The organism is Edaphobacter sp. HDX4 (genome assembly GCF_036877565.1).
GTDB lineage: Bacteria > Acidobacteriota > Terriglobia > Terriglobales > Acidobacteriaceae > Edaphobacter.
The window spans coordinates 57,672-115,342 of the sequence record NZ_JAEDXW010000008.1; the positions used below are offsets into that span (position 1 = coordinate 57,672).

Sequence of the window (57,671 nt, forward strand, 5' to 3'; positions counted from 1 at the left end):
CCTGCTTCCAGGGCGGAGAAATATCCTGTGTACTCTCCATGCTTTTCTGCAGCCAAGCTCTGTGCAGCCGTCGCTCCATCCCACTGCATGTCGTAGTTGCTGGCTGTTCGCAATAAAAGAACTCGGTTCCAGTCTGCTCGTCCTTGTAATGTCAGCGAATGCAATGCCATCAAAGCTCCGGAATCATTCATCGCCGTCGTCGCCAGATGACCTACTCCATCCGTCTCGTAGTTCATCCATCAGTGAGCCCATTTGTCCATCAGTACCCCATGCCAAAATATCTCGGTCGTCAGGTTCGCTCCAACCATTACTTTGGGAGCCTCCTTTGCAGCTGAATATTTCGCTCGCAATCTCTTCATGGCATCATCTTCGGGCAGCTTCATCTCCCGTGTCAGCCCGTACGCCCACTCCGTCAGCGCGAGATTCAGCCGCACGACGTTTCCTCTGCGATTCGCTTTTGCCTCGTCACCAGTCCATCCACGTATATCGTCCTCCCAGCCGGCTCCCCCCTTCACATCGTCTTGTTTAACGCCATCCAGAGAAACAAACCTGTCTGTCCAGTCTGGCGGTATCTCTCTTGGATCAACTTCTTTCGCCAGATCGCCATTCACTACATAGTTTGTCCATACCGCGCTTCCCACCGCGCCGTCCTGTGGAGCGATCCCTGCTATTCCTTGAATAAGCCAGTGACTCTCACGCAGATCAAACAGTGAACTTTGCCCCAATGCCATTAGGTTCACGGCAGGCATCACGTTCCCCGGCCCAACAGCAACGGCAATCTCCGTGCCTTCTGCGTTCGTATGCACTGGTCGACTCATCCCCCGCACCTGGATCGCTCGGTCAAGATGGTCCCGCTCAACCCAGTACTGCAACTCGCCAGGCCTGTCTCCCACGTCCTTGCCAACCTCAAAGTACACCACCACGACAGCTACAGGTCGCAAGATTCTCTCTGGGCGACCCGCAGCGTGGATCGGAACCCATGATGCCAATGCGCCGACCCATATTGCGACTAATAACTTCAAACGAAAAATCATCTGACGCCCCTTACTGAAATTGTCTTCTTATGTTGCTAAAAGGATTTTTCAAGACGATGCCTGCTCGCATGTCATTTTGGCCTGTCTAAAGGCCCAGGATCCACCTGCTCTCTTTCCGGAGGGAGTGGAGTTAGACTCTCCGCTCCAGCGTCCTTACTCCCCGCGCTGCTCCGAAGGTGTAGCTGCTACCGAAGTTGTAGGATGTGCCTGACTCTCTGAGGCGCGGGCCGCCTCTCGAGCGCGTATGTGCCATATCCTGCCGATATCCAGATTGGGCATAAGTCTTGATTCAGAAGAAACGAAAGCAGTCAATGGTACTTTCTTGGTTCGCTTTGCACTGGTTACCTCATGTTATCTTTAGTAACCGATTCGGTGACCCATGCGAGTCCGGGAACTTAACCTGCATGGGAGAAAACCATGTCGCGATCAAACACTCCAGACAATTCCAGTCCCAAGTCGCCTGAAGAGCAAGATGTAAACCGGGATGTAAATACTCTTTTTTCAAGCTTCCGGCTTGACCAATCGAACTATCGGACCTTCAACAGGCACCGGGTCGCGAAAACTGCCGAACCCACCCAGGTAACCGATCCAGAGGTCGATTCGCGGAACTTACTCCGGATCGGCGTTTTTTCTCCCGCTGGGGGCACAGGAAAGACCACTCTTACCGCGAATCTTGGCAGCATCTTCTGGCAGCAGGACAAACGGGTGCTTCTTGTGGATGCTTCCCCCTGGCCCACCTTGGCATTTCACTATGGTGCTGTGTCATCACGGCCGGGTAGTCGATCCTTCTATGCCCCTGATGGAAAAGAGCTCCCCATCAGAATCTTTGTCCCCGAACGATCCGACAACCTGTTTTCGGATCTCAATCAGGCAGTTAAGGAAAGCTCCGTTGAGTACATCTTCTTCGATCTGAGTGGAGCCACTGGAACCGAACTCTGCACATATCTCCAACAATGTCAGATTCTCATCGTGCCTCTGCTGCCCGACTCTTCTGCTCTGAGGCATGTAGAAACCGTCAATGCACTTCTGGCCGACCTTGAGGCTACCTCTTTGAAAGTCCTGTATCTCGTTAATCAGATGGAGGAAACTCCGCTAACTGCGGACGTACAGCAGAACCTGTCTCAACTTCTCGGAGATCAGCTCTTTCCAAAAACGATCGATCGTCAGGCCGAAGTCCAGGAGGCGTTAGCTGAAGGCATCTCAGTAACTCTCTACGCTCCGGCATCCCAGGCGTCCATCGTCTGCAAGGATTTAGCAAACGGCCTCAAAATCCGGAAGACCGCGAAAGCTTCGCGTGCCCAGTTACGGTGGTCGGAACGATGAAAAGAGCAGGCGAGCTTTGGAGTCATCTTGGTGCCAGCGATAATATCATTGGGCGCGCTGGCCGCACCCTTCTCTATCTCATCTTCGGCGTCTTGGCTTATCAGTGTGTAACTCTTCGTTTCGACTGGAAACAACAGGCGATTGTCGGCTTTCTAACATTGACCATCGGCCTCACTCTTTACACGTTCTCCCAAGCCTACGTATCAACACTGATGCTGATCGTCGCTTCTGTGCTGACGACATGCCGCTATGCCATCTGGCGCGTCACGCAGGTATACAAAGCGGTCATCGATCCCAGCAGCAACTTGCGGTGGATCGAGCTCTTTTTCATGTTTCTGCTGCTTGCGGCAGAGATGTATGCCTTCGCTATTCTGCTGCTGGGTTTTATTCAAATGATCTATCCTCTGCGGCGCCCGCCCGCAGCCCTGCCAGAGAACGTGGAGGAATGGCCCGATGTTGACCTGCTGATTCCCACATACAACGAGCCCCTTTCGGTTGTGAGATCCACGGCGCTGGCATCGATTAATATCGACTATCCCAGCGACAAATTGCATGTCTTCCTCCTCGACGACGGACGCCGGCAGGAGTTTCGTGAATTCTGCGATCAGGTCGGAATTGGTTACGTCATTCGACCCGACAACAATCACGCGAAAGCCGGCAACATCAACAGCGCCCTAAAGAACATGAAGTCCCCCCTGGTCGCCATTTTCGATTGCGATCACGTCCCGACGCGCAGCTTTCTTCAGGTAACCGCAGGTTGGTTCCTTAGAGATAAAAAGCTGGGTATGTTGCAAACGCCGCACCACTTTTACTCGCCAGATCCGTTCGAGCGAAATCTTGGAAGCTACAGAACAGTCCCCAACGAGGGGGAACTCTTCTACGGTCTCCTGCAGGATGGAAATGACCTTTGGAACGCCACATTCTTCTGCGGCTCTTGCGCTGTCCTGCGCCGCACAGCTCTCAATGAGATCGGCGGAATCGCTGTAGAAACCGTCACAGAAGACGCACATACATCCCTTCGCATGCAGATGCGGGGTTGGAACACTGCATACATTAATCGCCCACAGGCCGCAGGCCTAGCCACCGAGAGTCTCTCTGCCCATGTGGGTCAGCGCATTCGCTGGGCCAGGGGAATGATTCAGATCCTGCGGGTCGACAACCCACTCTTTGCTCGAGGATTGAAGCTTTCACAACGGCTCTGCTACTTCAACGCGATGGTGCACTTCCTCTATGCGCTACCGCGGCTTATCTTTCTCACTGCTCCGCTGATATATATGCTGTTCGGCCTGCGTAATATCCCGGGGCTTTGGATCACCATTGGTGTCTACGCGCTCCCTCACTTGGTTCTCTCTACAATAACCAACTCCCGACTACAGGGTAGATATAGATATTCCTTCTGGAACGAGATCTACGAGACGGTCCTTGCGCCATACATTTTGGGTCCCACACTACTAGCACTGATCAACCCAAAGCTGGGGAAATTTAACGTCACCGCCAAGGGCGGCGTGGTGGCGAAGAGTTACTTCGACAAGAGCATCGCCCGGCCTTATCTTTATCTTCTTCTGCTCAACTATGCTGGCCTTGCTATCGCGCCGTGGCGATTCTTCGTCTGGAATGCTGACCACAAAGGCGCAGTTCTGATGAATGTCTTCTGGATTGTCTTCAACTGCGTCATTCTGGGTACGGCAAACGCGGTTGCCGTTGAGGCGCAGCAGCGCCGCGGAACCGTTCGTCTCAACCGACGTATGATCGTCTCCATTCGCACACTTTCCGGAGCCACAGTCTCCGGATTGTCCTCCGACCTCTCTATGGGAGGTGGAGCGATCCAGTTGGAACAATCCGCCGAGCTCGACCACGGAGCCCTGATCGACGTCATCTTCACTGGCGGTGTTCCTCTCGTCATTCCTGCAAAGGTCGTCCGCAGCAACGGCACTACTCTGCATTTTCAATACCGCCAGCTCACTCTCGAACAGGAAGAGTCTCTCACGCTCGTTCTTTACGCACGTGCTGATTCCTGGCTCACCCAGGAGCATGCTCCTGATCGTCCACTCAAAAGCCTCTCCTCGATCATCAGGCTTTCTCTGCGCGGCATCCGTTATTCCTTCACCAGCTTGTTACCGTCGGGGCAATCCAAAACGATCAGCCGCGAAGCGGAGATCTCCGCAACTCTGCTCCTGTGCATTCTTCTTCTCATTCCCGGGATGCTTCGGGGCGAAGCTACGGCACCACGGCCTTCACCTCATAACTTCCGAAGCGTCATCTCTTTAACCGACACTGGCCTCAAGAATGGAATGGTGCTTCACGGCGCAGATACATCAAGCAGCACTTCCTTCGTCCTCGGTTCATCGCAGATCGCGCAAAACGGCATCCTGCACCTCAGCTATCAGTTCTCGCCTCAAATGGTCGCTGGTAGAAGCTTCCTGACAGTCTCATTCAACAACACGGCGCTCCAGGACCTCGTAATGCCTGCCGAAGCAACAAAGGAAGATGCGCCTGTTTTTCATGCGGATATTCCCATCCCGGCTGAGCTTCTGAGTACGCAAAACACACTCGAAATCCATCTCCGTGGCCACTATCTCGCAAAATGCGAAGACCCTATGGATCAACGACTGTGGGCAAAGGTCGCTCCTCTCTCTACTCTGGAAGTAGCCGGTTCCCTGCTTCCCATGGCTAATGATCTAGGGGCGCTGCCAGCGCCCTTTTTTGAGAAAGATCAGACGATCTCACTCACTCCAATCAGGTTTGCGTTCGCTTCGACACCCTCGCCAACTGTATTACAAGCTGCGGGCGTACTCTCTTCATGGTTCGGCGTTCAGGCGAACTCGCATCATCTTAGTTTCCCTGTCTCAATTGGTTCTATTCCACAGGGAAACACTGTGCTGATTGCGCTCAACAACTCCCCAATGCTTGCGATTCTCAACCAGCACTTCCAGGGTCCTCACCTCACGATGCTGCAAAATCCCTCTGACCAGCTGAGCCGGATACTCATCGTAAGCGCCGATACGGAGGAACAGCTCCTAGGGTTGACTCGCACCGTAGCCGTCGGTCGGAAATTCACTGGAGATGCAGCCGCAGTCGACCTCGCCTCCCTGCCTGCTCCACGTCGCATCGGAGACGCGCCGCGCTGGGTCCAGACCAGCACCCCCTCTTCGCTGTGGAGTTACACCCAGACAGAAGAACTCAGCACGAATGGCTCTCAGCCCATCGCCTCCTATGTTCGCATTCCTCCCGATCTTTACTTCGGGGACCAAGACTCGATCAATCTTCGCCTTCAGTACGCCACTAGTCACCGTTCTGCCTCCCAGCCCGCCTACCTGCGTGTAGTTGCGAACGGATCTCAGGTAACGTACCTTCCAATCTCCCAGGACGGCGGACTCAACCAACCTCAGAACATCCAAATTCCAATTCCGGTTAGCAGTCTCCGTCCCTTCGCCAACACATTATTGTTCGAGTTCATCTTCCCCAGAGATTCACACCAGAGTCCGTGTGCAACGATCACGCCGACCAATATAACCGGCACCGTTTATCCATCTTCGAATCTGGACCTGCATCAGTTTCCGCATTGGACCGGGATGCCGAATCTTGAATTATTCGCAAACGCAGGTTTTCCCTTCACACGCTTTGCCGACCTATCTCACACCACTGTGATCTTGCCCCAACAGCCGTCCGCCCGGGAAATTACTGAAATGCTCGACCTGCTTGCTTACTTCGGCGCGCAGACTGGCTATCCCGGCTTTCGCCTGCAAGTGGGTGATAACAGCAGCTTCGATCAGGACAGCGATCTTCTGATTATTGGAACGGAATCGGATATTCCCTCCAACCATTCTCTTCTCGCAGCGCTCCCGGTCTCAATCCAGGAAGGCGTTCTCACGCATCGCGTTGATACGACATTCTCGCTGCTGAAGAGTCTCTGGACACGAATCTCTCGCTTCGATCCCGACTCTTTCTCGGACATCCGCGGTGTTGAAGAGGAGACGAGACTCGACCGCAGCCTCAACGATTCTTTCGATTCCGTGTTGCAGATGGCTAAGTCACCGGCGAGGAACAACAGATCGATCATCATGCTCGTCCTTGGGAGCGGAGAGCAAGATCCCTTCCCCGCCTTCCTGGATGTCTCTTCGTCCAAAAACATCAACGGCAATCTCTCTATCCAGCACGGTAAGGAGTTCGAGTCCTTCTCTCTTGATCCGTCGCCTTACTACGTTGGTCACATCTCTGCTCTGGGACAGCTTCGCGCAAGAATGCATCAGGCTCCTTGGCTTGGCGTACTCTTTCCTTTCGTTGTAGGTCTTCTCTGTGCACCGTGGGTCCACACCCGCCTGAAAAATCGCGCCCAGAAGAGGTTGGAAGGAGACTTCGCGTGAAGACTCTCATCCTCATGGCTCTTCTCGGATTGATGCGGACTGCCCAGGCTCATGCGCAGTCCGCATGGCCACTCTGGGATCACTATCAAAGCTATTTCATACAAAAGAATGGCCGGGTCGTCGATTACGACCGCGATAATCTCACCACCTCCGAGGGACAGGGTTATGCCATGTTCTTCGCGCTGGTTGCAAATGACCGCCCAGGTTTCGATCGGCTATATCACTGGACTACTCAAAATCTAGCGGCGGGCAATCTTCGGACCGACCTGCCCGCTTGGAGTTGGGGTCGTAGGCCAGATGGTACGCTCGGCGTTAAAGACCCTAACTCCGCAAGCGACGCCGATCTCTGGATCGCCTATGATCTTCTCCAGGCTGGCAGACTTTGGAAGCAACAGGAATATGTCACAGCTGGCAACGATCTTCTAAAACAGATCGCGAGCCGGGAGGTATCACACCTCTTCTCATTCCCTGTCTTGCTGCCGGCGCACAGTGGATTTGAACACGATGGGTCGATCACCCTGAACACAAGCTACATGCCTCTCTTTCTCATCCAAGCCGCCGCATATGCTCAGCCACAAGGACCTTGGAAGGCAATGGCCGCCTCACTACCTGCGCTTATTCATCGAACAACCATCCGAGGCTTCGCAAGTGACTGGACGAAGCTCGAGGCAGACGGACAAATACATCCGTCCGCTCCTCTCGATTCCAGCTCAGATCAGGCTACAGGCAGCTATGATGCGATCCGTGTTTATCTTTGGGCCGGCATCACATCCTCTTCAACGCCCGGCCGAGATGCTATTCTTTCCACCCTCTCCCCGATGGCTTCATACATGAAGACCCATTCCCTCCCACCCGAGTTCGTAATCGAAGGCCAGCCATCTGTACGCGGCACCGGCCCCATCTCTTTCTCCGCCGCGCTGATCCCCTTTCTGCAATCCACGCAGCAGCCCAACGCTGCTGCACAACAGCAGGATCGCCTCAAGAGTGCTTGGTCTACCCAATTCAACCTTTATGGAAATCCGCCTCGTTATTACGACCAGAACCTTGCGATGTTCACTCTGGGATTCACAGAACACAAATATCGCATTCAGAACAATGGCGAGGTAGAGGTCTCATGGCGAAGATAAATTCAAGATTGCTGCAGCGAGCAGTATTCGTTTCCATCTGTACGCTGGTCACTCCATCCATCAGCACTGCTGCAGCGCCTGATTCCCCAGCCATTCGGCTCCTCCTTGATCGCGCTAAAGCGCAGGCACAGGGTGGTCACCTCGATCTTGCTACCGCGACATGGAAGCAAATCCTTGTCTCTGATCCCGCGAATATCGAAGCTCTTCGGAACCTCGCCTCGGCGGAGGCACAGCTCGGGAATCAGCAGGAGGCACAGCATTACATCGAGCGGCTCGGAAAGCTGGGAGCCAGCGCATCCGTGATCAAGGAACTCCAGGGGATGCGCTCTCGCCCCTCTGACGCGGACCTTCTCAAGCAGGCCGCCTCTCTGTCGAGGTCAGGTCAATACCAACAGGCGATGGAGATCTACCGCAAGCTGTATGGCGACAATCCTCCTGCAGGCACGACAGCTCTCATCTATTACGATACGGAGGCCGCTATGCCTTCGGAGCGCAGTCGCGCTATCGAGGGATTACGTAAGCTGGTACGACAGTTCCCGAGCGATGAGCGGTACCCTGTCACCCTCGGAAGAGTCCTGACCTATGACGTTGCCACCCGGCACGAAGGTATGGAGCTGTTACAGCACTACCCGTCTGATCGGGCAGCGCTGGATGCCCTCAAGCAGGCTCAGCAATGGAGTCAACGCCTGGAGCCTACCCCTCCCACAACCGCTTCAGGATCTGCAGCTTCATCTTCAACTCCCACTCCACGTCCCGCTCCCGACACCTCCGAACTCTCAGCAGGGTATCGGGCCCTCAACAGCGGAAATCTGCCGCTGGCAGACCGCCATTTTCATGCTTCACTCCAAAGCGAGTCCACGCATGGTCAGGGATATGCTGGTCTTGGTTTCGTAAGCATGCGCCAGCAGAACTTCGACGAAGCCGTGCGTCAGTTCGAACATGCCATTGAGGATGGCGACAAGGACGCCAGCGTCACTCAGGCACTACAAACCTCCAGGTTCTGGCAGACAATGGGACGAGCTCAGGCAGGCTTGGATCAAAATGGTACTGATGCAGCCATCGCTGCTTATCGAAATGCGCTGACATTGAAGCCGGATAATCCAGATGCACTTACCGGAATGGGTGGGAGCCTGCTCCGGGCGGGACAGCCAAAGGAAGCAATTCCCTATCTGCAACGCGCAGTAAAGTCAGACGCGAAGTCGGTACTTGCGTGGCGCTCTCTCTTCCTCGCTCAGTCACAGGCGGGCCAGCGCTCCGAAGCGGTCAAGACCGCCGAGCTCATCCCAGCACAGGTAAGGACAAAGCTTGAGTCTGACGTTGAATTTCTTGGAACTCTGTCGACCGATTATGCTGCGATCGGTGAACAGTCCATCTCAGACCGTGTCTTGCAACGCGCTCTAAGCTTGGTCCAGGCGGACAACAGCAGCGGAACCACCACGGCCAAGCAGCTGCAATATGCTTCCCTGATGATGTCAGCAAAGCGGTACAACAGCGCCGCACGGACCTATCGCAGGATTCTCAGCCTTGATCCGGACAATGATGCTGCATGGCGAGGCATCGTTACGGCCGAGCACCTCGGCGGCAATGAAGGCGAGGCTCTTCGAGCATTTCGCCAGATGCCTCAGCCTGTCTCCGCTGCCGCACAAAACGATGTTGATTTCCTCTCCATGCTTGCAGGCATCTGCCAGTCTCAATCGCTTACTGGTGAAGCCCTCACGTTCGTCAAGCGCGCAATCAGGATTCGCCCATCCCTGCCGCTCCAGCTTCAGCTGGCATCGCTTCAGATGGCTGGAGGAAATCACGAATATGCTGCACAGCTCTATCAGAAGATCGCAGACGAGCATCCCGAATCAAAAGAAGCGTGGATCGGGTGGATCCAGGGGCTCCATGTCACGGGCCGCGATCGCGAAGCTCTTCAGCAGATCGACCGGCTCCCGGAAGATATCAGCTCAGATCTTCAGGATGATCCTGATTATCTTCAAACCGTCGCGTCCGTCTATATCGCGGCTGGGAACACCCACCGCGCGGTTGCAGCGATGCAGCAGGCAAATGACCTCTACGCAGAACGAGGGGTCCAACCTCCTCCATCCCTCCAGATTCAACAAGGCTGGCTGTGGCTGAAAACAAGAGACAACGTCCGTCTTTCACAAGTCATCCAGCAGCTGAGCAGGGATCAAAGCCTGACAGCCGACCAGCAGACGGAGCTCTCGCAGTTATGGTCAAGCTGGGCTCTCCAGCGCGCTTCACAGCTCCGTCAGCAGGGAAGATCGCAGGCTGCTATCGCGATCCTTTCAGCGGCACTCCGAGTCTTTCCCTCCAATCCGTCTGTTAATAACGCTCTGGCCGATACGTATCTAGAAGCCGGCAGCCCTAAGCAGGCGATGCTCCTGTACGCACGCCAGGATATCTCCCAGGCTGAGAAATCCGTCTGTACTTCCGCCATCAGGGCAGCTCTTGCTGCTCACGATCGTAAGCAGGCGCAGGCATGGTTACAAAGCTCTCTGGATCGCTTCGGACGCGATGCGCAGGTTCTCCAGCTTGCTGCAGAGTTCGAACAGCAACGTGGCGACTCCCGCCGCGCGGCAGCATACTATCAGGCCGCGTTGCAGGCGTCAGGTCCGGCCACGCTCGACGAACTCGCCGCGCCGCAATCCACCGTCGGTCGTCCATCTTCACTCCCTGCCACACAGGAACTCCTCAGTCTCCTGAGTTCATCAACCAGTCAGTCCGGTCCAACTCTCCCAGCAAACTCCTCGGAAGAGACCAGCACTCAGGCGTCGCTATGGCCGCATGATCCTTCAGTTGAGGTTCACTCCAGCTCCATCAGCGCTTCCCGGCCTGACGATCCGCCCCTGCCTCCCTTGCCGACCCGCTCTGCATCTCATTCGTCTCGCACGGATATGGATGCCGCTTCCCTTCCTCAGGACGACTTTAACAAGGCGACTCCACTACCACCTCTGGACAGCGAGGCAACCTCTACGACAGGTGCGCTGGCATCTCGCTCTCGCCGCGCCTTTGGAAGCGATGACGATACGGATACGCTCCCTGGAATCGAGAGAGACGATGATCAGTCTCTGAATAGCCGCGAACAGCTGCACGCCTCTGCGGCTCGCACCGCTGCTCCGAAGAGTAACCCATACCTCACAGACCCCCTTTCCGAGCCGCAACAGGCAGCCGCGCCGGCCAGAAGGTGGACGCCGCCCGCTTCTTCGCAGCCTGCCGATATGCTTGACAGTCCCTCTCCCCTCGCAATGCTTGACCCTGTTCCCACACCTGCACCGGCTCCGCTCCCCTCTCTGGCCGGCGCTCCCGCGGTCGTGCAGCGCCCCCTCACTCCGCGTGAGAACATGCAGCAACAGCTCGAGGCTATTCAGGCGTCCTCCAGCCCCTACCTTGCTGGTAGGTCCTCGGTTGGCTTGCATAGCGGGCAGCCTGGTTTCGACCGCCTGACCATCTTCACAGCCGACGTAGAGCAGTCGTCTATGATCGGCGATGCAGCCAGACTCTCCGTGATCGTTCATCCCACGCTCCTGCAGGGTGGAACTACCTCCGATAATGCAACCTACCAGCTCGGAAGCCTTCCCGCAGGCGCGATATCGGGTGCTCAATCCTCCTCAGGTGTGGGCGGAGAACTACAGCTTCGCACCCGGAGCTTCGGTGCTGCTCTGGGTTACACTCCCCACGGTTTCCTCGTGGAAAATGTCACTGGACGTCTTCTGATTCAACCTGACGCCGGCCCGGTCACCTTTACCTTCGATCGTCAGCCCATCGAGGACTCTCAGTTGTCCTATGCGGGCCTTCGCGATCCCGGTTCCGTCTCCTCTTCTTATCCCGGAAACGTATGGGGAGGTGTTATTAGCAACGCTGCCTCCCTCCAGGTTAATCGCGGTGATGCCGCTTCCGGCTGGTACATCTCCGGTGGCGGCCAGTACATCACCGGGCAACACATCCGCTCCAACTACCGCATCGACGGAGACGCCGGAGCGTACTGGGCAGCTTGGCAACGTCCTCAATATGGCAAGCTGACTGTGGGGATGAACCTCTTCGGTATGCACTTTGCTAACAACCAGCGCCTCTTCACCTATGGCAACGGAGGATATTTCAGCCCAGGAGCATATCTCCTCAGCAACATCCCTCTTACATTCGAGGGACACCAGGGAACTCGCTTCCACTATCGCGCTGCAGGATCAATTGGCCTGCAGGCATTTCAGGAAGGCTCCAGTCCCTTCTACCCCTTGGACAGCGCTCTACAGATGGCAAACAACAATCCTTATTCGACGGAACGAACCAGTGTCGGGGCCAACTACAACATCGAAGGTGAAGGCTCTTATTTGATGACAGATCACTGGCACATCGGCGGCTTCTTCACCGTCGATAACTCACACGACTACAACAACAGTCGTGTCGGATTCTATCTGCGCTACCTTACGCACTCGCAGTCGCTGGATTCATCTAGCGGCCCCACGGGATTGGATCGTAGCCGAGGCCTCAGACCGCTCCTCGTTCCCTAAGGAGTGGAGGAACGGCTTCGTAATTACATGAGAGTTTCGCTCATCCAATGTCGTGTCCACAAATGTGAACACGCGTGGCTCACTCATCGGATTCTCGCTCATCTGCTGTCGTGTCCGGGCTCTCGATTCGCGATGACTCCGCGATGGAGGAGCATGATTGCAGGAACCTGTGATATTCAAATCCGCTTTCTTTCAGTAGAGTCTTCAACTCTGCTGCTACGGACGCCACACTCTCAACCTGTTCGCGATAAAGATCTGGAGCAGCCTTCGTCTTGAGGAGAGCTGGTAGTGCAGTCCAATAAAGAAGCTCCTCAAATTGTTCCAGATTTATGTATTCGATAGCAGACGCAGTGTTGACACCAGCAAGCCAACGAACATCGCCGTCTCTCCAGAACTTCTCTGTTCGAAGGAGTGTCACTGGCTCTTCTTCGCCGGCGAATTTCAACAACACGCTTACCTGAGCCGCCGCTCTCCAGGCGGCTTCCCCTTCCATTCCAACGGAAGAGAACGTCTCCGCGAGTGCCCACCTCAGATTGAGTCTTTCGAACACCTCAAACGGCAGAAAACGTGCCTCAAGAGTCTCGAATACCAGCCATGTCATTACAGGTGCCCAACCGCGAGCTGATGACGACTTGGGATCGCAGTTTGGAAGCACAACACGTGCAGCGCTCTGCATCGTTTCGGGCAGAATAGAAACCATATGGGGCAGGTGCCGAGAGGCTTTCAGGAGAGAAAAGAAGTCCCGCCGCTCCACATCTTCTTTTAGTCCGAGCTTCTCGTACTCGGCAATCTCCTCTTTTGCTTTGCTGACTGCAGCGTGAAGACCGCCATCTAACTCTATGAGCCTTGCCACTTCTCTCTCGAACGCTTCGGCATGCACAACGAAGCCATTCAGTCGGGGATCAAGACCTTCATCTTCGTGCTCCCCTGTACTCGATGAAGTCTCCAGAGTCTCTCGTTCTTCGTCGATCAGTGTGGCGTCTGCCAATTCTTCAGCGTCTGTATGGGACTCATCCCCGAGGCTACCGTCAACATGCTCAACTCCACAAGAGATCTCCGCAAAGGTCTCGATGTTGACAGGGGATACAGCTTGGCGCAATTCTTCGAGGAGCGGACGGATTTGAAGTCTCGATAACGCTTCGTCAAGGCTATACACGCCTGAGCCATTGAGCGCGTCGCAGAGACGATCCCACGGATGCGCCGCCGTAGATTGGAACTCCCGCCAGTCCAACAGTGCTACATGCTGATATCCTCTCAGACCCAGCGTCAAGCCATGATCGCGGAAATCACTCGCACGCCGGAGATATTCAAGTCCGAGTACGTTATCCCTGTACGCGACCACGACCGATCCGTCACCTGAAAGGTTGAGTCCGGAAGCGAGGCTTCGTTGCTGCATGGAACCACTAAACTTTTCAAGGAATCCGACTGAGAGATGAATCGTACCGTGGGTAGACTGATAGCTGTTGTTGTAGACAATCACTGCACGTTCGGACCCCCGACGATTCGAGTACGCGAACACATTCTCATTGACTGACCCGTCGCCATTCCAAAAATCGTAGAGCAGGAAGTGTTCGCTTTCTGCGAAAAGATGGCGATTCCTCAGTAACGGCGCGATCAGATGCTGATGCCTGGCGACTAGATCCTCATTCGGATATTCATCAAGCATTGCCTGCTTGAAGTCCATTCCATAACGCTCGGTGAAGCCTTCGATTTGACCATGGCCAAACATCGGGAGCCCCGGCAGAGTCGCCAGCAACACGGAAACTCCAAAGTATTTGTCACCCGATCCGAACTGATCGATGGCGGTACGCTCATCGGGATTGCTCATGAAGTTGACGTAGCGCTTAAGGATGTCCGGATCGAACTCAACTGTCTTCTTCAGATAAGAACGGTACTTGGCGTTTTCCTCATCGCGCAGCATGTTCATGAAGGCGCTGTTGTAAACACGATGCATGCCCAATGTGCGAACGAAATAGCCCTCCAGCAACCAGAAGGCCTCAGCCAGCAGCAGAGTTCCCGGGACTTCCGCTGCGACACGATCCACCACCTCCCGCCAGAACTCATTCGGCATGAGAGCATCGAAGGCTTCCTGCGACATCGCATTTTCGGCTCTGGACGGTATGGAGCCTCCGGCTCCCGGTAATGGAAACCACAGACGCTGCACATGGCGCTTCGCAAGCACCATTGCAGCATCAAACCGGATGATCGGAAAGCGTCGGGCCACGTCAAGAATTACCTGAATCACGCTCTCCCGTACCGTGGCCTTCGAATAATCCAGCTGGGCCGTATCGTTCCAGGCGAATGTTGTGCCGTCGTTGCCATGATAGACATAGCGCGTAGACCCATTATTGTGGTGACGAAGTCGGAAGACAACAGCAGCATCAGTGTGATCGTAGTAGTGATCTTCAATCTTGATCTCTACACGACTGTCTGTGGAGACATCCGGTCCGTCGAAGCGATACACAGGAAAGGGGCTCTCTGAGCGAAAAAGGAACCATTCAGGATGGTCGATAACCCAATCGGAGTCGATACCCATGTGGTTCGGAACCATGTCGCTAGCAAGTCTGAGTCCGACCGCGGCTGCATGATCCCTGAGGTGCACATATGCTTCCTCGCCGCCAAGATCCTGGGCGATCGAATAGTTTTTCAGAGAGTAGGCCGACGCAACAGCGTGGCTGTTGCCGCGCAGCCGCTTGATAATCCTGGAAGCCGCGCTGCGCTCCCAAAGACCGATGAGCCAGAGGCCGGTAATCCCCCGGTCCCGGAGTAGCTTCAGCTCTTCATCGGGAATCTGATCAAGCCGATGGATGTGACGGCCGTACTTCTTCGAAAGTTGTTCCAGCCAGACATAAGTGTTTTTGGCGATCAGCACTACGGTGGGCATCCAGGCCTGATCCGCACTGAACGCTTCATATTCATGTAGCGGAGCCTGATAACCTTCGGCATATCGGCGACGTCTCGAACCATCCGGCAAGATGTCAAATTCACTTTCGAAGCCGATATATTCGTTTCCTTTGAAACCCTCATCTGCGCGTCCTGGATCTCCATGTCGGTGCCACACTGGACCAGCCGGATGAAATCTCATCCAGACGGCGATCTCTTCTTCGCGTAGAACGTCGATCGCCAGCAGTACGCGCCCAAGATCGCCACCGAGTACAGGTGCCCAATGTTCGCGAATGTAATCCAGTTGCCCAGTAAGAGATTCCGGCGATGCCAGCATCGGAGCTCGTAACGCATCGAGGAGAGTACCCAGACTCGCATCGACAGGAGGTCTATCCGCGAAATAGCTCGGCAGGATGGAAGTTGCGGTGACATATGCCGTCTCCGCCTTGAGCGTTTTATCACCGAAGAGGATACTGAAGGATGCGAAGGCAGGATTCTGATTCCCCAGCCATAGCAAAAGCATCTCTTCGAACGCAGCCTCCCGATTTGGAAGATCCTCAGTTTGCCCGCGCAACCATTCCTTGGCGGTCACTTCTTTTCGATAGACCGGCATAGATGGAAATTCTTCCGTGAAGGTCAGGAGAAGCTGGTCTCGTCTCTCCGGACTGATCTTGGAATCTAAAAAGCGGAGACCGTCGGCAAGGACAAGAGGATCAATATTTTTTCGGTAATTCGCTACAAGAGCATGGCTCAGCTCATCAATTAAGCCCATTGCAAAAAGTGCCGCACCGCTGACCGCTTCTCCCGGAAGACGCTTCGTCTCATCGAGGGTATTCAAACGCTCCGCTAATTTGCGGCTGGCAGCCACGTTCGCAAAGATGACATTTCCACTAAAACTGAATAGCAGATCGTCCAGACCAACACGATTCCGGATCGACCTGGAAATATGGAACTCCATTGCCATGCTCCCTCTGTTGCTGTGTCTTGAAATAGATCAGACGACCATCACTGATACTATTACCACCGTTCTAGTTCGATGCGTCCATCGTAGACCAGAGAATCCCTACCTTGGGAGTTCGGTCCAGCTTGCATCCGGATATCCGATCATCAGATCTATGTCCACCTTGTTCCGACTCGATTGACCCTTCAGTCGACAGCGAAACTGAGTCCGAACCCGAAGAAGCGGGTGGCCGATCTGTAACTAAGCGTTCTCCGAAAATGCACAGCGGTTTTGCCCCCGCGTGAGCCTTCAACTCTTCAGTCTGATGCAGAATGCTCGACCATGTGAGCAGCTTTACTGAGCCCGAATGCCCGGAATGATGAGGCAAATCCGATTGCTCTAGAACGATTTATGACCGACAGAACTCAAAATCTGAAAGATCAGTGGAAACGCACCGCCGCCAGTTTAGCCATGTCGCGGCCGTTTACCGCTCACTTGCACCGTTGCTGCCGGAATCGCCATCTGCCTGATCGTGTCTACAATATTAGACAACTTCTATGGCCAACGACGACGTCCAAAATACCGCTCCCGATCCTACGAACACCGCCGAAGCCATCGACGATTCCACAGAATCGTTCGGTGCGCTCCTCTCAGCATTTGAAAAGACTCATCGCGAACAATCTTCAACGAATGCTGCGCAAAAGGAAGGCGTAGTAGTGTCGATATCTTCGGATTCCGTATTTCTGGACGTCGGCCTGAAAGTCGAAGGCGTCCTCCCTCGAGGAATCTTTGAGAATCAAGGCGAAGGAGTTAAGGTCGGAGACAAATTTACCGTCTCGATAAAAGGACGCAACGAAGAGGGATACTACGCTCTCTCACGCCTGAAGATCGCGCAACCTACGGACTGGTCATCCCTGGAAGAGGCCTTTGCACAGAAGGCTGCCGTTGTAGGAATCGTGACTGGAGTGATCAAAGGCGGTCTCACGGTCGACATCGGCGTCCGCGCCTTTATGCCCGCATCTCGCAGTGGAACCCGCGATGCAGCCGAATTGGAGAAGCTCGTTGGTAACGAGATCACCTGCCGCATAGTCAAGCTCGACACCACTGAAGAGGACGTTGTCGTCGACCGTCGTGTCATCCTTGAGGAACAGAGTCGGCATCTTGCCGAAAAGCGTTACTCAGAGGTGAAAGAGGGAGACCTCGTCAACGGTGAAGTCCGAAGCCTTGCCAGTTACGGAGCCTTTGTCGATCTTGGCGGAGTCGACGGTCTGCTACACGTCAGCGACATAGCGTGGAACCGAGTCGAGAATCCTGAAGAAGTCCTCTCCATTGGCCAACAGCTTCGGTTGAAAGTCCTAAAGATCGATCCCAGCAACAAACGCATCTCGCTTGGTCTCAAGCAGTTGCAACCGGAGCCCTGGGACTCTGCAACCGAGCGGTATCAATTGGGCCAGCGCGTTAGCGGCATCGTGAAGCGCCTTACAGACTTTGGTGCGTTCATTGAAGTTGAGCCGGGAATCGAGGGTCTGATTCACGTCTCCGAGATGTCGTGGATCAACAAGGTCCGGAGACCCGGAGACATCTTGAAGCTCGGTGACACGGTTGACGCCGTCATCCTGTCCATCAATCCGGCCGAGCGCCGTCTCTCGATGGGACTTAAGCAGGCTCTTGGGGACCCTTGGACTGTAGTGCCGCAGAAATTTCCCGCAGGTTCTGTCGTTGAAGGCCCAGTAACTCGACTGGCAAAGTTTGGGGCCTTCGTGCAGCTATCCGAGGGTATCGAAGGACTCGTTCACATTAGCGAGATTAGCGCCGAAAGGCGTCTCAATCATCCGCAGGAGGTGCTGAAGGCTGGCCAAATCGTCAAGGCTCAGGTTGTCGCCATTGATCTGGAGAAGCGCCAGATCAAGCTGAGCATGAAACAGCTCATCCCTACGGATCTGGACCAGTATCTCGAGGAGCATTCCGCTGGCGACGTCGTATCCGGTCGTCCGATCGAATTGACAGCCGACACTGCCATCGTCGAGCTTGGTGAGGGAATCCGCGCTACCTGCACAAAAACCACAAAGGCTCAGGCTGAAGATCCGGGTATGGGCGAAGTCAAGCTTGATCTATCTTCATTGAGCTCCATGTTGAATGCTCGATGGAAGGGCGAGACGAAAACGCCAACCGCCGGCTCCGATCCCCTTCGTGTGGGTCAGATGCGGAGCTTTAGGATTACTACAATCAATCGCGAGACCAGACAAATTGGCCTGGAACTGGCACCGTGACAAGACGGCTGCGCTTCCTCACTCTGCGCAGCGCTCTTTCACAGGCTTGTACTGGATGACGGCATTCCGGTCGAGCATATGCCCTGCAAAAAATCATCACCTCCGTAGCGGCTGAGATAAAAGTGCGCTCAGCCTTCAACCAACGCTTCAACCGCAGGTTCTCTCGATGACAGAGATGCAATGTGGAAATACTTCCAGGTAAAGCGCTTCGAATCCTGAGACTTAGCAGCGTACCAGTTGTATGGACAGGTGTACGATCTTAGATACGGTGGCTAGTCTGCCCAATCGCTTTAACCCATTTGAACCGAATAGACGGAGATCTTCATGGCGCACAAGACTCATTCTGCGGGCACTCGACGCGTAAACAGAAATCTGCTTCGCACGGGAGCCGCGGTCCTGGCATTCCTCGTCGGTGGCACTGGACTTTCGGTCTCGCGGGCACAACAAAAGACTAAGCTCCCCGGAAATGACTGGATCCAGTTGTTCAACGGCAACGATCTGGGTGGGTGGGAAAAGGTTGGTGCTGAAAGCTGGAGCGCAGAGGGCGGCTTGCTGCACGGCCAGGGCCTCACCAAGGCCTATGGCTACCTCGAGACCGATAAAGATTATAAAGACTTCCAGCTTTCCCTTCGTTTCAAGTGTGTCGGCGATGGAAACAGCGGCATCTTCTTTCATACTGGCTTCAAACCCAACTCTGTCGATACCACACAGGGCGCCCAGTTTGAGATTGATTGCAACATGATGCATCACACCGGCGGTGTTTACGCAGAGAACGGCCGTGGATGGGTAGTGTGGCCCTCTCCGGAAAACGAGGGCGTTGTGAGAGCTGGCGAATGGAATGATTACCTGGTGGAAGTTGTCGGCAATCACTATCGCTCGCGACTGAACGGTGTCCAAATGGTCGATTTCACCGATCCGCATCCGGGCGCTCCCGATGGGAGGATCGCTCTGCAACTTCACTCAGGCGGACAGGGAAATATGCAATTCAAAGACATCTGGATTCGCGATCTTTCGGCTCGCTGAATCGGTGCCCCGTCGCAGCGAAGGTGAGAAGGGGCTTCTTCGTGGATGAATATCTGTTCCGAGAGGCGGGTTACGCAGTTGCTTGCAAAGACGTCTGGCCGAGGTCTTTTTTCTGCTTTGGTAATGCTGACTTTTATAGGTGGCCTCTCCGCAACCGCGATGGCTCAAAGCGTCGCAGAGGCATCACACATAGACGCCCCTCATGCCCAGTGGAAAGACTACGGAGGCGCGCCGGACGGCGCACAATATTCGTCCCTCCGGCAGATCAACCGAGCTAACGTATCCCAGCTGCAGAAGGTCTGGAGCTTCAGCACCGGTGATAGCAGGGGCTATCTCTTCAACCCTCTTATCGTCGACCGCACGATGTATGTCCTGGCAAAGAACAACTCCGTTGTGGCGCTGGATGCAGTGAGCGGAAAAGAGTTGTGGGCCCACTCATTCCATGCGAAGACGCCTCTGATTACGACTCGCGGTCTCAATTATTGGGAAAGCGAAGATCGCAAGGATCGGCGACTGATTCTTGCCGTCGACAACTTCCTCCAGGAACTGGACGCACGCACGGGAAAACCCATCACGGATTTCGGGGAAAACGGGCTGGTCGATCTGCGCGAGGGATTGGGGCGGGATCCGAAGAGTTTGACACTGGTTCAGTCGTACAACCCCGGCCGCGTCTTCCATGACCTGATCATTCTCGGCTCCGTTATGAATGAGGAGTATCAGTCTGGTCCTGGAGACGTGCGCGCCTACAACATACGCAGCGGAAAGCTTACATGGAGCTTCCACACGATTCCTCATCCCGGTGAAGTTGGCTACGATACATGGCCGAAAGATGCCTGGAAAACCGTTGGAGGAGCAAACGCCTGGAGCGGTATGGCGATCGACGAGAAGCGCGGCGTCCTCTACGTTCCCACCGCAAGCCCGAAATACAACTTCTACGGTGCAGATCGAACTGGTGCCAACCTGTTTGGTGATTGCCTGCTTGCACTCAACGCATCAACGGGCAAGCTCCTCTGGTATTACCAGATGGTCCATCATGACATCTGGGATTACGACAATCCTTCTACGCCTCTGCTGGCTACAGTTCGGCACAATGGAAAGCTGGTGGATGTTGTCGCCCAACCAAGTAAAGTTGGGTTTTTGTGGGTGTTCGATCGCGACACGGGCAAGCCCTTGTGGCCAGTGGAAGAGCGACCCGTACCAAAGTCGGACATGCCAGGCGAGGTTACCTGGCCTACGCAACCCTTCCCCTCGAAACCTCCTGCATTCGCGCGGCAGGCTTTCACTGAGAAGGATCTGAGCCCCTATCTGGAACCCCAAGAACGTGCAGAACTTCAACGAGAGCTGCGTGGCGCGAAGAACCATGGTCTCTTCACGCCTCCCAGCACCCAGGACACGGTCGAGATGCCTGGTAATAACGGGGGCGCCAACTTCGGAGGTGCAGCCGTCGATCCTTCCCACGGTCTGCTGTACATCGTTTCCAAGGATCTTCCGTCGATGCTCAAGCTGACATTAGCTCCCGAAATGCCGACAACCGGGTCTGGCGAGACGCGCGGCCGAAGCGTCTATGCAAACAATTGCAGCGCATGCCATGGATCGGATCTGCTTGGACGCCCTCCGGCAATTCCCTCGTTAAAGAACGTGCAGGAGCGTTTGAGCGACGAAGAGTTTCACGAGACCGTGAAGTTTGGAAAGCCGCCCATGCCTGCCTTCTCACAGCTATCCAATGCAGAGGTCGATGCCCTGCTGGCCTATCTCAAGCACCCAGAAAAAGCTGCGACATCTAACGAACAAGCGAAGGCCGCCCCGATTGACCCCGCAAAGGCCCACTACCGCAGCGGATTCGGTTTCATGTTCGCGAGCAGTGGGCTGCCTGTGATTGCACCGCCTTGGACCTCCCTGACTGCCTACGATCTGAACTCCGGCACAATTCGCTGGAAGATCCCGCTGGGCGAGGTGCCTGAGCTTGCAGCTCAGGGCCACGCCAATACCGGTTCCCACTTTCCCAAGACCAACCCGGTCGTGACCGCGGGTGGGGTGATCTTTACAGGAACCCGAGACCGGATGGTGCGCGCAATTGATAGCAATACCGGTAAGGTGCTTTGGCAGGCCCAAATGGACGCCGCCCTGGAGGGAATGCCGGCTGTGTACCAGATCGATGGGCGAGAGTACGTGGCCTTCTGCGCTGCGGCACGTTCAACAACCTACACCCATGCCGTCCCCGGTCATGCAGCTTCCCAGGAACCCATTCATGGAGCTTACGTGGTCTTTGCCTTGCCGGATGCAGAAAAAGCGCATTGATTGCTTCTTGCAGTTCGCAAACGCACACCCGGGAGAAGACAAATAGCATCGGTAAAAAGATTTCGTTTCACCACTAGTCAGCCATCGTTTCTCCCCTGCGGCATGAGACTCGCACTCGAACACGATTTATTCACCGCATCAGCGCTATCTTCAAACTGGATGAGTTTTCATGAAGTTTGGATTATTAGGATATGGGTTTATGGGCGGCGCGCATCTGGCCGCATTGCAATGTATAGACGGTATTGCGGTGACCGCTGTCGCAACCCGTACCAGGCCTTCTACCGATTCGCCGGCACGAGGCAACATGGACCTGCCGAGCGGGCCGTTGCCGGAGTCGGTGAAATGGGTTCCCGAGTGGCAAAAGGTGATACAGGATGCTGAAATCGACGCAGTCGACATCTGCCTGCCGACAAATCTTCACAAAGAAGCGGTATTGAATGCCCTTGAGAACGGCAAGCACGTCTTCTGCGAGAAGCCCATGGCACTCACCTCCACGGACTGTGCTGATCTGCTGGAGGCGGCAAAAAAGAGCAACCGGGTCTTTATGGTCGGACAGGTTCTCCGGTTTATGTTCCCCTACCGTTACGCTGCCGCATTTGTAAAGGAAGTCGGTCGCGAGCAACTTCGAGGCTGTACCTTGCAACGGAGTACCGGATATCCGGGTTGGGGTGGATGGCTCGGCAAAGAAGAACGCAGCGGTGGCGCAATTCTTGACCTATTGAGTCACGATCTCGATCAGGCGCTCTCGCTCTTCGGCGAGCCTCAAACAGCCAAAGCGATAAGTCTCGGCCCTGTGGATACGATGCAGGCCATACTGCATTATCCAGACGGCCTCGAAGTCAAGGTAGAAGGTGGTTGGCTTGAGCCCGACACTCCTTTCTCAGCCAACTTCCGTATCGAAGCGACGGGAGAATCGCTCGTGTATCAAGATGGCACTCTTTCGCGGGAGCGAGGTGGAACCCAGGTCACGATCCAAATTCCCGCTACAGACAACGGCTATCTCTCTGAGCTCACCTACTTCGTCGATTGCTGCAGGAATAACTCGGCCCCCGACCTCTGTCCCCCTGTAGAGTCAGCGCTGGCCGTTAAAATTTCGAACTTGTTGAAGCTCTCGCGAGAGCAGAATGGAAAGGAAATGCAGTGTCGGACATAAATCCACTCGAGATCGGATTGGTCTTCTGGGCCGAAGAAAGTGCAGAAGCAACCCTGGCTTACCTTAAGGGCTTCGGCCTCCGCGCCGGACAATTGGGCGTGCCCCCCGGTATGGACTGCGAAAAGTCTTTGGACTCATGGAAGAGTGCCCTCCAAGAGCATGAGGTTGTCGTAACAAGCGCCGTCTGCTGTTATGCAGGCGAGGACTACGCTGACATAGAGCGTGTTCATCAGACCGTCGGCTTCACCGTCGAGAAGTATCGACCAGAGCGGATTCGGCGCACCAGCGAGATCGCAAAGTTTGCAGATGCGCTCTCTATCCGCGCCGTCTCGTGCCATATCGGTTTTATCCCGGAAGATCGGGGAGCCACGCTTTATAAGGAGATGCGGGATCTCACTCGCCTCTTATGCGACTCGTGTGCGGCCTATTCGCAGGATTTCGTTCTCGAAACAGGTCAGGAATCCGCAAAGGTCCTGCTGGGATTCATCCGAGATGTTCAAAGGCCTAATCTCAAGGTGAACCTCGATCCGGCGAACATGGTGCTCTACGGCTCGGGCGATCCTCTGGAGGCGCTTGTACTGCTGCACGACCATGTGCTCTCCGTACATTGCAAGGATGGGCTTCCCCCTGCGCCCGGCACCGGCCTGGGCCAGGAAGTCGCTTTGGGAGAGGGAAAAGTCGATTTCTTGGCGTTTCTGACCCAACTGAAAAAGATGAACTATCAGGGCATCTTATCCATCGAACGCGAGGAACCAGACGCTGTCACAAAAGCCGCTGACATTCGCACCGCAATCAGCCGGCTGAAGAGCTGGAAGGCTCAGATCGGCATGTAAACCGTCTGCCAGTCTATAGAGCGAGAACTCTCAGTAGAGCAGGAAGGACCACAGTGAATCGCCAGTGGCGCAGAGAAGATACTGGTGGCCGTCCAGCGTAAACGTCTGCGGGGCATTGGTTACCTGTCCTACACGCGTATGCCACAACGGCGTACCGTCCACCTCATCGTATGCCACCAAATTGCCCGATCCGTCGCTAGTGAAGACGAGACCTCCCGCGGTTGCCAGTATCCCTCCACCGCCAACGGAGTTCGTATGGAACTTATGCCGCCATTTCGCCTGTCCGGTTTTGTAATCAATGGCCGTTAGATAGCTGCCTGCAGAGCCGACTGTCGTCTCTTCCTTGCCGCCCAGTCCCATCGATCCGCGCGGATCAGTGTCGGTCAGGTAAGTGAGGGAGAAGGTATCGGTCTCATACGTGTAAAGCAGTCCCATCTTCGGAGAAAATGCAACCGGCTCCCAGTTGATGGTGCCGCTGGAATTGGGTGAATCAAGCGAGCCGGCGATCGTCGCATCCTTCTCCGGATCGTGGTCCGGCGCACCCTTAGGGGTGTACCCCTTCGCCCAGTTGGTGGTTGCGCCATATTTGCTCGTAAGAAGGTGTTCGCCGGTGACACGGTCCAGTACGAAGAAATATCCGTTCCGTGCCGCGGTCAGAACCAGCTTCCGCATTCTGCCTCTGAACATCCCATCGACAAAAACTGGTGTTTGCGCAGAATCGTAGTCATGCATATCGTGGGGCGAGGTGGAGTAGTACCAGGCCATCTTCCCGGTGTCCACATTCACTGCGACCAACGCGCACGTAAAGAGGTTGTCTCCGTCGCCCCGCTTGCCCGTGGTGTACGCCGGAGTAGGATTGCCGGTGCCAAAGACGTAGAGTCTCGTCTCAGGATCATAAGCGCCCGTAATCCACGTTTGGCCTCCGCCGTGACTTGCCGCATCCAGACTGGCCCAGCTGTCCGCGCCAGGATCGCCCTTCTTCATCGGAACGGTGTACAGCTTCCATTGCAGATCCCCGGTCTCCGGATCAAAGGACTGGAGATAACCGGGAGCATCAATGTCATTGCCCATCCCGACCAGCACATGGTCTCCAATCACGATCGGAGCAGGCGTCGCGAAGTATCCCAGGTCGACGTCGGCGATCGTCTTATGCCATCGTTCTTTTCCGGTCTTCGCATCGAGAGAGACCAGGTAATCGTCCGGGGTCTCCATGAACAGGTATCCGTGCCACATACCGAAACCGCGATTACCGATGTGCGTTCCGCCCCGCGTCTTCCAGTAGTAGTGCCACAACTGACGTCCATCACGGGCATCCACTGCCCATGCGTTATCGGGCATCGTGACGTACAGCACTCCGTCGACCGCCAACACAGAACCCTTGATAGAGCCAGAGCGGATGTCGATATCGCCGGAGCCTTCTCCGCCAACATTCTGGATTACGGTCGGGCCACGAGACCTTCCAGACGGCGGAGTAGATTCTGCGCCCGGAACTAATTGCGACATCCAGCCAAGGGTAAGATGCTTCACGGTCATCTTGTTGACTGCCGTGAGAGCGCTATAGCGCTTGCCCGTGTAGTCGCCGTTGTAGGTAGGCCACGAATTCGAGAGTGGCTTGAGCAGGCTTTCTGGCGGCACGGTGCCTTGCTGTCCGACGGAAAATGCAGAAAGCAGGAACAGCGGCACGAGGAACAGAGAACTCTTCATAGTCACTTCAGGGTCACCAGGTAAGCAGTCACATCATGAATGTCCCGATCGCTATACAGACGCAACATATCCTGATGCGCCTGAAGGGGATCATGCACAACAACCTTTGGTTTTGCACCGATCCGCTCGAAGCTGCGGGAGGTGCCATCGCTAAGTGCCAGGGTCACCAGAAAGTCATCTATGTGCGTGACCTGGCCTTCAACCACGTCACCCGAAGAGGTAAATACCTCCGCGGTTACAGTTGCGGCAGCATCGCGGGATCTGGAACTCGCCCCACCGGAGACCCATCGCGCCTGTAATGCCTTGGCATCCGGCACTCTATTCGCAATGCCTTTCAGATCGCCTTCGGCAGAGTGACACTTCTGACAATGTGCGGCGAAGTAACTCCAGCCGCGCTCCGGATCCCCAACAACGATGTCCAGCACCTTTTCTTCTCCAGGAGGTGCTCCCTGTCGGCCGATGGTGCCGATTACACTGCGAATATAGGCAGCCACCGCCTTGGAATCATCGATCGTGATCCCGATCTTCGGCATTCCCTGTGCCATTCGCCCACCCTGGATAATCGGCACGATATTTTCACCGTGCTGATCGGCGAGCGTTACCTGAGAGCGCAATAAATTGGGCCCACCCATATCGCCTCCGCGCAGGTCTTGTCCATGACAGGCCTGACAATTCACGGCATAGAGAGTCTTGCCTTTCGCCACCATGGCCGGGTCTTCCGTTGGACGAACCTGACCGGAGTTGAAGACTGACGTAGCCCGCTGTGCGGCGGCGACCTGGACCACTTTGAAGGAATGCGTCCAGACAAAGATCGCGGTACACGCGACCGTAACTGCACTAAACGTGACGAGACGAACCTTCACCAGCACCTTCCCTCAAATTCTGCGGCGTACCCGGAGCAATGTCTCGTGACCCTCTGCGAAAGCGAGACAGGCAACAGAGATGCAAGGAAGCCACTGTGAACAGTTATGTGATTTTTACTACATCGGAAAGTTGTATGTACAGGCGTCAGCCCGGAAAGGGGATTCCGATAGGGTTTCTGAGCCTTTGCATCGTCGTGGGGTTACACACAATTCAGCTTGGCTTTCCCAGGGAGATACTTCGCACCCTCCGCACGCATTCCGATGGGCAGCTAGCCAGCAACTCTCACCTTTCGCATTCTCTGGCTAAGTGCTGGCTGGCTCTTTCCAATTCCTAATGCTTCTTGCTGGCAGACGGAAGTGCAAATGCGATATATCCCTTCGATACTGTGGAAGGAGACACGCCACCGGCCGGCATGTAGGCTCCTTCCGGATACGGAGTGGCGCCACCGCTGACCGCAAGCAAAATGTACTCCCGTCCGTTCGCCTCGTACACGGCGGGAACACCCTGGGACCCGTTCGGCAGGTCTTTGCTGCAGAGTAGCTTACCGGTGGAACTGTCCAACACATAGAGCTTGGAGTCATTGCCGGCGAACAGGAGCAGTCCTCCCGCAGTGGTGACGAAACCACTCTTCGGGTAGATGTTCCCCCGCATCTTGTCGCTTGGCCCCGCCTGCGGAACATCGCCATAAGGTGTCTTCCACTTGATCTTGCCCGTATTCAGGTCGTAGGCGGTGATCGTGCTCCACGGTGGAGTGATGATGTAAGGTTCGTTTCCATAGCCGGTCTTATATCGAGATGGAGGTCCCTCGACATCGGCGGGGTAAGATGGCTCGTTCGTCAGCGATCTCATCATGGCCTGCGCGGCAGCCGTCGGCGCAGAGCCCAGGGGAGCCAGATCGGGCTGCGTAAGAAAGGCCATCAGATCGTTCATGGAGTGTTGCGGTAAAGTAGAAAACGCGGGCATGGTGGCCCTGCCATTCTTGATTGTGTTGCGAGTCGCCTCCGCACCCAGGCGGCTAACAGCGGTATCGAGTGCGGGTCCGCGATCTCCCTTCAGTTCGGGCCCGTGGCAAAACTGGCAGTTCTGTTCATACACGGCGCGTCCCATCTGTTCTTGTGTCGGAAATCCGGTTCTGACATGTGCTGCATTGTGCGGACGGGATGGAATCAGTCCACCGGCATTCGCCGTAGTCGACTCACCGCCCGGAACAAGCTTGACAATCGACGGCATATCCTTCGACAAGACGTAAACTGTACCGTTCGTCGGATCCGCTCCGGTGCTGAAGAACAATGCACCGCCATTCACGCTGGGAAGGTTGATCGTATCGACCCCGACAGACGGCGGTGTATAAAAACCGGTTTTGGCCTTCGACAGACGATCTTTCCACCAGGCGACTTCATCTGGCTTCATGAAGCCTTCATACATGTCCTTCACGGTCATCCCCTGGCGCGAGAACGGAGGCACAACGGTTGGAAAAGGCTGCGTCTTCGAAGTAATCTCACCAGGCACGTCGCTGGCTGGAACGGGTCGCTCCTCGATAGGCCACAGCGGCTCTCCCGTCATCCGGTTGAACACATAAAGAAAGCCATTCTTTGAGGCCAGAGCCACAGCATCCACCGTCTTGCCGTCGTGCTTTACCGTGACGAGCTGAGGAGCGGCATCCGGGTCGTAATCCCATACGTCATGGTGAACGGTCTGATAGTGCCAGAGATACTTCCCGGTGCGGGCATCCAACGCCAGGAGAGAATCGGCATAGAGATTGTTACCAGGACGGTCGCCGCCGTAAAGTTCATATTTCGCGGATGCTACCGGAAAATAGGCGATCCCATGCTTGGGATCCACGGTGATCTCACCCCACACATCCACGCCACCCATGTACTGATAGGCATCTTTGGGCCACGTGTCGTATCCGAACTCGCCAGGACGCGGGATCGTATGGAACACCCACAGAAGTTTGCCCGTGACTACGTCGAAGGCACGAATGTCTCCCGGAGGGGCCAGGTATCCCTCTCCAGTTGCACTACCCAGGATGATGATGTTCTCAAAGACACGACCTGGAGTTCGGGATGACAAGGGTCTAGTGGCTCGGTCCAGACCGGTCTTCAGGTCGAGCTTCCCATGATCCGCGAAGGAGTCCACCAGCTTACCTGTGCGAGCATCAATAGCCTGTAGAAACCCTCCTGAGGAGACAAGTAGACGACGATCCTTTCGATCTTTGCTCTCCCAGTAGTTCCCGCCGCGCATACCCGTGATCCCGCTGAACCGGGAGGGCACACTGCCCGGAGTCGTAAAAGAATGCGCCCACAATTCCTTGCCGGTCGTTGCATCCACCGCCACAAGCGAACCCTGCTTCGCTGCGAAATAGGCAATGTTATCGATCACCAGTGGACTGAACGTATAGGTCACGTCATCCCCGGTCGCATAACTCCAGGCAACGTCCAGCTCATGTACGTTTCCGGTATCGATCTGTTTCAGGGGCGAATAGTGCGAGCTCTCCGGTCCTCCGAGATAATCCTTCCAGTTAGTGGCAGCCCTTTGTGCAGATGCTGTTCCAACCCCCGCGCACGAGACCACGACAGCCGCAAGAACTACCCAGACTTTGCTCACCAGGGCTCCACTCTCGATCGACTCATCAGCTTGGAAGATGGGGCCGTGCACGGCTGATTGCAGGAACCGACGAAGTGCGTGACGCAAAACTTCACGATGCGCGGAGCGAATGCTCCGTAATGTTTGTGGGCCTTCCATTTCTTTCCCTTCCCTTGAGAGAGCCTGCCGAGAGACGCAGAGAATAGTACATGACGCAACTATGTTTGCGCATTATGCAACTCATGGGATTTGATTTCCCTGATGGAAACACTTGGGCGTTCCGGTCGCGCTCGCCCAGCACATGAGAGGACTTCCAAAATATAAGGCTACTCGCCCAGATCCTCTTCCAGGCGGGAAGCCGGATAACCCAGACCGCGGAAGCGCTTTATCGGCACAATCGGGTTGCGGCGCCATCCGGAGATGCAGGTAAGCGGCAACGCGGAAATTGAGTCCCCCATCACACAAACATGGGCGGCACCTCCACGAATCACGCTATCGAACAAGTCCGACGAGCAGCAATCCCGCTCAGCTTCAATCAGGCAGAGTCCGACGAATATGATCCCCTAATCAAGGCCATCGGTGACGCCCGCATCGTTCTGATCGGCGAAGCCTCTCATGGAACGCATGAGTTTTATCGAGAACGGGCGCGCATCACGCGACGCCTGATTGCAGAGTTGGGGTTTTCTGCGGTCGCGGCGGAGGCAGACTGGCCGGATGCCTATCGCCTGAATCGCTATCTCCTTGGCCAGACCGATCCATCTTGGAAGACAGACAACGATGCGGAAGAAGCTCTAAGGGGATTCCAGCGCTTCCCATCATGGATGTGGCGAAATGAGGACGTCGTCGGTTTCTCCGAATGGCTCCGTAATCACAATCGAGGCAATCGCCATTGTGCTGGATTCTACGGTCTTGATCTTTACAGTCTCTACACCTCCGCTCAGGCCGTTCTTACCTATCTCTACAGGAATGATCCTGAGGCTGCGAGACGTGCGCGTCTGCGATACGGGTGCTTCGAGGAATTCGAAGAAGATAGCCAGGCCTATGGTTATGCGGCAAATTTTGGATTGACTGAGAGCTGCGAGTCCGCTGTGATTGAGCAACTGCTCGACCTCCAACGGAAGAACTCCGAGATCGCGACCTGGCACGCTCCTCACGATCGAAGCGAGGCGTTCTCGGCGGAACAGAATGCATTGCTTGTTCGGGATGCGGAACGCTACTACCGCATGATGTTCGAACGGAATGAGAGTTCGTGGAACCTGCGCGATACCCATATGGCCGACACGCTGGACGCGCTTCTGCGCTTCCTCGGCCCGAGTGCAAGGGTTGTGGTGTGGGCGCACAACTCCCATCTGGGAGATGCCCAGGCGACCCAGATGAGCCGGCGCGGCGAACTGAATCTCGGTCAGCTTGTGCGCGAGCGTCACGGAAGTCAGTGCTTCAATCTTGGGTTCACGACCCATACCGGAGAAGTGACGGCAGCTACCAACTGGGATGAGCCGGCGCAGCGAAAGCGCGTGCGCCCCTCGCTTCAGGGTAGCTACGAACGCCTCTTTCATGAGACTCAGTTGGATAACTTCCTGCTCCGTCTGCGCTCCCAATCCTCGCTGCGGGAAGCCCTCAGTGAATCTCGTCTGGAGCGCGCCATTGGCGTGATCTATCGGCCTGAGACAGAACGGATGAGCCACTACTTTCTCGCGAATATGTCGAATCAGTTCGACGCCGTGGTTCACATCGATCAGACCCATGCACTGGTCCCTCTGGAACCCAGCGAAGCCTGGCACGGCGAAGAAGCAGCGTCGCTCGTGAATTGAGACCGCGTGTCTTCCTATATCGATAATGGGATTGCACCCCAAGAACGGCAGCTGCACCGGATCATAGATCCAGTCGTACGAACTGACCGTATCTCACAGTTCGGTGGAACGTTGCAGGTGAGAGACCACAACAGTTCCGGGGAAGGAGACTTCCCCCGGCAGACCTGACGAGGGCTCTTTGCGAAGCATCGACAAAGAGAAGCGGCGGCTATTTCGCTATTTGGAGGCTTGGTTGTAGCATCCGCAGAATACTGCCTCCGATCTCTGGGAACTGATAGGCAAGCCAGGTGAGTACAGGAACGGCGCCAAAGGTCACAAGGCGGATATAGAAATCGCTTCCTAGCTGGTTGGGAGTCGTGGAAGTGATGCGACTGAGAATCGGATCGCGGTGCATCTGCGCGAAGACCCAGATAAATCCTGCGCTGAGCCCGAGCATAAGGATTGTCAAACACCAATCGATCAGCTGGCGCGGCTGGAACGGATAGGAGTTCCACGCGACGATAGCGAGCACGAAGGCCGCCGAGACGAAGACCATCAGGTGGCGGATGTTGACCAGCACGGTTCGAATGAGGGCAACGTAGCGGATGGCCAGAAACTCTTCGGCAAGACGGATGTGAAGCGGCTCCTCGGGGGCATCTGCGATGTGCTTCCCATCTTTGCTGTCGATATCAAGCTCGCTTACGAACCCGATGCGCTCCTTGTTCCAGTAAGGAATGAGAATGTACTCCAGGAGCTTCTCGCAGAATGTTGCATAGCCACGCTCCATCGCATAGATGCAACACAGCTCGCGCCGGGAAGCTGCATGAGGCAGGTCCCTTCCAATGCATTGCTGGGGAGCGCCAGGCTTCGCTGCGCCGCCGATCGATTGCAGAAGATCGCTTATTTGGTCATTGAGGCTGTCGGAGGCGATCATAAGGTCGGCCCAGCCGCTCCCTGCGGCCTTTTTCATCTCGCAGTTGTTCATGAGCTGGCGGAGCGATTCGGTCGACCGGGCCATGTCGCGCCAGCGGATACTCAAGCCGCTTTGACTGAGCATGGTCACCCAATCGACGTCGCTCAACCGGCTGAAGGCGAGGCGAAAGGGACTGCGCTCCAGTTGTTCGAGCAGCCCGTGCTTAAGCGCAGCCCAGACAAGAATGACGCGCAGCCATCCAGCCAGCGCGATCATCACCAGGGGATAAAAGAGGATAGAGATCAGCATCTCATATGCTGTAAAACGAGCCGGATAGAGAAAGCGGTCAAGGCTCTGGATGTGCAAGCCGAAGGCGCAAACAGTAAAGAGAATGCAATAGAAAAGAGTCAGAATCCAGTTGAGGATGCCTCCATGATATCGCCCCACAGCTTTTGTAAAGTGGCGCCCGAGGGTACGGAACCATTGATTCGAGCTACCCTGGCAGGACTTTGCCAGTGGCCAAAGCCAGTACGCTACCGCAGGTCGTGTGACGCGGCTTGCCAAGGTGCGGGTGATGAGTAGACAGTCAATGTTTTCGAAGAGGCAGCAGGCTAGTGGAGGCTTGCAATTACCCAATTTCGTATCAGCGACATAAAGGGGATACACCGACGTTGAATGGACGAGACCAGGAAGCCTGGGCCGGTTCATGGCTGAGAAGCGCAGACGGGCTGTCTGAAACATGGCCCAGAGATACCATGCCAGTAAAAGAAGCAACACTGGAACTACGGGTGAGACTCCGCCTAAGGGATAGAGGCATCGATAACTGAAGAACAGATTAACGTGGGAGTTCCTCGGAGAGGCTGGATCGTACAGGCACATCCACCCCATTAGAACCAGGACAACGACAACGCTGGCAGCTGCCATGCGATTGAACCACGGATACAGACGGATCTGATCGCCAGGCATAGTAGCTGCGTTGAGAGAACGATATCCCTTGGTCTTTGCGAAAGTCACAGTTGCCGCTATCAAGGCGGACAGTAGAGCAGCGCAGGCAACAAGAGAGGCGAGAATATACCACCCGGTCTTCCATGCGAAGCTGAACCATGGGATGGTAAGTGCCAGTGCCATGGATACCAGCATTGACGTGCCGATGTTGATGTAGACGGTGCGACGGCGTGGTTGATCGTTTTGCATGATGGCGAGGTCACGTGTAGACGGGGACCAGTAGTTCGCCGAATAGAGGCTGGCAGCATGGGTCAGGCACAGCGCAGCGAGGCAGATACAGAGCAGGTACCAGAACATCGAGGGCTTCCTCGATGGCAGGAACTTGTCTACATCGCTGTCCGTCATAGTGGAATCCTTTGTCGGGTCGCAAGCTGTCTGGTTGCCGTCATTGCCAGGTATTCCGATGTCTGGGAGTATGGCGCGGGTTTCACCGGCACATGGGCTGAGTATCCCGAGGGGATAGTAACCGTCAGCTCCAACAGCGGTCGCTAGAAGAGGGAATCGCAGCCTTCCATCGGCCTTGTAGGAGCCTGCCAATTTAGGCAGCTGCTTGTCGGCAGAAGCTTTCGACCCCCACCAGAAGATGTAGCTGGCGGCGTTGTAGAAGGCGGTAGCACGGGAGTCCGCGAAGAAGCGTTGCGAAGGAAGGGTCGACGTGTCGAAGGGAAGCAGGCTATATGGTGTGACCGTGATGGAGCCGATATAGGGGGCGTTATCCACGTCGCGCTCCACCAGTAGGTCGCCTCCACCATAGAAGGTAATCGTGGCGTTGGGGCAGGCCCGGTGAAGCTCCTTTGCGAGAAAGATCTCATCCAGAGTATTAGAGGCCGAGATGAGGATGTAGCGGATGTGCTCCTTCTGCAAGCGCCGCTCGATCGCCATGAGCTGTGCCTCCTGAGAGAGGGCTGTCTGTACGGTAGAGAACTTCGGAATCGTATCGTCGACCCCAGGATCTTTAAGGGACAGGTTGAGATAGGGGCTTGGCACAGGAGTCGCCGGCTGGGGACTGCTACCCTGGTCGCCCTGCGCATTGCGCAGTAGAGAAATGTCACGGGGAAATCGAATGTACTCCGGAGATAGGAGCATTGATCGTTTAGCGAAAACCGTAGCCGCTCCGAAGGTACTATCGTCTTCAACGAGAATTGCCGTCGCGTTCGAACGGAAGATAGGCTTAGTCAGTTGCCTTTCTTCGAACCTGGTATCTTCGCCGAAAGAGATATAGGTAATCGGATTGATGTTGTCAGAGCCGGTATTGAGCTCTCTCGCGGAGACCTCCGTCGAGCTGGTTCCAGCGGCGATCGCCCTGGTTGTGTGAGGAACGGGAGACGGAACATTCGTCCCTGGTTTTAGATCCGCCTGAGGCTGTAAGTGCAGCGCAGATAGTAAAGCTTGGCGCAATGAAGTGGCTGAACCCGAGAAGTGCGGACCAATGACGGCTATGGTGTCGCCGCTCTTCTCCATAGACAGGGAGGCACCATAGTTTGCGCGCAGCGCTTTCTCATAGGCAAGCGCATTGTGAAGCTGCGTTCCATCCATCCCCAGGGCCGGAGATTCCGCCACAAGAAAGAGATAAATGACGCGATAGAAACTGCTTTCTCCTACATCAGGTTCTTCAATTTCGTTTTCAGGTGGGCTGTACTTCAAGATGATGAGTCCGGGTTGCCTCTGCCGCTTGCGCTCAGTGGCCTGTTCGGCCGCCGTTTGCGACGTCAATGGCGCAGACGATGAAGCGCCACGCCAGGGCAACCAGTACATGCTACTGAGATAGTGGTTATCAGCGGCGGCTTGGAGCAGCGAATCGGCCGTTCTATCGAACTCGAGTGCGAGATGGCCATGGACCGGGTCAGAGATTGCTGCGACGATCGCATGGATCTCGGGTTTCGCCGCCAAGGCCCGGTCCGGAATGCCCCAGCGCTGTATATCCGGCCCGCATTCAACCGAGGTGTCTGCGGGATCAGTCATAGTGGCCACGGTGGCGGCGAACCCGGGGTGGGTCCGGGTAAGCTTGATGTCGACCTGAGGCGCAGCCGCCGAAGCCGCGATCGGCTGCGGTTGTGGAGCGAACGGGCGGACTGCCGCCCAGTAGCGGCACGAAGCGGTCCACGGACCTTCTTCGGCCCTGGACTTCTCGACGGAAGCTTGTACCTCGTGTGATTTATCCAGAATCGGTGATGTCCCGGGGCTCAATGAGCCGCGGAAAGCAAGCCCAGCGAGCAGGACCGCTCCGACTGCCGCATAGCCTTGTCCTCTGGCCATAGTCAGCACCTCATTTACCATCGCTGCGATGGAACATTGGGCCCGGCAGAACCGGATAGGAAGTACTACTCAGGCGTGATGAGCGCGTACCTCATATGCGAGCGGCTTAGACTGGGAGAATGCTTGGAGAAAAGCAGAAAGCCAAACTTCAGGTGGACGGTATATTAGCACGTAGACGACCTAAGGAATGGATTTGAGAGCTGCACGACCTTCAGCACACGATCCAACCCGGGTTGATTTGCATGTTTTCAGACCAGCCTGACATCGCAAACGCCCGGAAGATCACAGGAAAACATTCGAATGATGATGGAGCCAACTCCAAATTCGCGAACCGCCCGAAGACAATTGCCAATATGAATGCGGCAGCGCTAGGATCGACTATCTACCTCGGCCCCACCTAATTTCCAAAACAATTGCCTGTCTATTACAAAGCGGTGGTACTCTCAGGGAATTCTCTCTGAGCAATCCCCAGCCCACACGCTAACTGACGAGACTGGAGCGCCTGGTCATGCCTGAAGTTGAAGTAGCCGAAGGGATGAAGATTGATTCTTCCGTAGGGTTGCGCAAGGATTCGCCGCTTGCCAAGGCCGGCTTGAAGAAGCTTCTTCCAGCATCCGCAAACTTTGCACAGAACCTTAGCCTGCCTGTCGATCTGATTCAGATCCGGTCCCTTGCCACGGCTGCTGACTTTGAATCCCCTGACCAGCTCTCAGACAATAGCACCAGCCTGATCTTCAAAGGTGATGTGAATTGTGAGGTGTCGATTCGAAACCATAACGACGGCTGCGTCTTTGAGGACGACGGTTTTTCGCCAAAGATCGAGATCGGTCAAGACGAAGTGTGGGTTGGGGTGGAAGTCGATTCTTTGATTCAGGCAAAGGTCAAGGCGAAGGCAAACGGACTGGGCGTATCCGTTGGCGTGCAGACGGGGGCAGACCTGATCACGTACAGCCGAATTGCGAAGGGCCAGAACGGCTTCCCGAAACTGCAGGACGCCATCATCGAGGCGTGCAGTAAGTTTGGCGTTTTGCTGGATGCCGCTTCAATTCGCAGCCAGGCACCGGGTACGGTGCGCATTACCGACACGAACGGTAGCGTCACGATCGCGGCATCGGCCGAGCTTCCTGTCGATCTGGATGCCTTCGCTTCACTGAGGCTTCCGCTCGACACGCCATTTAGCATCGCGCCCAGCGTCACACTGGAAGTCACGGCATCACTCAAGCTGGAAGGCGATCTGGTAGTGCGTTGCTATCGGGTCGACGCGGATACCTGCCAACTTGGGGTCTATCGCAAGAGAGGGAGCACTCTCAAGTTGAGTCTAGATGCGGGCGCCGGAGTATCTGCAACGGCTAAGGACAAAGATCTGCTCGCGCAGCTTCTTAGTAAGGCATTCAACGCGTCGGGTGACTCCGGGCTCTCGAGCACCAGATACAAAGAGCTGAGCAAGATTTTCGGCGATGCCGTGGATCGCAGCTTGTCAATCGCGATGAGTGCCTCATTCAGTTCGTCGGATATACATGAAGCCGCGTTTCTGGTGAGTGTAAACCTGAGAGGAGGTGAGCCATTTGCAACCGATCAAGCAATGAACGCTGCGCTGCATGGGGATTGGACGTTGTTGGCAAATCTAGCGGAGAAGAAGCAGAACGTAACTCTACTGCGAGATCTGACGGTCGAAACGACATCTAAGAAAGGTCTCATACAAATCAATCTGCTTGGATTTTATACGTTCGAGCAAATCTCATCCTATCTGCAAACCAGCACGGTTCTGATCGATGAAAACGGTGATCTGACGATCACCGATGAAGCTACTGCGAAAGATCTGAAGATTGTCGGAAAGTCTTACGCTGAAGCTCGTGACCAGCTGAGTAAGGCAATGATGGACAGCTTTATTGCAACCGCGGTTTACAAGGTGATCGGTTCCGGGTTGAATCTCGACATCAATGTGAGCCAGTGCTACTTTGACTACGCAAATTCGATGTCGAGGAACCGGATGCTGTCGAACCTCCTGCTTGTGTACACTCTCGGAACCGCTCAGGAGGGCTCGCTGGATTACATGTTGGACGATCCACGATGGCTCGATCACGTTGCCTTCACGGCAACGGTGACATACAAGAATGCTGATTTGATGGCGTTATTCTTCAAAGATTCGGCGCTGATGACCCAATGGGGGACAGACGAGCTAATGTCCTTGGCTCGTAAGACCCTGGCTTCTCTAATTCGTCCCGAAACCAACTTGGAGAAAGCACGAATCCTCGCACTTCAAACTCCGGAATACTGGGCCGAATTGTACGAGCGACCAGCAGGAAATTATGCCGCTAGCGAAGTTCTGCCGAGTCTGATCAAGCAGTATGCCGTAGCCGTACATGTGGATTGGATGGAGATTACAGACTGGGTCAAAGCGATTCTGAATGTTGGCAAAGCGCTGGCCGACACGCTAAAAGTCATGTCGTCTTCCAAAGCAAAGGACCCACGAAAGGATCCAAACTTCAAAGATGCCAGAAAGAATCTGGCCAACAGGCTGGGTAGCCTCGCTAAGTCCAATACCGGGACGCTGACCAGAACCTGGGGGGAGCTTGTGCAGTTCGCACTGAGCGGCCAACGAGGAACCGTGGCGATCGATATCGAGGCTGCGTCGCAGACCAGGCATTTAGGTAAGGCTGCCAAGGCCTGAACGCTCCCTGAATGGAACGATCTAGTCCGGCATCAATGCATCCGCACTGCCAATCTGGTAATTGGCCAAATGCCATGGAGCTAAACTTAGGCAGCACTCAGTGTGCCAAAAATAATTAGCAAAGCAACACCAACAGCGCGGCGCACCCGCATTAACACTCAATCCTCTATTTGACTGTCAAGGTCAGGTCCATGGTCCTGACCAGCGAACCAGACGTAGCCGTCAGCGTGAGCGTGTAGCTCTGAGGGGTCGCTGTCTGAGTGCCAGGACTGCTGTTCGAACTGCCGCCAGAACTGCATCCGCCCAAGTTGATCGTCGCTGCCAATAACAAAACGAAGATGCCGCGAGTCTTGAGTGAGAATCTCCGCGAGCGCAACGAGAGCGGCAAAATCAGGATGCCAAGGGCAAGCGAAGCAAACGGAGATCCGAAAAGGCTCTTCCGGTGCATCAATGCGGAAGTCACCGGAAGTTTCACGTTCAGAGTGACATTCGTAGCCAGAGCTCCAGCGGCAATCGACTCCGGCGTGAGCGTATAGGTAGCCCCCGGTGGTAACCCGCTGACTGATAGCGAGACTGCGGACGAGAACGTCGCAGAGCCAGTCGGACTCAATGTCAGAGCATAGGTCGCGGTTCCTCCGGGAGATACTGTCTGGTTTGTGGATGCCGCTGAACTACTTGATGGAGCAAAGCCGAGATCCTCAACCGTCTCTGTCAGAACTGCGCTCCTCACTGGGCCAAAGTTTGCGTCGCCCGAATATGAGGCTGTTATCTGGTGTGCCCCCGCAGCCAGGTTTGATGTGTTGTAGCTGGCAGTCCCACTCACAATCGCGACGTTGCCCAGAACGGTGGTTCCGTCGAAGAAGGTCACCGTTCCCGTCGGGGTGCCGTGGGCCATGGACACCACCGCAGTGAAGCTTATCGAGCTCTGGGCCAAGGCAGGATTTGTCGACGATGTAAGGGCAATAGCCGCGGCTGGCTGAGCGACCGTGATGGTCCACGACACCGGCGTCGCGGCCGCAAAGTCGTCGTTGCCAGGCTGGTTCGCTGTTACGGTGACGTTCCCGGGACCGGTCAGGCTCAGGATAAGCAACGTGTGGATGACATCGGCAACGACTTTGGCTGTCTCGGTGGCGCAGTCCAGGGCGAGCGGCTCCAGGTGGGCGCGGTCATCGGCCTGGGCGTACCGCACCATTTTCTGGGCGATGATCTTGTTCCTTGCGATCAGCCCCGCCATACGCGTCTGCAGGCCCTCCAAAGCCTCGGTGTCGGTGCGACCGAGGAGCACCGGATGGTAGCCGCGTAGATCGATAGTTGAAGCGTCGAGCCAGTTTTCCATCTTTGTGTGATCGGGGCCGAGAACCGGAAGGGTATGGGATGGCGATCCAGAGTCGGTGACAAAGTGGAGCAGGGCTCCCATCCAGCGGGTCGCATTGGTGGCGTCCTCGGTCCGCAGCGCCTGGAGCGAGCGGCTAAAAAAGGGCGTGTACGTCTCAGCCACGTACGGCATAACGTGCGAGTACATGTGCGGAGCCTTGGGAAAGAGGAGGTAATCGTTGCCGAAATATTCGGAGCCGGCCAGGGGGAAGTCTTCCGTGGTCACGTGCCAATTCTCGCGGTCCACGATCAGCGAGTTCACCCAATCTCCCATCTGAACGGTGTTGCGCAGGTGCCGGACCTCACCACCGAGGCGGATGGCGATTCGGTCCTGAGCGGGCACAGAGGTGAGAGCGGCGTCGATGATAAAGGAGTGGGGAGTTCCACCCCAGGCTCGAAGAGAACGTACTGGCATCAGGATAAGGATGGTCAGCAACGTCGCCGCCGATATCGTCGCAAACCGGACAGAGCGATGGCGGAACCATAGCTCGGTCTTCCTGAGACGAGAACTGGTCGAGCGGTTGCAGATCAAAGTCAGCACGTCGAAACTCCAGGGACCCGCCGCGGATAGAGAAGCGATCGGACATCCAGACTGTCTCGCAGGCTGTCAAGGAAAAGTAGGCTCAAAGCGGTTCGTAACGGTTACGCGGAGGCTCAAGTAGCTGATACTTAATAGGTAAATGTCCTACGCTGACAGCGTGCCGCGGCACGGACTCATCACCTGTTCATCAATTCATTCGGTGTTTATACTGCTCTGCGAGTCTTTCAACAGAAATTCCCCGACGTCCACGCGTCTCAACCGATTCATGACGACGTGCTGACAGGAACGATCGTTTTCTCACGCCGAGGATCGGAGGGACCTGTTCGTCAGATCGCAGATGCAAGCGAAGAAAGATCAGGCTATGATTGCAGAAAGTGAAGAGCTAAGGCTAAAGGCCCAGGACGAGCTAAACCGCATTCTGAAGAGTCCCGCCTTCCACGGCAGTCCTCGTTGTAAACAGTTCCTGCAGTTTGTTGTGGACCGCGCTCTCGATGGCCAGTATGACCTACTGAAAGAGCGTATGATCGGCATTGAAGTCTTTGGCCGCGATCCTGCATACCAGACCGATGGCGACTCCGTGGTTCGAGTACGCGCTAGCGATGTCCGACGGCGTCTGATCCAGTATTACTCGGTCACGGAAACCGTACCCGCGTGTCGCATCGAGATTCCTTCGGGATCATACATACCGCAGTTTCTGCCTCCCGAAAGCAGTACGCCTTCCCTGGCCCCGTTCTCGTCAAACATCGCGGAGAAAAGCGACAAAATCCCAGCTTCACGGCCTGTTGAAGTGGCCGCCTTTGAATCTGGTACATCAAGAGTGAGACGTGCCCTAATTGCGTGTTTCCTTGTCTCCGCCGTGCTGATCGCATTCTTCGCCCATCGCAGGTCCGATCGATATGCGAGCGCAACAGACACTCCATTTGAGGCGTTCTGGGCTCCCGCCCTTCGCACTTCGAAACCGATTCTTATTTGTGTTGGCAGCCCGGTAGCATACAACTATGCGAAGGCTTTTCGAGCTGCTTATACCCGCAATATGGGCCTCACCCCAGACGAGGCACCAGATGCCGTCATCGACCCCACAGGAATTCCGCTTAAAGGTTCGGATCTGATTCCAGTAAGGAATGAGTTTGTCGGTGCTGGGGACGCTAACGCTGCTTCCCTGCTGAGCGCCCTGTTTGGAAGTCTTGGCAAGGCGACGCAGTTCCGAATCTCGACCGAGACCTCTTACTCCGAGCTCTCCGACTCTCCAACTGTCCTGATCGGTGCCTTCTCAAATCGGTGGACGGAGCGCACGTTAGCTAAGATGCCTTACGTCTTCGTTGAGAAGGACTCAGTCCGCTTTGTTCAAGAGCAGACGGGAAGCAAGCGAAGCTGGACTCTGCCTCAGCTTGGGGCGGACGGCAAAACCGACGAGGACTTCGCCATCGTCTCGAGGGTTCTGGATGCGGAGACGGGCCAGTTTCTCGTAACAGCTGCGGGCATCTCTAGTTTCGGCAGCCGCGCTGCCGAATATTTTTGACTCGACCCGACGAGATGAACAAGGAACTCGACAAGGCTCCGAAGGAATGGAAGCAAAAGAACCTGCAGCTCGTCTTGAAAACGCATGTCGTGGACGGGGCTCCCACAGCACCTCAGGTTGTCGCGATAACATTTTGGTAGATGTGATCAGAAGGATCATTGTGTCAGCAAGTTAGCGACATCGCCACAGCAGCCGTCGCGATGTCGCTGTACCAAGCGGGGACGATTCGTCTCAATTGACCCTGAGTATTCTGGTTCATTCTTGGCATCAGCGCCAGCTCGCAACTTTGATTTCGAACCATGGCTGAGAAACGACCTCTAGGCAAAATGCGAACGGCAGTCAGGAAACCTGTGATGGATTGATCGGCCCTACTATATGTAACTATAGTTAAATACATCACTGCAACTTGGTTGTATTTGACCGAATGCGCATCCAGCAGATTAGAGTGCTGATGATTATTGTGCCCCAAAACCAAACAGATGGGTATTCATGGCAAGCCTTCGCCCCCCAACGGAAATCCTATGTTGAAAGGTAGGCGTTGAACAATATTCGAAAGGGCGATTCCAGAGGCTTGAATTGCTCCGCCTGTTTTTCGAAATTCGTCTTCTCAACGAGAAGGGCGAATGCTTTTGCGACTTCGTGACATGATCTCGTACTGTAAGTCAGGCCATGCTTTATTCGCATCCCTTTCTACCGAGTTGGCTTCGAGCCAGAAGGGCTCATAGAGCGAGCCGTCAGCGAGAAGGAACCAGAACTGCCCGCCTAAACACGCATACGCCAAGCCAGGCGCATTGTGGAGCGCCGCTGGAAATGCGTCCAGTTCCAGGCGTATTCGCCTTCCCGACAACGTGCGCCTTGAGAGAGGAGTGCCGGCAAGGTATCGAATATACGGACGCTGGCAATGTCAACAGACTCTACGAAGAAGAGGCTGATGAGTTGGAGCGGTGGATTCGCCACTATCTTGGCCGGAGCTTTCCTCTTGGGGAAAGACGCGCAGCGCATAACCGAAGAGAGTGTGAGAACTCGGCTTTCGACCTCACTCTTAGGAGAGGAACTCTCTGCGCTGGTACTTCAATTAGCCCGTACGATGAGCCTCTGGAGGATCGCACTGAGTCAGCGGAAGCCCTTTTCAGCGGGTTTTTTCGCGGAATGGGACTCGTCGATCTCTTGTAACCCCAAAAGGAATTGTTCAAAGAGCAGTTCATGTCCCCGACCTACCGCCCTCGTGCTCTTCGGGATGCTGCTCGCGCCATAGAACGCGAAGCAGCTCCGGCCATTCCTTACGAAGCATCCGCGTTACCGCCGATGACGACGATTTTCATGATGTATCTCCTTTGTCGAATGGCCGATTCCATATATGCCACTCGTACTCGCTATGACCGGACAGGGCTGGATTGTGTGACAGAAATTGCCACTCTTTCATGCAAGGAACGCATCCTGCACTACAAAATTGCCAGGAGGCCGCTCAATATTTTGCGCGGTCGCCACTCTTCTTCGCAGTGACAGAGTGAGTTCCTGTCCGCATCGATCAGACCGACTAATACATCCGCACCGATATGGGCACCGACCGGTCCAAGACGATGCCCTTCCTCAAGCACTGCGGCCTCACAGAGGATGTAGTACCAGAGCGGAGTTTCATCGTGCCAACCGATGGAGGCTAGGCCAATCTGCTCCGCATCCAGCGGAGACACGCCGATGTGCCTAGCCACGGCCTCTCCGGATGGCAGCCCAGAACCCTGTCCTCGCTGCAGATCGCGGACAGCCAGTGAGTGGTAGTCATCGATCTCGCATTCTCCTGTGATTGCAAGACGCAATTGAAGAAGAGAAAGTACAAGTCTTCCGTCCATCTTCTTCGCGCGTTAAGCGGATGGTGCACCGACGGTATCGAAGAACATCCTCCAGTCAACAACATGCTCACGTGGTACAGGACGAAAGCTCAGCAGATCTGGAAAGAGTGGAAGCAGGCCACTGTGAGCGTTCGACTTATACCCGTGACGGATTTGCGCGTGACCATATCGATATGCCGCGTTAGCAAACTCAAGCGGTATAAACCCATGCTCGCCCGGATGGAAATATCGAGGGCCTTCGCTTCGCACGTTTGCCGCAGCTTGCTCTCCAATGAGTGAGGGGAGAAATTCGTGCAGGATGATCCATTGGTAGTGCCAACGCGTCTGCCGAGAGGCTTCGTCAAATATGTGTTCATCTGCTATGCCGCAGGCACAGGCTTCGTCGACAAAGGCATTGTGCGCCTTCAGCATTGCGAGGTGGAACCGCGAGATGAGCCTGTGGGAATTGCGCGATCGCCGATGATAGCAGGGCCATTTTCATTTCGTTGAATATCTGCCTCATCCTTGCCGAGTCGAAACTTTGCCGGATCGTCACGCTGAAAGAGGTAGGGATGGCCCGTAGGTCCGTCGTCGTACAGGCATTCCAGATTAAGCTTTGGGGAGCGTGCGTTGATCAGCCCGGCGGTGTCCGTATCGGACCGCAAGCGCGAACGATCGGCTGTGATGTCGTGGGCGATGAATTGGCCAAAGATGGGCCAGCCTGCCGCGGTGTCTGCGAGCGATTCAGGCGTATCGTCAGTGGCTTCCAATCGCACACGCCGCCGACTCTTCCGAGCGCACGCAGGAACTCCTCCTCAGCCCGAAATGCCGGAAGGCTCGGAAACATCCGCGCGTAGTGGACGGGGCACGAGCGGCGCATCGATTGAGCTCGTCGCTCCCAATCGCGCCATACAGTGGTCTGGTATAGAACGAATGCAGCTTCTCACGGATCCCCCTGCTTGGTTTATGACCAAGTGCGGATTTTGGCTATTCGATATGCGCCGTGGCCAACGCTCTTTCAATGCGACGGTCTGGGACTAGCCATATCAGTCCTCCGATCACGAGGATCGTTTGGGCTAGCCCGGGAGCACGAAGTGTGGCAAAGAGCGCTACGATATACAGCAGGAGCGATAACTTCGCCTCCAGTTGTCGCCGATGGCCCGCTTCAAGATCGAACGGCTACCCTGTGCCCGCATAATGGCGTGTTGAAGGAAGAAGCAAGCAACCCCAGCCATCAGGAGCACACAGGCGTAGAGCGCGGTGGGGGCCGATGCGTAGTGGTTTTCTCCAGCCATCCCGCAGCAAACGGGAATAAAGAAAGCCAAACAGGAGATGCAGGTCGGCCCCCAGAATTGAAGCCGTGACGTCCTTGCATGTTTGCAGGAGGTGATGATGGTTGTTCCAGTAGATTCCGATGTAGAGGAAGCTGACGACGTAACTCAGGCAGACTGGAAGGAGCGGGGCCAGGTCTCCAATGCGCGAGCCGTGTGGCACTTTCAGATCGAGCACCATAATCGTGATGATGATTTGCTATGACCGCGTCGCTGAATGCCTCGAGCCGCGTGGTGGTCATGGGATTCCTCCCGCTGTCTTGGGAACATTACTTCGCGTCCTGATTCTGAATTCCCTCAACTCGTGCCATTCCGCCTTCCACGACCACGTAGTAGGTCTGGAGTGGAGTAACGGCGGGTCCACGCAAGACAGCGCCGGTGCAAACATCGAATTGTGAGCCGTGCCAGGGACACGTTACGGTCGAACTATTAACATGCCCCTCAGTCAGGGGACCCTGCTGATGAGGACATTTGGCCTGTGTGGCGCACACATGGCCTGCGACGTTGAACACTGCGACGCTCCCAAACCGAGCCTTCCGGGATCTCGCCGATCCGGAACCGCTCTGGCGCGAGTGAGTCGGAGGGGATGGCGGACTTCGGAGTACGTGATGTTTGCGTGTTGTCTTCCATGGTTGCACCTTTAAAGAAGATCTTCAGAAAGCCGAAACTGTCTGCCACTAAGACAAAGGTTTCCAGCCGATCGAAGGTGCGGACGGGTTCATGATGCCCGCCACGCAACACGACGCGCTTGTGTGGCTCCGGCAGTGCGTATGACGTAATCTTCGACATGGCACGTTCCGTGATACGAGATCTGGCAGATGAGGCTTTTTCAGAGGAAGAGACATCGAGTTTGTCTTATCGTCATGACCGCGATCTGATCGGATTTGTTGACGGCTCCGAGAACCCCAGTCTCCTGGAAGCGCCCATAGATGCACTGCCGCTTCCCCAGGGCGTTCCGGGTGCTGCCGGCTCCATCCTCCTCTTGCAGAAGTGGAAACACAAGACGGCTGATTGGGAATCCCTTCCTGTGGATCAGCAGGAGCCTGTCATGGGGGCACGAAGCGAGATAGCGTCGCGTGGAGCGCATCTGGCGTCGCGAGGGGCTGAAGGTTCCGCAGAAGCAGAAGCCGCGAGGCCGACTGTGGCTCAACGATGGCTCGTGCATACGGTTGCGACCGCAGCGCGAGAAGCACGTGTGAAGTTACAACTTCGTCAGTGCCCGGACGCACGATGGCCGCAGTGTCCGCATCCTCAACCTGATCGACGAATACACGCGAGAGTGCCTGATGGTGCGCGCAGAACGGCGATGATCGAGCGCCAGGGTGATCTCCGCCCTGGCCGATGTGATGGTGATGAAGGGAGTCCCAGAACATCTTCGATGGGATAACGGCCCGGGATTCGTGCCCAAGGACCTGCGCAAATGGCTTGCGCATACAGGAGCGAAGACACTGTACATCGACCCCGGATCTCCATGGGAGAACGGCTACTGCGAGAGCTTCAACTCGAAGCTGAGCGATGAGTTCCTCAACGGCGAGATCTTCTACTCAATGAAGTAACTGCGCGTGCTGGCGCGCTTCCACTACAACACCGTCAGCCACACTCCTCGCTGGGCTATAGATCACCAGCACCCGAAGCGTGGCTGACTTCAAACCCGGGGCATGGAGAAGTCGGAACCGCTTCGCGCTTCCGACTTCTCCACACCCCCGACGGCGGCTATTTGAACTCAGAAATAGCTGCGCTACACTAACTCTTCCATCGGCACAAAAGATCGGGCAGTCCAGTCATAGAGATACATCCTTGACGCATCTCCGGTTCTGATTCCAATCGCCCTGGTTTCAACATCGCCGTACTCGCTGCCGCCCTAACTGTACCCATCCGCAGCAAAAGAATAGTGCCCAGCATGGTGAGTAATGTGCCAAGGCTCTTGTCCATCGTTTGTGTGGCTATGGCGGCTGTGGGCAGGGGAATGGACAACTCTCCGGCTCCCCTATTTCCCTTCATAATGAAGCGAACCCGCCAAGAAACAGTTGGACGACCCATATGGCTCGCAAAAGTTTATGAAGTACCTCTTCGACTAGCTAAAATAGCCGCATGATGCGGAGTGGAAAGACAATTGAAGGTCCATGGCACGTGCTCGATGTTGGAAGCATTTGGATGAAAGAATTTGCCTCCGCGTTGACAGAACAGGTCGATGTCATAGCCTGGGAGCCGACGTTTGACAAATTGGGAGCCTTCAATAGAAGGACGTCTGTAGGAGAGCTGGCTGATCCTCCTTTGCGAATTCGTTCCTTTATGCAGCAGCGCGGATTTGCTCGACCCGTCATCAAGAACCTTCTTCCCTACAAACGTAAAGTTCTCAAGCTTTTGCTGGATCAGACGCCAACACCGCCGTCGGCCGCGACGCTCATTTGCACTACGCCTTACTACGCCGACGTCGCAGAACATTGGCAAGGGCCGATCGTTTATTACTCAACAGATCTGACTTGGCGTTACGAAGGAGTTGACCCCACCCAAGTAAAAAAACTGGATCGAAGGCTTTGCCAGGTAGCTGACCTGGTTTGCCCTAACTCGCGGAGGATTGCAGATTATTTCAAAGAGGTAGGGTGTAGTCCTGACAAGATCGCGATCATACCAAATGCGACCCGACGCAGTAATGTTCCAGATAAAGTCCGTGAGCATCCTGAAGAGCTGCCTTTGGATGTGCAAAACATGCAGAGACCCGTGCTAGGAGTTTTAGGAGATCTTTCCGGCAACATGGACTGGATATTTATCGAGAAAGCGATCGGGGTAACGCCGAAGTTTTCATGGCTCTTCATCGGTCCTACACATCGAAAGATCCATAACGCTCACCAAGATGCCGCTCGCACCCGCGTAATGCAGATTGCAAAGTTCATTGGCATGAAGCCTTATGGTGAGTTGCAAAGATATGCCAGATGTCTCGATCTCGCCGTGCTTCCCTACCTGAAGAAAGAACCTACGTATTCAGGGAGTTCGACTAGATTCTATGAGCACCTTGCCGCGGGCAGACCAATGCTGGCGACGAGGGGTTTCCATGAATTGCTCCAGAAGGAGGGTCTGCTCTACCTTGTGGATACTCCTGAAGAACTCTCCGATGGTGCGGAACGGCTCTCGAAACTTGGCTTTCGTGATGGTCACGAGGAGGATCGTTTCGCTGCAAGTCAGCATGGTACCTGGAGTTTTCGAGCAACAACAATGCGCAATGCTCTGAGCGCGATCCTCAGTGACCGAGCCAGATTCGGCGCAAAATGAGCGGTCTCCGACCGCAGCGGCCGGTGGCCAATCTACTGAACAGTTAGCGTGGGCCTAGCTAGCGGCTCCGACGAGTAGTGGGTTCCATTCACGAAATAGGTCGTCTCAGCTTCGAGTACCTCAACCGGTCTAGGCGCAACATACGACTTGCTTCGAAGTGATTCCTGCAGGATGAATAAAACCGATCCCATCAGACGATGGGGACGACCTTCCTCGCCCCGCGTAAGGACAAGATACCCGGATCGTCCGACGACGAGATTCATCTTCCAGCACGGATGGATCTGACTCTTATCGAAATTTGCTTCATAAACAGTACCGGCGACGAACATTTGAACCGAAGTAAAACACATCTCACTGCACGCATTCTGTACGATAGTCCAGCTCTCTTCGACCGTCTTAGCTGCATTGATGGAACTCTCGAGCTCTTGGAGGTATATCTCTTCCTTGAGGATTCGGAAGACATTTTTGCGTGATAGAGTTCTGCGCGCAGCTGAGACTTCAACATAACCGAGCCGGTTGATGCCGCTCCAGATGAGTATGCAGAAGGAGATAAAGATGGGCCCCAGAAACCTGATCCCGCTAAGACTCGCCAGCAGTGCGAAGAGTGCCGCAACCGCGCTGACTCCGTATAGGATGAGTGCAGCCACATGGGGTTTGTGTCCAAGCGCGAGAACCATGTGATGGATATGTCCACGATCTCCTTTGAAGATCGGACGACTACGCAAAGAGCGACGTGTGACGGAGAGAATTACATCGAGCAAGGGAAACGTAAGAGCCATGAGCGGAGCAGCCATCCCCAGCATGGTTCCGGTGTGTTGGCTCCAGACCAGACCGAAGCAACCCAGCATGAAACCTATGGTGAGACTCCCACAATCACCGAGGAAGATGGACGCTGGACTGAAGTTGTAACGAAGGAACGCGAGAAGACACCCCAGTAGAGGCGCTGTTGCAATAGCAAGTCCAGTATTCCCGGTCACGAGCGCCGCAACAAGCGTTGTTAGCGTTGCGAAGAGTCCAACACCTGAGGCAAGTCCGTCAAGTCCGTCGATGAGATTGACGGCGTTCGTGCATCCGATCAGCCAAATGATACTGAGCGGTATCGTAATAAGGCTGGAGTGAGGTATGCCATCCATCGACATACGTGCACCCAGCGATACGGCCAGAACTGCTGCGACAAATTGCCCGAACAGCTTTTGCTTGGGCTTTAAAGTGAAGATGTCATCGACCAATCCAGTCAGAAAGATCAATCCGGTTGCAGGTAACAATGACAGGAATAATCGAAGATGTTGGATCGAAATAGCGGCCCCGCGAGGAGCAAGGGTCAGAAGAAGACCCAAAGCACCCGCATATGAAAGTACGATGGGAATGCCACCAATCCGTGGAATCGGTTTGAGATGGAACTTTCGCTCGCTGTCTGGACTGTCGACGATATTAAAGCGAAGAAACAGATCGCGACAGATAGGAGTCATCACCAGGCACAGGACCAATGCTACAGAGAAAATTAAAATAACCGCATTCATAAGTTCCTCTCGGCAGTCTGCGGTACGGAACCGGAGACGTCTGATGAATTCAGAATGTCCTCTTTTGCTGGAGGGGCCCGGGGAAAGGTTTTCGGTTGGACGACAGGCTGTCGGTGCCCAGAATATGAGCGATTCTGGCGACGCCGAGCGGACGATCGTAGTGATTCAAAAATGCTTCTCGTGCAAGTTGACCAGCAACAGAAACCTCTGCGGGATCATCCGCAAGTCGCATTAGGAGGTCGGTGAGTGCATCCGTATCTCCGCAACGAATCGCCCAACCGCAGCCGAATTTTTGGATTATGCGAGCGGGGGTAGCGGCAGCGGGTCCGATGAAAAGAATGGGACGGCCGGCTGCGAGAAGACCGTAGACCTTACTGGGAACCACGGAGCCACAACAAGATTCGCGTTGTGTAACGAGACCGATGTCTCCTATTGAAAGGCTATTACCCAAATGACTTCGTTGCACATAGGGAAGAAAAGAAACCTGGCGAAGATTATTTTCGGAGCAAAACTCTACAAGTTGTCTAGTATTTCCGCCGTCTCCGACAAACACGAATCGGAACCGAGTATCGTCGCTCAAATTAAGTATGGCGCCGGAGATTGTATCCACATCATGAGCAAGGCCTAGATTTCCGGAATAAAGGACTGTGAGCCGAGCATCTTCTGAAGATCTATCCATTGGTTTGATTGCGCGGCCATCGGCCCAGTTTTCTGCTACGTGGATTCGCTCTCGATGTACTCCCCGTTGAATAAGACGGCTTTTCATGCAGTTGCCGAGGGCAATGATGCCATCGGCGCGATGACGGGAGAAGTCCGCCAGCATCCCGATTACGCGATCAAGAATTCCGCCCGCTTTGAAGTGATCAAGATCTACGGCAACGTCAGGATATACATCCATCTCCCATATGAAGTGAGTGGAACCACGAAGCGTCTTGATAGCTGTGCCAAGCAACGACAACAGGGGTGGCGTCGTGAGCGTTAGAACAAGATCTTGCCTCGGCAAAGCCAGGCCGTGGAGAGCCGCCGAAATATAGAAGGAAGCGTAGGACAACACTCGCCCTAGATTTCCGCGATAGAACGGAAGATTCTTTGTCCGGTATATACGCACAGATGGGGGCTGCTCGTCGGAGGATATCGAGTATCCACCCGTCTCCGTGCAGATAACGGAAACCTCATGTCCTTGTTCAACAAAATGGATCGCGAGATCAGTGAGCAATTGACTCGTAGCTGCCGATTCGGGCCAGAAGAACTGATTTAGAAGAAGAATTTTCATCTAGCCTCCTGCTTGTCCGCCGCGACAAACTCGGAGTTACGAACTGAGCGCCTCTTAACGAATTTCGCGGGATTCCCGGCATAGATTTCATAATCGGGAATGATGCCGGTGATCACGCTCCCAGCGCTTATCACTGCGCACTGACCAAGTACCGTAGCGGGCCCAAGCAGTGCGTTCGCTCCCACCCAGGAGCCATCATTGAGCTGGATCGGCGAGATCATCAGGCCAAAGTGGGGATCGCTCCAGTCATGATTCCCTGTGCAGAGGTAGGCCCCCTGCGAGATACACACATTGTTTCCAAGGCGGATCGTAGTGAGATTGTCGATCCAGCAGCGTTCTCCCAACCAGCAATCATCACCGACAACCAAGTGCCAGGGGTACTTGACCAGAACTCCTGGCTTTGTCACTACATTTTGGCCAATGCGGGCCCCAAAGAATCGGAGTATCGTCACCTTCACAGAGCTAAAGGGAAGCCAGTAAGAGCGAACCAAGGGAGAGCCGACGAAATGCCAGAGCACCTGAACAAAGCGACCGCGACCTGGCTTGTACCACTCGTTGTTGTATCTTCCAAGTCTTACAGTATTCATAAGTCGCCCCTTTAGACCAAGTCGACAGCTTGCGGTCGTGAACCACCCTGGACCCACTGATATAGTTCGGTAAATTGCTGGGTAACGATCGACCAGTTATAACGGCGTGCGACGAGTCGAGCGCCTTCCCTTCCGATCTTTCGGTTAGTTCCTATCGAGTTTCGTGTGAAGTCTGCTAATGCGGCAGTAAGCTCACTTTGCTTCGGCTCGATGACCCAACCAGCTTCGGCCTGACGCACCTCAGGAAGATTGCATCGATCGCTGATTACTACCGGTAGGCTCATGGCCATTGCTTCAAGGATCGAGACGCTCAGCCCCTCTGAATAAGAGGGCAGGACGAAGCAATCCGCTGCGGCCATCGTGCTCCATTTAAGGTCGCCACTAAGCATGCCGGTGAAGGTCACATCCTGAGCGACGCCAAGTTCGCAAATCCTCGCCTCAAGCTTGGTCTTTGTCCCTTCGAAATCTGGGCCGGCTATTACGAGGTGGGCTTCCGGCGACTGTTTAGATAACTCCGCCCAAGATTCAATAAGGATGTCGAGGCCCTTTTTGTAGTGAATTCTTCCCAAGAAAAGGATGATCTTCTTGTTCTTGAGTGAGGGGAATTTGGAAATAAAAATATCTGGAGAAGGATTATCCGGAACAGCGACTCCGTTCGGGATGACCGCCACGGGGCGGGTGCAACCGAAACGACGGTAGTCTTGCGCCTCCGCATGAGTGAGGGCGTGAACACAAGCTGCGCCCTCGACATTCGCCCTCTCGACGAGGGCGGCATAGAAAATCTTCTTCCACTTTCGGTTTGAGAGAGCCCACGGTTCCAACATTCCATGTGCGGAGAGTACATAGGGAATTCGCAACGACCGGGCAGTACGGGCAGCCGTTGCTGTGCTTTGTTCCCAAAGCCCGTGGATGTGTACTCCCTTCGCAGAACCGATCTCGTCGCGAAATCGTGAGCGGATCGCTAAATCTTTCAACCAAATCAAACGGCTTGTAGGCCAGTAGGAGATCTTTAGACACGAGCCCTTCGAAGGCATGTAATGTTCGCCCGGATTGCAAAAGGCGGAGACCCCCATCGAGAACGATCCGGTATCTGCAAGCAGAGAACTGAGCTGCGGAACAACCGTACTTAGACCTCCGTAGCGAGGATCTAAATGGGAGAGAACACTGATCCAGTGCGGAGGCGTGTCGAACGAAGGAGACATCGTCCCCTGGTTGAAGTCGGTATGTTCGTCAGTTAAACTTTGCAATGACATGATCCGTAACCTGCTGAGGAGATCTTTAAGCCCCGGAACGATGTGACATACAGCTTTGCCGACGATCTGCTTCTGAAGTAACTGGCCCTGGTCGTGCTGGTTCTTAATGTTTATGCTGCGGCGATCGAAGCTACCTGCTCCCCAAAAGCCTCCGGGGTGTAGTTTTCGATAATCTCGAGTGAGCGAATTCTCATCCGATCCAGTGCAGATGGCCCGAGTGATTCCATCCTTGTAAGGAGAGCGGCCAATGCACCCTCCTTCGATGGATCGAAAACAAAACCATTGCTGCCCGACTCGACGAGGTCCTCCGCGCATCCACAACGATTCGATACGAGCACCGGAAGCCCTGAGGCCATGGCCTCATTTACAACTAGTCCCCAGGGTTCGCGTGTACTCGGGAGAACGAAACATTCGGCTAAAGCATAGAAGGAGGGCAACTCTCGGAAGGTTCTGTGGCCCGCGAAGTAAATGTCCTTGGCGAAAACTGAGGCCAAAGCGATCGCCTTGAGCGAGTCGGTTTCAGGGCCAGCTCCGACAATGACAAGAGACCAGCTACCGCCCTGTTCCCGATATCGCATCCATTCGGCCAGCAAGCCATCGACGTTCTTTTCACCGGAGAGTCTGCCGACATAAAGGAAATATGGTTCAGGGAATCCTGTGTGACTTGCACTCTCGAGCCTAAGAACGTTCACCGTGTCCTTGAGGTAGCGGTTGTCGACGACATCATAGAAATGCCGGATACGACGGGAAGGAAAGCTGAGTCTCTCCAGATAGCGTATATGAGCCTTTCCGCCCGAGATGGCCCAGTTGAAAAGAAGCCGGATCAGCATGCCTTTGAGCGATTCTTTCCACATGCTTCGTGCGTGATCGCCTTCGGTGCTCTCAGTCATAAGTACGCTTTTGCGCCCGTGGAATCTGGCCCACAGCGCGGCTGCTATGGCGGGTAGCGTGTAGTAGCCGGGAACCAGAACTACCTCGGGATTGAGGCTGGATAAGCTGCGCCACAGTTTTGCTGCGAGAGCGAACTTGTTTGCTTCGTGCCAGCTACTGTTGGGCATAAGCGTCTCGATCGGCAGACCCAATGGCACTTCCTCGCGAAACTTCAAACCAGCGTGAACTCCAACGCCTCCGACCAGTTCAATTCCCTGCGCACCGTCGGCCAACAATGGATGTGCCTGAATGCCCCTGAAGCGGGCAATGTGATACGCGTACCAGTCGATCCAGATAGCGACCACCCGGCTAGGCGATGACATACTTTTGGAGTGGTGCAAATGAGCGTCAGGCATGTTCAATCGTCTCCATAGAGCGTGCGTTCTGCGCTTGTGAACGTTCGCGGCGTACGGGAACCGGCTGCAGAGCCCAGCGCCAGGTAAGCCAACACGGAATGGAAAGGAGAAGTGTCCGAAAAATAACGGCTTCCATCGTCTGCATGACGAGATAGATGGAGAGCGCCGAGAGGATGACATATTGGCTTGCCCAGGGACCACCGCGAGTTACGGCTTTCTTCCAGGCAAAGGCATAACCGGCCCCTAATAATGCCATCAGCGGAATGCACAACCACCAGGCTTCTACCCAAAGATCGGCGATGATGCCAGGTGCCGAACCGACAGCGCCGACCCATCCTAGAGCATCGCCAAATCCCTCACCAGTGCCGGCATTCTGACGAAGTTCGGGGACACCGAAGTCTTCATATTTAGTGGTCCATATAGCACTTGGGATTGGACGAACGAGAATTTGAGCGAGATAGCGTCGCATCCAGAAGTAGTGGTCACGGCGCTGCGCGCTCAAAATGGCGCCTGCGCCATAAATAAACTCGTTACCAGTATCAGCTTTGTCTACAATCGCTCCCACATCCGTCTTCACATCAAAGCTCGAGCCAAGATAGATGCTGCTTCGATTGGTCACGAGGAAAAGAACGAGCCAACCGAGAAAAATCCCCCCTAGACCAACGCTCACAACCGGCGGACGTTTCTCCCGACTGATGTACCAACCCATTAAGACGATGACGACAACAGCGAACGTGGGGCCACGACGTGCCATCAGGAGTGCCTGGGATGCCCACGGCAAACCAAACAGCCCCAGCATGATGAAAGAAGGTAGTCGAGGTCCATTCGAAGCAAGTGAGGTTATTGAGAGAAGGATGCCGACGAGCAGCAGCAGTGTCCCATCACGAACGTAGCCACTGTCATCCCAGCCACCGGAGTATGAACTGCTGTACGCATTCACGAAGCCACCGACATTGACGATGGTGATCGCCCAACATAAAAGTCCTAACGTGCCTGCAATCGCAGCGCCAATGAGAAGACGTCGGCATGCGGTCTCGGAGACCACAGGGGGGCGGCTGTACAGCTCAGGTTGGAGACGTACGCCTGACGCGAGGCACGCTCCCACGAACGCCAGGATACCAAGCACATTGAGCGTCTGAACGAAGACCAGCTGTTCATGATCGAAGAATTGATCGAGACTACCGGTAAGGTAGACCTTCCAAGGCATCCAGATGTAAAGGAAGATCATCATCGGACCGATCAAGATCAACGGATGGAAGACATCTCGGCTCCCATCCATAGCGGCAAGAATGCCGACAAGTGCGATCAGGAAAGCGGTAACGAGGAGAATCTCAAACATGAGCGTTTCTCCTCTGTCGCTTATTGCCTTCGGACGCAACAAATTCGGAGACTACGTCTGCCACGCGAGCGCGGAACTGCGACCAGGTGAAATGCTCTGCTCGAAGACGTGCCTTTCGGCCCATGGAAGCAAGCTCTTCGCGATGACCGATCGCCCACTCAATATGTTGTGCCAGAAGGTCCGGTCGACGCGGCTCGACGACAAAACCTTGAACACCGTCTTCAATCAAATCAGGCGCCGCGGTACGTGTCGTCGACAAGATCGGGAGACCGCAAGCCATTGCTTCAAGCAAAACCTGGCCGAATCCCTCTGCGACAGAAGGAAATACGAAGAGATCCGCGGTCTGGTATGCCTCGATAAGTTCCTCGGTGATCACGGACGGACGGATGGTGACCTGTGAGGAGAAGTTTTCGAAGAGCTTGAGATCGTCGACTACTCTTCCGCATATCGTGACATGAACGTCATCTCGATTGAGAAGCTCGAGCGCCTGGAGGAGATACTTGACGCCTTTACGTTGATTGATGCGGCCTACAAAAAGAAGGTTAAGCTTGGTACCTTTCGTCGCAGATCGCGATTCCGTCGGCTTGAACCGTTCAAGGTCCACGCCATACGGAACCACGCTGATCCTCGCAGGAGAGATACCATGCTCCACCAGAGAAGCTTTTGTGAACGAAGAGGCCACCAGAATGTGTGAGGCCATGGTGGGCTCGAGCACCAGATGCTTAAAATCTTTTTCCGGCAGAGAAAGCTCCCACTCCTGCTGGAGCGAAGAGGCACAGTCGGGGTGGGTCTCAAGTTCTTCCGTGAGGATACGCTTCATGGTATCTGGGTGGGGATGAAGCTGGAAGAGCATGCCCGGTTCTCCGTACTCGCGGAAGGCATCGTACGCGTAATAGCTATAGGTGAGAAGATTCGCGTTCGCGCGTCTCGCCAATCGTCCGGCGTGGCGACCAAGGACTGCGTCCGCATGGCGCATCATATTGCGGCGAAGGGCGATCGAAACACCCGGAAGTTTTTCCAGTAGAAGGGTAAGTGAACCTACGCCGCCACAGAGACTCACTAAAGAAAATGGCACTCTCGGCTCGCTGCGCTGTCGCAGCATGGATTGAAGCTTAGCAGGTAGTTTCTTACTGAGACTCGCAGCCAGTCGTCTATCGCTAGGCCAGAACAGGTCCGTGACAAACGACTGCAACATCTTTCGCTCTGAAAGGGCTAATGAGACCTGATATGCATCGCGTGCGCCACTGTGTACAAGTACAATTTTCGTGGGCTTCGTCCCGGAGACATCAGGGCCGATCAACGGCGCGGATGCCGGTTGAGTTTCGCGAGTTTGTAGTGTCATCGCCATAGATCGGTATTGCTACAAAAGCGAATCAAAATGCCTCTTCAACTGTGCCGCGGAAGAACTCCAGGTGAATTGTGCGGCTCGTTGTCTACCTGCTGCGGAGAAATGCTGTCTCGCGAGAGGGTCACCGAGCATATCTTCAATTGCTGCGACATGGGTTGCTGGAGCGTTGTCCGCAACCAGCAATGCGGCATCGCCTGCGATCTCCGGCAGTGATGAGGCATGACTGGCAATTACTATGGCGCCACAGGCCATCGCCTCAATCACGGGAAGCCCAAATCCCTCGTAGCGGGATGGGAACCACACCACTGTTGCGGCCGAATACAACGCATGAAGGGCTTCATCCGATACAAAACCGAGAAGCTTGAGATTCGGCTCAAAGGCCCGAGCGCGTTCAAGGTAAACGGCATCGGAATGGTTGACGATCACGATCTTCAGATCCGGATGGCTTTGGATCAGCAGCGGGCATGCAGCAAGAATCAACTCTGCATTCTTTCGGAAATGAAGTCCGCCTGGCACCAGCACAAAAGGTTGGCCAAAAAGTTTCTGCTCTTCGAGATATTGCGAACCCTTTGCAGGAACACTTTCAAAAAAGTGCGGCGTCACAGCGTTATGTACCACACGAAGTCGAGACGCGATGGAAGGGAAAAAATGGCTTAGGCGGTCAGCAGAAAAGTGTGAGACCGTATGAAACATATCGACATTGCGTGACAGCTTTGCAAACAGTAGCTTCCACTTCAACCTTTGCTTGTAAAAAGACGAATCGGCGTAGTGAGCACTATCCTCAAAATAAGCGGCGTCATGAACCGTGACGACCAGTCTCGCCTTCGAAACCGGCACATAGGACTCAGCTGTGCAATGAACAATCTGCACATCACCCCAGAATGACTCGGCATAGGGCCTGTTGAGGGCGAACCAGCGCGCCTGCTGTCGTGAAGTGTCCGAAGCGAATGTATGGTACGAATAGGTTCTCCATGCTCCTCCGACGAGAGGAACAATACGAGCATGATCGGCGGCATCGGCGAGAATGTGCAGGTTAACGTCGCTGCGCTGAGCAACGTGTTCTGTAAGCTGACGTGCGACCCTGCCGGCTCCTGTCGATCCGTGGATGTTTCGCATGTGAACATACGAGAGCACGTTGATCCGACTCAAAGTCGGCTCCGATGCAGCGATGGAAGGATAGGCAGTCCCGGCAGTTATCACGAAGCCCCCCCGACACTTCCACGTCGTAGACTCCGCAATCGCGAAAACGCTTGGGCGGTCAGGCGCTTCGTCGCTTCGGTGCTCGGAAGCCAATGATGCTTCTTTCCGATCACGTAGAGAGAAGAGAGCGCACCCACCGAGATAACGGCCATGCTCACAGTGAGCACCGACGTAGAGCGCTCTTGACCAGCACGGAGATAGGCAAGTGCCGCTAGGAGCACACTTGTGATAGTGCCAAGTAGGAAGGTCGTCACCATGCTGCGCGGAAGAAAGTCCTTGCGGTAAAGTACGCAGAGAACCATGATGGCTGACAGCATATGACCAACGAGGAAGATCGTCATGGCCTTCCATGCAGTCCCTTGGTGGAGCAAGAAAACGGTCGCCCCTACGGCGACGAGGATCGCCCAAAGCGTATTGATCACGCCGACGGAACGAAGGGAGACAATCGAAAGTCTA

Annotated in this window: 34 protein-coding genes and 3 pseudogenes (2 of these 37 cut by a window edge); 15 read left to right on the forward strand and 22 right to left on the reverse strand. The window is 55.1% G+C overall.

Translation table 11 applies throughout. The features are described 5' to 3' along the window. Positions 1 to 1,034: pseudogene (locus tag JAO29_RS09875) on the reverse strand (purine nucleoside permease) (it extends 64 nt beyond the left edge of the window). Between the two features lie 417 nt (positions 1,035 to 1,451). Between JAO29_RS09875 and JAO29_RS09880 the strand changes: the two are divergent. Genes JAO29_RS09880 through JAO29_RS09895 form a run of 4 tightly spaced genes read left to right on the forward strand, consistent with a single transcriptional unit; the run spans position 1,452 to position 12,359 of the window. Then, the gene (locus JAO29_RS09880) at positions 1,452 to 2,357 is read left to right on the forward strand and encodes a nucleotide-binding protein (RefSeq protein WP_334268043.1); all 906 of its coding nucleotides are present in this window, start codon (positions 1,452 to 1,454) and stop codon (positions 2,355 to 2,357) included. Further along, entirely contained in the window at positions 2,354 to 6,721 is a 4,368-nt protein-coding gene (gene bcsA, locus JAO29_RS09885; RefSeq protein ID WP_334268044.1) for a UDP-forming cellulose synthase catalytic subunit, read from the forward strand. The genes JAO29_RS09880 and bcsA overlap by 4 nt, the downstream gene beginning before the upstream one ends. Beyond that, positions 6,718 to 7,848 (forward strand): cellulose synthase complex periplasmic endoglucanase BcsZ, encoded by a 1,131-nt coding sequence (bcsZ, locus tag JAO29_RS09890; protein ID WP_334268045.1) that lies wholly within the window; start codon positions 6,718 to 6,720, stop codon positions 7,846 to 7,848. The genes bcsA and bcsZ overlap by 4 nt, the downstream gene beginning before the upstream one ends. Beyond that, on the forward strand, positions 7,836 to 12,359 hold the full coding sequence (locus JAO29_RS09895; RefSeq protein WP_334268046.1) for a cellulose synthase subunit BcsC-related outer membrane protein: 4,524 nt from the start codon (positions 7,836 to 7,838) through the stop codon (positions 12,357 to 12,359). The genes bcsZ and JAO29_RS09895 overlap by 13 nt, the downstream gene beginning before the upstream one ends. Positions 12,360 to 12,438: 79 nt before the next feature. On the opposite strand, the gene JAO29_RS09900 is transcribed toward JAO29_RS09895, so the two are convergent. Further along, positions 12,439 to 16,200: an alpha-amylase family glycosyl hydrolase gene (locus JAO29_RS09900; protein ID WP_334268047.1), complete on the reverse strand. Its 3,762-nt coding sequence runs from the start codon at positions 16,198 to 16,200 to the stop codon at positions 12,439 to 12,441. Between the two features lie 539 nt (positions 16,201 to 16,739). Here JAO29_RS09900 and JAO29_RS09905 point away from each other — a divergent pair. From JAO29_RS09905 to JAO29_RS09925, 5 genes are all read left to right on the forward strand, one after another. Then, positions 16,740 to 18,452 carry a 30S ribosomal protein S1 gene (locus tag JAO29_RS09905; RefSeq protein WP_334268048.1) on the forward strand — a complete coding sequence of 571 codons (1,713 nt, stop codon included), beginning with the start codon at positions 16,740 to 16,742 and terminating at the stop codon, positions 18,450 to 18,452. Between the two features lie 324 nt (positions 18,453 to 18,776). Further along, the gene (locus JAO29_RS09910; protein ID WP_334268049.1) at positions 18,777 to 19,475 is read left to right on the forward strand and encodes a 3-keto-disaccharide hydrolase; all 699 of its coding nucleotides are present in this window, start codon (positions 18,777 to 18,779) and stop codon (positions 19,473 to 19,475) included. A 45-nt stretch (positions 19,476 to 19,520) separates the two neighbouring features. Then, positions 19,521 to 21,773, forward strand: a complete 2,253-nt coding sequence (locus JAO29_RS09915) for an outer membrane protein assembly factor BamB family protein (protein ID WP_334268050.1) — start codon at positions 19,521 to 19,523, stop codon at positions 21,771 to 21,773. A 169-nt stretch (positions 21,774 to 21,942) separates the two neighbouring features. After that, a complete protein-coding gene (locus JAO29_RS09920; RefSeq protein ID WP_334268051.1) occupies positions 21,943 to 22,926 on the forward strand; it encodes a Gfo/Idh/MocA family protein in 984 nt (327 codons plus the stop codon). Beyond that, entirely contained in the window at positions 22,914 to 23,759 is an 846-nt protein-coding gene (locus JAO29_RS09925; protein ID WP_334268052.1) for a sugar phosphate isomerase/epimerase family protein, read from the forward strand. The genes JAO29_RS09920 and JAO29_RS09925 overlap by 13 nt, the downstream gene beginning before the upstream one ends. Positions 23,760 to 23,789: 30 nt before the next feature. Here JAO29_RS09925 and JAO29_RS09930 read toward each other — a convergent pair whose 3' ends face one another. The 3 genes from JAO29_RS09930 to JAO29_RS09940 all read right to left on the reverse strand — a co-directional run bounded on the left by JAO29_RS09930 (position 23,790) and on the right by JAO29_RS09940 (position 29,072). Next, on the reverse strand, positions 23,790 to 25,463 hold the full coding sequence (locus JAO29_RS09930) for an acido-empty-quinoprotein group A (RefSeq protein WP_334268053.1): 1,674 nt from the start codon (positions 25,461 to 25,463) through the stop codon (positions 23,790 to 23,792). A 2-nt stretch (positions 25,464 to 25,465) separates the two neighbouring features. Continuing rightward, entirely contained in the window at positions 25,466 to 26,326 is an 861-nt protein-coding gene (locus JAO29_RS09935; protein WP_334268054.1) for a c-type cytochrome, read from the reverse strand. A 331-nt stretch (positions 26,327 to 26,657) separates the two neighbouring features. Further along, the gene (locus tag JAO29_RS09940) at positions 26,658 to 29,072 is read right to left on the reverse strand and encodes an outer membrane protein assembly factor BamB family protein (RefSeq protein WP_334268055.1); all 2,415 of its coding nucleotides are present in this window, start codon (positions 29,070 to 29,072) and stop codon (positions 26,658 to 26,660) included. A 308-nt stretch (positions 29,073 to 29,380) separates the two neighbouring features. Here JAO29_RS09940 and JAO29_RS09945 point away from each other — a divergent pair, with 308 nt between their 5' ends. Next, positions 29,381 to 30,724, forward strand: coding sequence for an erythromycin esterase family protein (locus tag JAO29_RS09945; protein WP_334268056.1), 1,344 nt, complete (start codon positions 29,381 to 29,383; stop codon positions 30,722 to 30,724). Positions 30,725 to 30,932: 208 nt separating this feature from the next. Here the strand turns inward: JAO29_RS09945 and JAO29_RS09950 are convergent, their stop codons facing one another. Next, entirely contained in the window at positions 30,933 to 34,877 is a 3,945-nt protein-coding gene (locus JAO29_RS09950) for a hypothetical protein (protein ID WP_334268057.1), read from the reverse strand. 508 nt (positions 34,878 to 35,385) lie between these two features. Between JAO29_RS09950 and JAO29_RS09955 the strand changes: the two genes are divergently transcribed. After that, a complete protein-coding gene (locus tag JAO29_RS09955; RefSeq protein WP_334268058.1) occupies positions 35,386 to 37,548 on the forward strand; it encodes a hypothetical protein in 2,163 nt (720 codons plus the stop codon). Positions 37,549 to 37,714: 166 nt separating this feature from the next. Here JAO29_RS09955 and JAO29_RS09960 read toward each other — a convergent pair whose 3' ends face one another. Next, entirely contained in the window at positions 37,715 to 39,463 is a 1,749-nt protein-coding gene (locus tag JAO29_RS09960) for an Ig-like domain repeat protein (RefSeq protein WP_334268059.1), read from the reverse strand. 361 nt (positions 39,464 to 39,824) lie between these two features. On the opposite strand from JAO29_RS09960, the gene JAO29_RS09965 reads away from it, so the two are divergent. Next, a complete protein-coding gene (locus tag JAO29_RS09965; protein WP_334268060.1) occupies positions 39,825 to 40,982 on the forward strand; it encodes a hypothetical protein in 1,158 nt (385 codons plus the stop codon). 1,442 nt (positions 40,983 to 42,424) lie between these two features. Here the strand turns inward: JAO29_RS09965 and JAO29_RS09970 are convergent. From JAO29_RS09970 to JAO29_RS09980, 6 genes are all read right to left on the reverse strand, one after another. After that, a complete protein-coding gene (locus tag JAO29_RS09970; protein WP_334268061.1) occupies positions 42,425 to 42,829 on the reverse strand; it encodes a hypothetical protein in 405 nt (134 codons plus the stop codon). A gap of 12 nt (positions 42,830 to 42,841) precedes the next feature. Next, positions 42,842 to 43,240, reverse strand: coding sequence for a peroxidase family protein (locus JAO29_RS23480; RefSeq protein WP_442886352.1), 399 nt, complete (start codon positions 43,238 to 43,240; stop codon positions 42,842 to 42,844). Next, positions 43,234 to 43,584, reverse strand: a complete 351-nt coding sequence (locus JAO29_RS09975) for a hypothetical protein (protein ID WP_334268062.1) — start codon at positions 43,582 to 43,584, stop codon at positions 43,234 to 43,236. Before JAO29_RS09975 ends, JAO29_RS23480 begins: the two co-directional genes overlap by 7 nt. Before the next feature lie 403 nt (positions 43,585 to 43,987). Beyond that, positions 43,988 to 44,335: a TMEM175 family protein gene (locus tag JAO29_RS23485; protein WP_442886358.1), complete on the reverse strand. Its 348-nt coding sequence runs from the start codon at positions 44,333 to 44,335 to the stop codon at positions 43,988 to 43,990. Positions 44,336 to 44,408: 73 nt separating this feature from the next. Beyond that, positions 44,409 to 44,651 (reverse strand): Rieske (2Fe-2S) protein, encoded by a 243-nt coding sequence (locus JAO29_RS23490; protein WP_442886354.1) that lies wholly within the window; start codon positions 44,649 to 44,651, stop codon positions 44,409 to 44,411. Further along, a complete protein-coding gene (locus JAO29_RS09980; protein WP_334268063.1) occupies positions 44,581 to 44,928 on the reverse strand; it encodes a hypothetical protein in 348 nt (115 codons plus the stop codon). Before JAO29_RS09980 ends, JAO29_RS23490 begins: the two co-directional genes overlap by 71 nt. Here JAO29_RS09980 and JAO29_RS23495 point away from each other — a divergent pair. From JAO29_RS23495 to JAO29_RS09990, 3 genes and pseudogenes are all read left to right on the forward strand, one after another. Beyond that, a pseudogene (locus tag JAO29_RS23495) lies at positions 44,927 to 45,139 on the forward strand (Dyp-type peroxidase); the annotation flags it as partial. The gene JAO29_RS09980 and the pseudogene JAO29_RS23495 overlap by 2 nt on opposite strands. Positions 45,140 to 45,209: 70 nt before the next feature. Then, positions 45,210 to 45,886, forward strand: a pseudogene (locus JAO29_RS09985) (integrase core domain-containing protein); the annotation flags it as partial. A 407-nt stretch (positions 45,887 to 46,293) separates the two neighbouring features. Beyond that, positions 46,294 to 47,409, forward strand: coding sequence for a glycosyltransferase (locus JAO29_RS09990; RefSeq protein ID WP_334268064.1), 1,116 nt, complete (start codon positions 46,294 to 46,296; stop codon positions 47,407 to 47,409). Between the two features lie 32 nt (positions 47,410 to 47,441). On the opposite strand, the gene JAO29_RS09995 is transcribed toward JAO29_RS09990, so the two are convergent. From JAO29_RS09995 to JAO29_RS10035, 9 genes are all read right to left on the reverse strand, one after another. Continuing rightward, positions 47,442 to 48,929, reverse strand: coding sequence for an MraY family glycosyltransferase (locus tag JAO29_RS09995; protein ID WP_334268065.1), 1,488 nt, complete (start codon positions 48,927 to 48,929; stop codon positions 47,442 to 47,444). 49 nt (positions 48,930 to 48,978) lie between these two features. Next, positions 48,979 to 50,202 (reverse strand): glycosyltransferase family 4 protein, encoded by a 1,224-nt coding sequence (locus JAO29_RS10000; protein ID WP_334268066.1) that lies wholly within the window; start codon positions 50,200 to 50,202, stop codon positions 48,979 to 48,981. Then, positions 50,199 to 50,789 carry a WcaF family extracellular polysaccharide biosynthesis acetyltransferase gene (locus JAO29_RS10005; RefSeq protein WP_334268067.1) on the reverse strand — a complete coding sequence of 197 codons (591 nt, stop codon included), beginning with the start codon at positions 50,787 to 50,789 and terminating at the stop codon, positions 50,199 to 50,201. Before JAO29_RS10005 ends, JAO29_RS10000 begins: the two co-directional genes overlap by 4 nt. An 11-nt stretch (positions 50,790 to 50,800) precedes the next feature. Beyond that, on the reverse strand, positions 50,801 to 52,042 hold the full coding sequence (locus tag JAO29_RS10010; RefSeq protein ID WP_334268068.1) for a glycosyltransferase: 1,242 nt from the start codon (positions 52,040 to 52,042) through the stop codon (positions 50,801 to 50,803). 110 nt (positions 52,043 to 52,152) lie between these two features. Next, on the reverse strand, positions 52,153 to 53,328 hold the full coding sequence (locus JAO29_RS10015) for a glycosyltransferase (RefSeq protein WP_334268069.1): 1,176 nt from the start codon (positions 53,326 to 53,328) through the stop codon (positions 52,153 to 52,155). Next, entirely contained in the window at positions 53,321 to 54,667 is a 1,347-nt protein-coding gene (locus JAO29_RS10020) for a hypothetical protein (protein WP_334268070.1), read from the reverse strand. The genes JAO29_RS10015 and JAO29_RS10020 overlap by 8 nt, the downstream gene beginning before the upstream one ends. Then, on the reverse strand, positions 54,660 to 55,742 hold the full coding sequence (locus tag JAO29_RS10025) for a glycosyltransferase family 4 protein (RefSeq protein ID WP_334268071.1): 1,083 nt from the start codon (positions 55,740 to 55,742) through the stop codon (positions 54,660 to 54,662). The genes JAO29_RS10020 and JAO29_RS10025 overlap by 8 nt, the downstream gene beginning before the upstream one ends. A 285-nt stretch (positions 55,743 to 56,027) precedes the next feature. Next, positions 56,028 to 57,131, reverse strand: a complete 1,104-nt coding sequence (locus tag JAO29_RS10030; protein WP_334268130.1) for a glycosyltransferase family 4 protein — start codon at positions 57,129 to 57,131, stop codon at positions 56,028 to 56,030. An 80-nt stretch (positions 57,132 to 57,211) separates the two neighbouring features. Continuing rightward, positions 57,212 to 57,671: the 3' end of a lipopolysaccharide biosynthesis protein gene (locus JAO29_RS10035; RefSeq protein ID WP_334268072.1), read on the reverse strand. 1,148 nt of this gene lie beyond the right edge of the window; the window shows 460 of its 1,608 coding nt (coding positions 1,149-1,608); its start codon lies beyond the right edge, outside the window — the gene reads right to left on this strand; the stop codon is at positions 57,212 to 57,214.

Bases quoted from the DNA above. Each gene is read 5' to 3' on its own strand.
- JAO29_RS09880 (WP_334268043.1), top strand. From the start codon at position 1,452: ATGTCGCGATCAAACACTCCAGACAATTCCAGTCCCAAGTCGCCTGAA.
- bcsA (WP_334268044.1), top strand. From the start codon at position 2,354: ATGAAAAGAGCAGGCGAGCTTTGGAGTCATCTTGGTGCCAGCGATAAT.
- JAO29_RS09895 (WP_334268046.1), top strand. From the start codon at position 7,836: ATGGCGAAGATAAATTCAAGATTGCTGCAGCGAGCAGTATTCGTTTCC.
- JAO29_RS09900 (WP_334268047.1), bottom strand. From the start codon at position 16,200: ATGGAGTTCCATATTTCCAGGTCGATCCGGAATCGTGTTGGTCTGGAC.
- JAO29_RS09905 (WP_334268048.1), top strand. From the start codon at position 16,740: ATGGCCAACGACGACGTCCAAAATACCGCTCCCGATCCTACGAACACC.
- JAO29_RS09910 (WP_334268049.1), top strand. From the start codon at position 18,777: ATGGCGCACAAGACTCATTCTGCGGGCACTCGACGCGTAAACAGAAAT.
- JAO29_RS09915 (WP_334268050.1), top strand. From the start codon at position 19,521: ATGAATATCTGTTCCGAGAGGCGGGTTACGCAGTTGCTTGCAAAGACG.
- JAO29_RS09920 (WP_334268051.1), top strand. From the start codon at position 21,943: ATGAAGTTTGGATTATTAGGATATGGGTTTATGGGCGGCGCGCATCTG.
- JAO29_RS09930 (WP_334268053.1), bottom strand. From the start codon at position 25,463: ATGAAGAGTTCTCTGTTCCTCGTGCCGCTGTTCCTGCTTTCTGCATTT.
- JAO29_RS09940 (WP_334268055.1), bottom strand. From the start codon at position 29,072: ATGGAAGGCCCACAAACATTACGGAGCATTCGCTCCGCGCATCGTGAA.
- JAO29_RS09945 (WP_334268056.1), top strand. From the start codon at position 29,381: ATGGGCGGCACCTCCACGAATCACGCTATCGAACAAGTCCGACGAGCA.
- JAO29_RS09950 (WP_334268057.1), bottom strand. From the start codon at position 34,877: ATGGCCAGAGGACAAGGCTATGCGGCAGTCGGAGCGGTCCTGCTCGCT.
- JAO29_RS09955 (WP_334268058.1), top strand. From the start codon at position 35,386: ATGCCTGAAGTTGAAGTAGCCGAAGGGATGAAGATTGATTCTTCCGTA.
- JAO29_RS09965 (WP_334268060.1), top strand. From the start codon at position 39,825: ATGATTGCAGAAAGTGAAGAGCTAAGGCTAAAGGCCCAGGACGAGCTA.
- JAO29_RS09970 (WP_334268061.1), bottom strand. From the start codon at position 42,829: ATGGACGGAAGACTTGTACTTTCTCTTCTTCAATTGCGTCTTGCAATC.
- JAO29_RS23480 (WP_442886352.1), bottom strand. From the start codon at position 43,240: ATGCTGAAGGCGCACAATGCCTTTGTCGACGAAGCCTGTGCCTGCGGC.
- JAO29_RS09980 (WP_334268063.1), bottom strand. From the start codon at position 44,928: ATGTCGAAGATTACGTCATACGCACTGCCGGAGCCACACAAGCGCGTC.
- JAO29_RS09990 (WP_334268064.1), top strand. From the start codon at position 46,294: ATGAAAGAATTTGCCTCCGCGTTGACAGAACAGGTCGATGTCATAGCC.
- JAO29_RS09995 (WP_334268065.1), bottom strand. From the start codon at position 48,929: ATGAATGCGGTTATTTTAATTTTCTCTGTAGCATTGGTCCTGTGCCTG.
- JAO29_RS10000 (WP_334268066.1), bottom strand. From the start codon at position 50,202: ATGAAAATTCTTCTTCTAAATCAGTTCTTCTGGCCCGAATCGGCAGCT.
- JAO29_RS10005 (WP_334268067.1), bottom strand. From the start codon at position 50,789: ATGAATACTGTAAGACTTGGAAGATACAACAACGAGTGGTACAAGCCA.
- JAO29_RS10010 (WP_334268068.1), bottom strand. From the start codon at position 52,042: ATGTCATTGCAAAGTTTAACTGACGAACATACCGACTTCAACCAGGGG.
- JAO29_RS10015 (WP_334268069.1), bottom strand. From the start codon at position 53,328: ATGCCTGACGCTCATTTGCACCACTCCAAAAGTATGTCATCGCCTAGC.
- JAO29_RS10020 (WP_334268070.1), bottom strand. From the start codon at position 54,667: ATGTTTGAGATTCTCCTCGTTACCGCTTTCCTGATCGCACTTGTCGGC.
- JAO29_RS10030 (WP_334268130.1), bottom strand. From the start codon at position 57,131: ATGCGAAACATCCACGGATCGACAGGAGCCGGCAGGGTCGCACGTCAG.